Raw genomic sequence first — 55535 nt, forward strand, 5'->3', positions numbered from 1 at the left:
AGAGGGACATAAAGGACCTGAGCCCAGAGGAAATACACTCTAAGCGCCATGAACTGGCAAAACCGGTTCTTGACGACTTTTTGTCGTGGCTCCAGTCTTTTGATGACCTCCCTAAAAGCCACTTCGGCAACGCCGTAAAGTACACCCTAAACCAGTGGGAATCTCTGCAAAACTACCTTCTTGACGGGAGGCTTGAGGCCTCCAACAACGAGGCAGAAAGGCTTGCAAAGAGCTTTGCCGTCTGCAGAAAAAACTTCCTGTTCTCGAACACTCCGAGAGGGGCAAAGTCCAGTGCCTTGATACTGACCATAGTAACAACGGCCATGGCAAACGACCTCAACCCCTATAGGTATCTGGTCTACCTCTTCCAAAAAGCCCCCAACCTAAACCTGGTAGACCCAGAGCAACTGGAACAGCTCATGCCCTGGAACACCCCTGAATATATTAGGCTCGCAGCGGAGTAAGCTCGCTGCGAGCTTTTTTTATGACAAGATTATCCCATCTGTTGCCGAGATAGTCGATGTACTGCTAGGTTTGACGCTTACATTACTCTCCCTTAGAGACCCTTATTATGGCCTACGTCTCCGAAAAGGGACTCGGGGATCTAAAAGAAAAAGGACGTAAGATGTTTCTCCCAGGGGTTAAAGGTCGCAATATCTATTTTCAACGAAACGCCTTTCTGCTAGGACGATATGCATTGAAGAAGAAGGAGGAGGATCAGGGCCAATCGGTCGTGGCGATCCTTTTCAGGGATTGCGATGGAACCAGATCCTCTCCTAGATCGGAGTGGGATGACAAACGAAACTCTATAGTTTATGGCTTCGAAAAGGCTGGTCTGAGGACAGGGGTTGCAATGGTCCCCAAGACAAAATCCGAGTGCTGGTTACTCTGCGCTGTCCAGGAGGATAGCTATCGTGACTGCGGTAGATTTGAGGAGCTCTCGGGTAACGATTCGAGCGAGAAAGGAGCGCCCAAAAAGGTATTGCAGAAAACCTTAGGCGAAGAGGGAACGTCGGAGCTTTTGAGGGACCTGATCCATAATGGGACGATAGACCCCATTCGAATAGACATGCCGAGTTTCAACGTCTTCAAAAAAGATCTTGAGGAAGCGATCAGGGTTGCTATGAAAGAATAACACAATACAGATAGCCCCCATCGATGTGAAATAGGGGCTATCTGGCAAAAAAAATCATGGCTTGCATTGTTAAAATTTTATTTTTATCCCTACCGTCTCTTCAACAAAACAAGCGGCGTGGTTAGAAGGATCAAAGAGAGCGACGGTATCCCCAAGTTGCAGCCGCTGCTGCTTTTCTCGCTGGCCTTTTCCCCGAAATCTGCGGTGACGTCGCCTGTCCCAGCTGACTGGATGTCCATGGAAACCGTCTTTTGGGATGACGAGAAATCGAGACGGGTCAGGTCGATCCTTCTTTGATTGTCGTTTTTTATGGCCGTCCAGTAGAGGTCTAGGTTTTTCAGGTCGTACACTTAAGACACCTGTAAAAACTCTAATCCTCGGAGAGATCGTTCCGACGGAGCCCATTTGAGCCCGTATATTCGACCGAAAGGGGGCACAGGACGTGCCCTCCGAGGTGGTTCGTACGAAACAGGCAGGTCGAGTATACGATTGGGCGAAACAGGGCGCAGGCGGGGCGGTCTCTCCGAGGGGACTCAAAAGTGGGTTTTTAGAGATCCCCTTTAGTTCTTTACCGCCAGTCCTGATCCTTTTGTGTGGAACTTTTTGAGCTCCGTCTCTATGGACTGGGCCAGCTTCGCCAGCTTCTCCGCCTCTTTTGCCACGTTCTCGGAGGCCTGGGCTGTCTCCTGGGAGGATCCCTTTATGGAGCCTACCTTCTCCGCCATCTCCACGGTGGACTTGGACGCTAGATCCACCGCACTGGCCATCTCGTTGGACGACGCAGCCTGTTCCTGGGAGGTCGCGGCGATGTTCTGCATGGCCCCGTTGACGGTCTTGATGCTCTCCAATGTCCGTTCGAGGCCTACTCTGGCCTCCGACGCCTTGCCTACGGTCTCCTTCATGACGGCCTCGTTTTCTTTGGTTATGGATATAGATTCTTTGGCCTGTTTCTGGAGGTCTCCTATCAGCACGTCGATATTCCCCGCCGCGTGGCCCGATTCCTCCGCCAGCTTTCGGACCTCCTCGGCGACCACGGCGAAGCCCCTCCCCGCCTCTCCTGCCCTGGCTGCCTCTATAGCTGCGTTGAGGGCCAGCAGGTTGGTCTGATCGGCGATGGAGTTTATGGTGTCGATGAAGCCGGTTATCTTCTGGACCGACTCGGCCAGGCTGTTCATCTTTTTGACGGTCTCCTCGGACTTCTTGCCCACTGACTCGACTCCGTCTATGACGATCGACACAAGCTTAACCGCTCCTTCGGCGGTTTCAGTGGCGGTGGCTGTGGCCTCGGTTCCCTGGGTGGCCGAATCGGCGGCCATGTGGGCGCTGGAGGAAACCTCCTCCACTCCTGCGTTGGTCTCCTCCAACGAGGCGGCGTTGGTCTCCGCCAGGGCCACCATCTCCTGGACCGCCTGTTTCACCTCGTCCATTGAGGCACTGGTCTGTTCGCTAAGCGCCGCAAGGCCTGATGAGCTGGTGCTTATGTGGGTGGACTCTCCCGCCACGTGTTCTATGGTCGACCTAAAGCCGTCAACCATATCGGCGAGGGCCAGTATCATGTGCCCCAGTTCGTCCTTTGCCCTGTAGCCTATGGACCGTGGGTCCACCGTCAGGTCTCGGTCCTTTATGGACGCCGCCATGGTGGAGACCTTTCTCAGGGGAGAGGCTATTCCCTTATAGGTCAGGACCACGGTGATCAAGGTGGTTATCAGGGCGACGAGGGATATTATAAGAAGTGGTACGGTCAAGGACCTCACCAGAGAGACTATGGCGCTGTGAGGGTACAGTATGGCCAGCGATATCCCCCAGGGAGTCGAGGTGTAGAAGGCGGTGTGCCGTCCGTTCAGGTCCACCTCTAAGGCTCCTGTCTGGCCTGAGGTCATCCGCCGTCCTAGCTCCGCCACGTCTGGCTCTGACTTATCGGTGAGCTTTACCTTCATGACGTCCTCTTCCACCGGCCCAGCTATGACCATTCCCTCGCCGCTGAGGAGCACTCCCTTGCCCTGTCCTAGGATGGTGAGCTTTTTGGTGAACTCCACAAGATGGTCTATCCCTACGTCCGCACCGACGGCGCCGATCAGGTTGCCCTGGTCGTCGTGGATCAAGGTGCTGAGGGATATGACCGGCTGTTTGGTGGTTACGTCGATATAGGGCTCGGTGACCCCTATTTTGCCCTTGCCCAGCTTCTGGGCCAGGACGTACCAGCTTCTCTTCCTTGCGTCGAAGCCCTCAGGTGCGACCAGTCTGTGGCTCGTGGCGAAGTCTCCGTTGCTCTCGAAGCCGAAGTAAAGGTCCTGGAAACCCCGTTTTGAGTTTCGGCCCAGAGATTCGACCATGACGTCCTGCATGTCGGTGAAGCTCCTTTTGCCCTCCCGCCACGCCTGGGCTATTGCCATGGCGTTGTTGTCGATGATCCCCGCCAGCATGTCGAAGTGCTCCTTGACGGTCTCCGACGCTCCTCTGACGGTCTCCATTCCCGTCTCGTCCACCTGGTTTCTGAGGATACTGTCCCCTCTGATGAAGGTCGTACCTCCCATGCCGACAAGGGTCAGCACCAGTATGACCAGCAGTAGGCCAAACCTGTGACGTATAGTCATGTCCTCGCACCTCCTGAATATATGAGACCTGTAACATTCTCTGTCTCTCGATTATATCCCAAAGGAATGGCCTATCTCAAGAAATATCCGTCAAACCCCCTTAGCGTAAGGGCGTCGTTCACCCTCATGGATCGGTCGTAGCTCTTTACCAAAAGGGAGCCCACCAGGGAAGCGGCGGTCTTTAGTCCCATTTTTGATAGTCCCGGCCTGTATCCTCTTAGTATCGCCGCCTCGTGGATACGCCTTTTCTCGTCGGCTATGACGTGGACGTACCGGGAACAGAAGTGGAGGAGCATCACCAGCTTAGAGGGCAGCCCCAGGTCTCTGAGTCCCTGGAGGGTCAGGTGGAGAGGGCTTGTTCCCAGAAGTCCCATGAGGACCATCACCATGGCGGTGCCCTTTTAGGTTATGACCGCCGCCAGCCTTTTAGCCACGTCGATGGCCTTAAACTTTCCAAGTGCCACCAGTATCAGGCCGTAGGCCACCATAAAGGCGGCGGTCCTGATCTGGCCCGATACCGAGGCCGCCGCAGAGATCGAGAAAGCCAGGATTATCTTCCACCTAGGGTCTATCCTGCCGAGGAGCGAATCAGCCACGGCTCCTTCCCCACATAAAGGCCCCCACCAGCCCCACTATATACCCTATGCCTCCCAGTATCCTCGGGATATCCGGCTTGGTCTGGGCCTTGTGGAGGTCGGAGATCATCTGTCTGAGAGGGGCTATTTCCGCCGCCACCGCCTTCTTTATGTCCTGCTCAGATATTCCAGAGATTGTCGAGGGAGCCTCTTTGGCCTCCGCCGCAGGCTCCGGGGCGGCCTCTCTGGCTATGTCCTCGTGGGCGACGTGCCCCATTCCGGCGTTGACGGTGACCTTGGCGGAGGTCGTGCCAGATAGTATGGCTACCGAGAAGGCACCATCTCCGTCGGTCTTGCCCTCCCCGACGGTTGCTCCGTCCGACTCAACGGTGACGATAGCATCCGCTATGGCTTCTCCGGTGCTGTAGAACGCCTCTCCTGTCACTGCGTGCCCCTCGAAGTTGGCCATCATGAGGACGTTGTGTCCGAAGGCCGGGGAGACGGTGAGGCAAAATACAAGGGCTATAAGGTAATACGCTCGCTTCACAGCAGTTCACCGCTCTTTCTTCCAATCATGTTAGGCCTTGTCCGGGCCAGAAATCCTATGGCCATAGCTCCCACCACTCCCTCTATGAGGGCTACCGGTATGTGGGACCACACTATGAGCTTTGCGGCGACCGTAAAGTTCTCTCCCGTCAGGGCAAGGGCTCCGGCGGTCATTACCGCGGTGAGCAAGACCCCTCCGACACCGCAAAGAAAGGCCCCTGACAGCAGTCCCCACTTGCCTTTTGAAACGAAGATCGCCCTGAAGACCGCCCCGAAAACCAGCCCCGGGAAGGCCATGTCCATCACGTTGACCCCCAAGGTCGTCAGGCCGCCGAACTGAAACAGCATCGCCTGTAAAAACAGGGCGACCAGACAGGCGGGAAACACCGCCCAGCCTAATATGGCCCCCGATACGCCGTTCAGCAGCAGATGGACGCTGGACGGACCCACCGATATGTGAATCAGCGAGGCCACGAAGATGCCTGCCGAAACGATGCCTGTGGCTGGAACGTCCTCCGCCTTGATGGACCTCAGTCCCTTGACGGTGAAGCCCAGGGTAAGGGCCGCCCCTGCCGCCAGAACCGGAACGGACAGAACCCCCTCGGAAATATGCAAAAAGCTCACCTCCTGAAGTTTAGCCCCTATAACAGGCCACGGAGAGCATACAACGGCGTGCCATTTTTGCAACGGTTTTGTCAAAACGTAACACGTGTTTCGCCGTTTTCGCTGTTTTGCAAAAACAGGACCCCTCGTATCCCTGTGGGATGAGGGGTCCTGTCAGGCTTTTAGTCTCCCGGCTGCCAGGTCTCCAAGAACGAGGCGAACCGCTCCGCCCAGATCGGGTCGAACTGGGATCCGGCGCAGGATCTTATCTCCTCTATAGCCTCGTTATGGCTCAGTACCGGTAAGTACTCTCTGTGAATCATGGCCTCGTAGCTGTCAACTAAGGACATTATGCGGCTCTCAAGGGGGATGTCCTCTCCCGAAACAGGGCTTTTTCTCAGGGGATAGCCTTGACCGTCCCACCTCTGATGGTGGTGGAGAATGGGGTCCGCCAGGTCCGACAGATTGGGGACGGCGAAGGCGATGCGGTAGCCTATCTCCGGGTGGCTTCTGACCTCCCTCATCTCCTCGTCGTTCAGAGGGCCTTTCTTGGCGAGGATCTCGCTGTCTACCCCTATAAGGCCTATGTCGTGGATAGCCGCAAGGCGGACCATCCTCTTCCTGAAGAGGCCGTCTATTTCGGGAACGGTTTTGAGGAAGCGGTCCATTATGTCCCGACACCGGTCCATGTGGCTTGTCCTCCTGTTTTCCCTTTGCTTTATGGTCTTCAGGAAGAACTTTAGTATTCCTCCTCTGGCGTCCTCCCTCTGGACCTCCTTTAGGGCGTACATCCTATCGTCCGCGTCTTTCACTATCTCGTCTATCGACCTAGCGGCGGCGTTGCCGCTGGCGGTTCCCCATGCCATGTACAGGGGGATATCGATGTCATCGGAGTTGGCCGAGGAGACTATATCCCTGAACCGTAGGTCTACCCCGGAGCCGTCGTTTTGGGGCATTATGACGGCGAACTCGTCCCCTCCGATACGGGCGACGGTGTCTTGCTCCCCTGCGATCTCCAGAAGGACCTCTTTAGCCCTCTCTATAAGCCTGTCTCCCCATTTGTGACCCATGCCGTCGTTTATGAGCTTAAGGCCGTTGACGTCGCACATGACCACCGTGACCGGGTCCATGTGCCCCTTGCCCAGCTCCCTTATGGTCTCCTCGAAGAACCGCCGGTTGTGCAGGCCGGTCAGGGAATCTCGGATGCCCTGTTCCCTTATCTCATCTATGGAGGTACGAACCTCTTCCTTGAGGTACTCTATGGCCTCCGCTATATCTCTAAGCTCTTTGGGAAGAGGGGAAAGCCTGGAGCTCTCAATAGGAGAATAATCCCCCTCCGCCACAGAGGAGAGGCTGTCGGTGAGGGTGTCCAGAGATCGACTTATCCTTCTCGTCAGGGACAGGAAAAGCGCCAGCCCTATTAGCGACAGCAACGCCAAGGCGGCAGTGGTGGCCTTTACGAGCCTCGCTGTCCCTGCGCGGATTTCACCCAGAGAGAGCGATCCTCCAACGAAGAGGTCGCTTCCCGGAATCGGCATGACGTAGGTCAAGGTCTCGGATTCTTCCTCCTCTACCATAAGCCCCCCTTCCTCCTTGGCTTTGGCGACGTCGAATTGAGTGTGATTGTGAGGGTCGTATGGTTTAAAGTCGTCTCCTAAGGGACATCCCATGCCGTCGAAAAGCTGAAAGGTCCCTCCGCTGCCGAACCTCTGTTTTGAGAGCAGGTTTGACAGGTGGGCGATTCTGACCGATCCGAACACCAGGCCGTCGAAAACGCCCTTTTGATCCAACAGAGGAACGGAGAAAATTATTATAGGCTTGTTTCTTACCCTGCTGATCAACACCGACGATACCCACTCCTTGCCCTCCATGGCGGCGAGAAAGTAGTCGCGATCGGTTAGAGATATGTCGGTGGACTCGACCACTCCGCTAGCGCTACTGACTATCGGTCTTCCTGCGGTGTTCACGTAGACCATGTCCATAATATCGGTCCTGTCGGTAGCTATGGTTTGAAAGTCCATCTCCATCGTCTGGAAGTCTCTCGACCTTACCGAGGAGAGCCCCGAGATCACCCGGATCTCCTCCATGGTTGTGCCTATCCATCTAGCCATGTGGCCAGCCTGGAGGGTGACTGCGTTTTTCATGACCTCCGACGCCGATTCTTTTGCGTTGGTCAGCTCACGATGGGCGAAGAGAAATATAGGAAGGGCGGTCACCAGCATAAGGACCACCATGACCATGGCGAAGGATTTTTTTACGCTGTTAGGAAATGGGCTCAATAGAATCCCTCCTGAACTTGAATATCAGTGCCCATCTATTTTACAGTCTAACCTCCGAAAGGGACAGTCAGGTCCGAGGGATATGAGCCTAAAACCCTGATCCTCAGGCACTTTTTCCCCATATCCTCCATGGCCTGGGACAGGGATTCGATGTCCCCCTCCATGTCCAGGAAGAAAAGGTACTCGAAGGGATTTCCGGGCATGGGACGAGACTGGATGGCCGTCAGGTTTACGCCACAGCTTCTGAGAGGGTCCAGGGCGTCCAATAGGGACCCGGGCCTGTGGGGAACGGAAAATAGGATGGATGACTTGTCCCCTCCGGTCCTCTTGGACATTTTTTCCCCCACGACCCAGAACCTGGTGGTGTTGTGGGGCTGGTCCTGGATATCCTGTGCCAGAACCCGAAGGCCGTTTATTTCCGCCGCCTTCGCACTGCACACCGCCGCTGTCCCCCGCTCTTTCGCCATGTAGGCCCCGTGGCTGGTGGTGACCACCGGGTTTTTAGCGGCACCGGGAAGATGCTCCTCCAGCCACAGTCTGGACTGGGCCAGGGCCTGAGGGTGGGATACCACCTTCTCTATCTCACCTATGTCGCAGCTCGCCGCCAGGACGTGCCTTATGGGAAGGGCTACCTCCTGGAGTATGGCCATCTTCGGAGAGGTCTGGGCGAAGCCGTCCAGGGTCCCGTAGACCACCCCTTCGACGGTGTTCTCCACCGGAACTATCCCCATAGTTGCCTTGCCCGTCTCCACCGCCCGAAAGACCTCTCTGGGGCCAGAAACGAAGAGCCCATCCACAGATGACCCAAGGGCTTTCTCCATGGCTTGCTGGGAGTAGGACCCCTCCGGTCCCATGCAGGCCACGACGGGTCGGCACTGCATCGACCTGCACAGGGAGATGATCTCTCTGTGTATCCCAGCCAGGGCCTCCTGATCCAGGTCGCCGTTGGCCTCTTTGAACCTGCGTATGACCTCTCTCTCCCTGGTCGGGTCGTACACCGGAGCTGTCCCCTTGGCCCTGCCTATCTCCACAGCTACTTTTGCTCTGCGGCCTATAAGCTCCGCCAGAGAGCGGTCTATCTCGTCGATTTTACCCCTCAAATCTTCCAGTTCTTTGTTCAAAAAAATTCCCTCCTAGTGACTTCCCCATCTGGTCTCCTCGAAATCGGGCCAGATGGACGATACGCAGGTGTCTTTATATTTTCGACCTCTGTACACGTCCAGAATTGTGAACTTTATCCACGTAGGTTTCACCACGTAGGGAAAGGATATTCGCTGAGTTCCCCTCTGGTCCTTCAACTGGACCTCCATAACCACCCCGCAGGAGGTCTCTATTCTCGCCCTTTTCACCCTGTTGTTATCAAGAAAGGCCTTCTCGCTTTTGACGTAGCCGTTCTCTACAACCATGGATTTGAGGGCGTAGGGATTGCCCCACTCCATGAGGATATACTCTCCTATGCCGTCTCCCGGGACTCCCTCGCACCACGTGGTCTGTCCTGTGGGGTTGAGCAGATTTTCCGGGCCGTAGGTGAATTTCCCCTGGGGAGACAGAACGGAGGAGACGCAGAACCTGTATCCATCCACGAGCTCGGTGTATATGGCCTCACTGCACTTTCCCCACGATGGACCTGCCGCTAGGATCAGGGATATCGCCAGAGCTGTGATTCTCGTTTTCATCTCTTCACCTCCAGGCTTTGATTGTCGATTCTTTCTACCTTGAACGCCCCTATCTGTAGCCTCAGTGTCCCCGAAAGGATCGACAGGTCCTCCGCCCCTAGAGCGACCCTCTCTGCGGAGGTGCTGACCTCGGTCATCTGAGTCCGAATTACGTCCACCGATCCAGCCGCAGCCGCCACTTGGGAGGCTATGTTCTGGACCGCCGAGGCTATCTCCTCGCTGGACGCCGACTGTTCCTCCGATACCGCAGCCAGATCGTGGATGGCCATGGTTATGTCCGATATCTCCTCCATCATGGCCCTGATGGTCTCGATGGTCTCGTCGGCCAGGTCGCTGGACTGTCTGGATCTGGTGGCGTTACTCTCCGAGGACAGGGCAATCCTGTCCAGGTCGTCGGTTATCTCCCCAGCCAGGTCGGCTATCTTACGGGCCGATACGTTGCTGCTCTCCGCCAGCTTTCTCACCTCGTCGGCGACGACGGCGAACCCTCGGCCAGCCTCTCCCGCCCTTGCCGCCTCAATGGCTGCGTTTAGAGCCAGCAGGTTGGTCTGGTCGGCGATGGTCCCTATCTCCTGGACGAAGCTCTGAATCTCTCTGGCCCTGTCGCTGAGTCCTTTGACCTCACCTGCGGCGATCTCCGATCCTTCTGCCACAGCCTTTATGCTTCTAGCCACCTTTTCCGCCGCCTCGGCGCCGCTCTCCCCTGCTGCCTTTGCCCTGTCCGCATCGGAGGCCATCTCGACGTTTTTCCTGGAGGAAGATTGGGCCCCGCTTGCGACCTCCTCAACGCTGGCGTTGATCTCCTCGCTGGCGGTCGCCAGGCTCTCTACCTGGAAGGATATGTCGTTGACACCAGCCCGAGACTCCTCGACTCCGGCGTTGGACTCCTCCGCCAGGGCGGCGAACTCTTCGGCGGTCGTGCCGAGTTTTTCCGCCGCTGAGGCTATGGCCCTGACCGCTTCCCTCTGGTTGGCGATCATGGCGGAAAAGGCGTCGGCCATGATCCCTATTTCGTCTTGGGAGCGGACGTTAAAGTCCTCTCTCGTTATGGTCAGGTCTCCGTCTCTGGCCATAGAGGCCAGATGGACCACCCTTTTTATAGGCCTGACTACCTGTCTCACTATGAGCCACACAAGGACCGCTATTAAGAGAGCCCCCGCTAGAGACACGATGAGGGACAGGGTCATTACCCGTACCGACGAGGCCATTACCTCGTCCTCCCTGAGGACCACCCCAAGGCTCCAGGGCGTATCGGTTCCTATGACCTGGATCGGTGCGAAGGCCTTCAGGGTGTTTTGGCCCAGCGACTGGGACCAGGCGACCTCCAGAAAGGACTCTCCCGACTGGATTCTTCTAAGCGTGGCAGCCCCGACCTCTCCCTTAAGCTCTCCGGCTATCTCGCCGATCCTTGCCTTATCCGGGTGGCTGGCTAAGGTTCCGGTGTAGGACATCAGCCTTCCAAATCCCGTCTCGTAGAGTTTCATCTCGCCGATAATCCCGTCGATAGGGGCCATGTCCAGATCCACCCCCACCACACCAATCCTCCTCCCCTCCGCCTCAAGGGGAATAACAAGGCTGAGAACGACCTCGTTTATCTGACCGTAGAAATAGGGCTCTGTGAGGCTGGCTTTGCCGCCGTTCAGCGGAACGAAATACCAATCGTTATCATCTCCACGGCCGTAGCCAGCGAGAACTACCAGGAGTACACTACCCCCATCCCTGCACCAGTAGGGAACGAAACGTCCCGTCCCGTCGTGTCCTTCGGCTCCTGCGAATTAGCTGTCTCTGCCGTCGAATGAGTTGGGCTCCCAGCAGCCCCAAATCCCGTTGAAGTTGGGGTTTCCCCGGAGGGTCTGAGCCATGATGCGGTTTACCTCGTCTCTGTCCAGTCTCCCCGATTCCCTCATTCCGTTGATTATGTTGGCCATTCCTCTGGTGGCCTCCATGGCCATCTCCAGTTCAACCCTGATCTGGTTGGCGTATTCCCTGGACATGGAGAGAGCCAGTTTGTGAGCCTGCTCCAGACTCTCTTTGCGGTTCATGTACGTCGAGATCCCCACCACCACCGCCAGAACCAGCAACACCGACGCTAAAATCAGCGCCGTTATCTTGCACTGTAGACCTGCTTTGCATCTCACATTTGACAGCTCCCTTCATGGTCCAAGGTGTTTCACATATTTGAAGTGTTTAGTCTCGTAGGTCAATGATACACTATTTTCTTTTGAGAAAAAAAGTCTGGGGCCTCCCAAAAGGCTGGTTATTGGTTGTCATGTTTCTTCTTGGTCTATAACGACGCTCCTTTAGGGTGTTAGAATGTCCCTATGAGAGGAGTGATCGTTCATGTCCAAGGAAATTCTCAGGATAAAGGCGGAAACGCCGACCCAGCTTTACAACTACGTAAACGCCAAACTTATCGGTTTGATCTGCGAAGAGCCGGACCCTCTGGCAAACCTAGCCAACGCCGCGGCTCTGCTCTATTTGCTTCTGGACGACCTGAACTGGGCGGGTTTCTACCTGATGAGGGAGAGTGAAAATGCCCTGGTGTTGGGGCCATTTCAGGGGAAACCGGCCTGTACCCGCATCCCCCTGGACAAAGGCGTCTGCGGCGCCGCAGCCCGAACGGGGGAAATTCAGATCGTGCCGGACGTGCACCTTTTCCCGGGGCACATCGCCTGCGACGGGGCCTCTGCCTCGGAGATCGTTATCCCTCTGATACGAGAGGGCCGAGTCCTTGGGGTTCTGGATCTGGATAGCCCTACCAAAGGGCGTTTTTCTGCGGAGGATGGGCAAGGACTTTCAAGTTTCGTCGAGACTCTCCATAGGTATGTTGCCTGGGATGAGCTCTTCGCTGGACGGTAGGAGGGATAACATGATCGAGGTTGCGGTTTTTCTTATAGACGGTTTCGAGGAAACAGAGGCCCTCACGACGGTGGACATACTTCGTAGGGGGGATGTTGGCGTGACCATGACGTCACTCAACGGAGGGACGACGGTGAAGGGCAAGCACGGTGTGTCTGTACTGGCGGACGCCCTTTTCGACGACGTGGTTGACCGTCCTTTCGACATGCTGGTGGTTCCCGGCGGGACTGTGGCCTACACCGAGCACCAGGGCCTTTTAGACCTCGTGGTCCGTTACGACTCGGAGGGCAAAAAGTTGGCCGCTATCTGCGCCGCCCCTGCGGTCTTCGGCAAGGCCGGAATCCTGGAGGGACGGAAAGCGGTCTGCTATCCCGGCATGGAATCGTGGCTGACCGGGGCGACCATAGGGTCGGAGACGGTGGAGACCGACTGCCACATCACCACCGCCAAGGGCCCCGCCATTACCCCTTTCTTCGCCCTGAGGCTCCTGGAGATTCTGAGGGGAAAGGAAGTTGCGGAGCAGGTCTCAAGGGCATTTTTGATCCCCATGGTCCGGTGAGGTTTCATAGCGCCAAGGGCGTTTTCATAGCTGGTAACCTAGCAACCTAAATAAGGTCTTTTATTCATGGTAAGCATTCAAAACACAACTCTCTCTCCTTGTTGTTTAATGCTTCAGCTCTGACCTCCACTCTTTTGTCAAATAAAAAGCCTCAATCAAATATTTTTTAAACCCTTAAGGCACCAAAAAAAGCAAAGAATAATTGATTTTGATAGGAGTTTGGGTTAAAACTACTAAGTTACCAGCTATGAGGGCGTTTTTAGAGGAGATACCAAAGATGATGAATTTTATTAAACTCGACGCCCTCAAGCAAAAACTTGATTCCTATCGTCCACTGTTGCCGGAAATAGTCTCTAATTTACACGACGATCTAGTCCTTCGGTGGACTTACCATTCCAACGCCATCGAGGGTAACACCCTCACGCTGAAGGAGACCAAAGTGGCTTTGGAGGGGATAACGGTCGGGGGAAAAACCATTCGGGAACACTTTGAAGTGATCAACCACAGAGAGGCGATCTTTTTTGTGGAGGATCTGGTAAGAAAACGGGAACCGTTGTCGGAACGGCAAATAAAGTCGATTCATCAACTGATCCTGAAAAATATCGACGATAAAAATGCCGGCGTCTACAGAAAGACGAACGTCATAATATCCGGTGCCGACCATGTACCCCCTGATGCCCTTTGTGTGGAAAGCGAGATGGAGGGCTTTATCCAGTGGTATCGGACCGAGGGTCTCGCTCTTCACCCAGTGGAGCGGGCCGCCCGTGTACACGGTGAGTTCGTCAAAATCCATCCTTTCGTGGATGGCAACGGTAGAACGTCAAGGCTGATTATGAATCTAGAGCTAATGAAAAGCGGATTCCCTCCAATCGTTTTACCTGTGGAGAGGCGACTGGAATATTACGAGGCTTTGGACTTGGCTCACACCAAGGGCAATTACGAGCCTTTTTGGGGGTTAATCTCAGAGCTTGCGGAAGCAGGGTTTGAGCCCTACTGGTTTGTGTTGAGAGTAGCCCCATGAGCATAGCACAAAGGCCTTGGAGCCACGTCCAGGGCCTTTGTGCTATGGTTCAGCGGTTAGGGTGTCTTTTCGTCTATGCCTAGATGTCTTTTTAACCCAGCCTGGAGTATGTGGGAATAGTTAACGCCCTTTTCTTTTGCGATCTTGTCGAGCCAAAAGGGTATGGTGAGGGTCTTCTTAACCGAGCTCTGCATGACCTTTTCCCTGATAATAGGCATCCAGGTGGTTATTAAAACCGACGTTTGATCTTTCTCCAGATTAATGTCCCTTATTTTGGATGCCGCCGGTATGGGGTCGCCGTCCTCGATCATACAGAAGAGGTGCCCTCCGAGGGCCTCTTTCGCCATTTCTATGGCATCTTCCTCGTCGTCGCCACAGGAGACGCATCCAGGGAGATCGGGGAAAAACACCCCGATTCCTCCGTCGTCGTAGAACTCGAAGATAGCGGGATAGGTATAGCTTTCTTTCATTTTAGATGCCTCCTTTTTGCGTTAAAATTTTAAGCCAGATTGTTTTTCTATGCTTTTAAGAGTGCCCTTTTTTAGGTCTTTATTGGGATGCGGCACGGTCATTTTGCCTTTTTTAGGGTCCACCCATCTCTTTCGAGCAGTTTGATAATTTCCCTCGATGAGTAGCTTCTCAAGACCGCACCTCCTATGAGGATATTTTAGTATGTGTTCATAGCACGTGTCAAGGTTTTGGCTGGCTAAATTAGGAAATCTCTAAAAGGGACCTCTGAAACTCTAATCCTCGGAGAGGTCGTTCCGACGTAGCCCAGAGCCCGTATGCTCGACCGAAACAGGGCACAGGACGTGCCCTCCGAGGCGGTTCGTACGGAACAGGCAGGTTGAGTATACGATTGGGCGAAACAGGGCGCAGGCGGAACGATCTCTCCGAGGGGACTCCAATGTGAGTTTGTAGAGGTTCTCTAAGGATGTTTCTCGCCCCACCCCCCTTGACAAATCCTCGAAACCCTGTAAAATTCTTCGCCAACATACACCTGCACGGAGAGACCGTGGACGAAAGGAGTGAACCCCGATGACCAAGGCAGCTATCGGAACCCAGATCAGCTCTATGAACAGCTTTTATAGCTTTAGCGGCAGCCAGTGGCGTTATTACGTCAGTGGCTATGGTGTTTTGGAAATCCGTCATCGGGACCTGCCGCCGGGCGACCTCTTTGTGTTAGGGGTATAGTACTCTAGGCGTACAGTAGGGCCGGAAACCGGATTTTCATCCGGGTCCGGTCCTTTTTTTGTATTTATTTTTTTGTGAGATAGGAGGATTTTGCCGTGATAGTAGTCCAGTTGAAAGACCATTGTTCGAGCCTCGATATAGCCAGGGTGTGCGATCATCAGGAGAGAAGGGGCGGTCAGGTCAGGGTGGTTTCCGGTCCTCAGGGGCCCTGCGTGGTGTCCGATGGCACTGGTGTCGATAAGTCACTGGGCCAGCTTCCTTCGGTCAAGTCGGTCTCCTCCACCAAGAGCTCCTACCCTATGGCGAGCCTGGAGGTCTTCGGGCCCCAGAAGCCCCTGGATCTGGGTCGGGGAATGAGCATCGGCGGCGGCAAGATGGCTGTCATGGCAGGGCCCTGCTCGGTGGAGAGCCGGGAGCAGCTTCTTGAGACCGCCAAGGGCGTGGCGTCCTCCGGCGCATCGGTCCTGAGAGGAGGGGCCTTCAAACCTCGATCCAACCCCTACTCCTTCCAGGGCATGGGGGTCCAGGGAATAGACCTGCTCAAAGAGGCCAGGGAGGAGACCGGATTGCCTATCGTCACCGAGGTGATGTCCCCCGAGGACGTAGAGTGGCTGGCCCCTCAGGTTGACATACTCCAGGTTGGGACCAGGAGCATGCAGAACTTCCCCCTTCTCAAGGCCCTTGGAAAGGTTCGCACACCGGTGTTGCTCAAGCGGGGGATGTCCGCCACGGTGGACGAGTGGCTCCAGGCGGCGGAGTACATTCTGGCGGGAGGTAACTCCCGGGTCATTCTGTGCGAGAGGGGGATCAGGAGTTTCGACAAGAGCACCAGAAACACCTTGGACCTCAGCGTTATACCTCTGGTGAAGTCTATGAGCCACCTTCCGGTGATAGTCGACCCCAGCCACGCAACAGGCAGGAGGGATCTCGTGGCCCCTATGTGTATGGCAGCGCTGGCGGCTGGGGCGGACGGCCTTATCGTCGAGGTCCACTCAAGGCCCGAGGAGGCCCTCTGCGACGGTCCTCAGTCACTGGACCTTCCGGCCTTCGATCATCTCATGGGACGGATCTCCCGACTTATGGAGGCCCTTGAGCCGGAGGCCACGCCGTGGAGCTTGAAGGTAGCCATGTAGGGATACTGGGGCTGGGGCTCATGGGAGGCTCCGTCGCGTCGGGGCTCTCCCGCTGGGGAAAGCTTAGGTCCCTCTCCGCCTGGGACGAGGACGGCCAGTCCCTGAAGTCAGCCCTCTCCATGGGTATCATCTCAAGGGCCGCTGAATCCCTTGAGGACCTGATTCGCCTCTCGGAGGTGCTCATCCTGGCGGTTCCCATGGACCTCATGGTCCCCCTGTCTCGGCTGGGAGCTCCTCACGGTTCAGGTCTTAAGGCGGTTTTCGACATCTCCAGCGTAAGAGGGGATATCCATCAGGGCCTAGGGGAGATCTGGGGAGAGCCCCACATGGGATTTCACCCCATGGCTGGCTCGGAGAGGTCGGGCCTGGATAACTCCTCCTGGGAGATGTTAAGAGGGGCCACGGTGGCCCTGATCCCGGGAGAGGGCACAGGGCAGGAGGTTATCGCCACAGCCCACCGGTTGGCCCAGGCGCTGGACCTACGCCCTATGGAGATGACCTGGGAGGACCACGACAGGGCGGTCGCCTGGGTGAGCCACCTGCCGATGGTCCTCGCCACCGCCCTGTCCCTCGGCGCAGGTGAGGCGACGGAGGCTGTGGATCAAATACCCTATCTGGCCGCAGGGGGATTTCGGGACACCTCAAGGGTCGCTTGCTGTTCTCCCTGGCTTCTTCCACCGCTGTTGGAGCATAACGGCGAGCTTGGTCCAGCCATAGACAGGGCGATAGAGATACTTAAGGAGATAAAGGATTGGGACCGCTCGACGGCGGTTCAAAGGACCTCTCAGGGCGCTTCCTGGAGGAATTACATAGTTGACGGACCAGGGAGGTCACGGTGATGGGTGCTGTAAATTCGGTAAAGGTGGTTCCAGGCTCGGTTAGAGGGACGGTGGAGGTCCCAGGGGATAAGTCCATCTCTCACAGAGTGGGCATGATAGGGGCCCTGTCCAAGGACGGTATAGAGGTCACGAACTTCTCACCTGGGGCGGACTGCTCCAGCACCTTGGAGTGCGTTAAAGCCCTAGGGTGCGACGTGGTCAGGTCCGGCGACAGCGTGAAGGTCTCCAGAGGTAAGGGCCTGTCGGACCCATCGGCACCTTTAGACGCCGGAAATTCCGGCACCACCGCCAGGCTAATGTGTGGCCTTCTGGCTGGAGTCCCAGGGACCTTCTCGGTTATGTCGGGAGACGAGAGCCTTCAGGGTCGTCCTATGAGTCGGGTCGTGGACCCTCTGAGGATACTGGGGGCGAAGATAGACGGCAGGGACGGAGGAAAGAGGCTGCCTCTGGCCATAAGGGGGACCAGGCTGACCGGTGGGCAGTACGTTCTACCGGTTGCCAGCGCCCAGGTCAAGAGCGCCCTGCTTCTGGCTGGATTGTCGGCCCAGGGGAGCGTAACTGTGGTGGAGCCCCTTCCCACCAGGGACCACACGGAGATAATGCTGGAGCACCTGGGCGTCCCGGTCCGAAAGGACGGGGGCTCGATCACCGTCTACCCCTTCGACGACCTGCCAGGGGGATCCTGGAGGGTTCCGGGAGACTTCTCCTCCGCCGCCTTCTGGGCCGTGGCTGCGGCCATCTCCCCGGGATCGGAGGTCTCCCTTATAGGTGTGGGGCTGAACCCTACAAGGTCGGGGCTTCTCGAGGTGCTTAAATCCATGGGCTTGGACTGCTCGGTCATGTCGCCCAGGACCCAGGGCGGGGAGATGGTGGCGGACCTTGTGGTCAGGACCTCCGTCCTCAGCTCTGTGACGGTGGGAGAATCCCAGGTTCCCTCTATGGTGGACGAGCTTCCGGTTTTGGCCGTCACCGCCACCCAGGCGTCCGGTACCACCGAGATAAGGGGGGCCTCGGAGCTTCGAGTCAAAGAGTGCGATCGAATCGCCGCTGTGGCCGAGGGTCTCAGGGCCATGGGAGCCCAGATCGTCGAGCACGACGATGGCTGGACCATCCCTGGAGGCCAGGCCCTTCACTCGGCGGTGGTGGACAGCCACGGGGATCACCGTATAGCCATGGCTATGGCGGTCGCGGCGCTGGTGGCCGACGGTCCGGTGGAGATAAAGGGATCGGACTGCGTCGCCATATCCTACCCCGACTTCTTCAGCCATCTTAACTCCCTCTCGGAAGGGAGGTAGTCCTATGGCCCTTCGTTTTTTGAGCGCAGGGGAGTCCCACGGAAGGGGCTACACCGTCATAGTCGAGGGACTTCCCGCTGGCCTTCCGGTTTCCCTGGAGCTTCTGTCCTCCGAGCTCGCCAGGAGGCGGAGGGGCTGGGGCAGAGGCCCCAGAATGGCCCTGGAGAGGGACGTCATAGAGGTGTGGAGCGGCCTTAGAGACGGCCTCACCACCGGAGCCCCTCTATCCATCTGTCTGGATAACACCGAGTGGCGGTCCTGGAGGGGCGCCATGGACCCCCATCAGGTGGATCAGCAGGCTCAGGATAAGGTGGTGTCCTGCCCCAGGCCCGGCCACGCCGACCTGCCCGGGCGGCTCAAGTACGGGCACCTCGACATGAGGAACGTCCTGGAGAGGTCCAGCGCCAGAGCCACCGCAGGATGGACCCTGGCGGGAACTGTGGCGAGGGCCCTCCTGATCGGCCTCGGTATTCAGGTTCGAGGGGCTGTCACCTCCATCGGGGGAGTTCATCTGGCGGACCCCAGCTCTGATGAGGAATGGGCCAGGGCGGTCCGGTCCAATATGGGCTGTCCAAGGGAGGCCGACGAATCCCCCCTTATAAATAGGATAGATTCGGCTAAGGAGGAGGGCTACAGCTTGGGCGGGACCTTCGTGGTGTCCATAAAGGACATGCCAACAGGGGTCGGATCCTACGTTGAGTGGGACAGGAGGCTGGACGGCCGACTCGCCGGGGCTCTTATGTCCATTCCGGCAATAAAGGGGGTCTCCCTTGGGGACGGCTTCGACCTGGCGGACAGGCCGGGCATAGAGGCCCACGACGAAATCCACCTGGAGGGAGAAGCCCTGATCCGTCGGACCAACAGGGCCGGAGGTATCGAGGGAGGCATGACCAACGGCCAGGAGGTCATGCTCAGGGCCGCCATGAAGCCCATACCCACCATGAAAGATTCCCTCCCCTCGGTGGACCTGTCCACCATGGAGGCCCATAGGGCCCACGTCGAGAGGTGCGACGTCTGCGCCGTCCCGGCGGCCTGCGTGGTGGGAGAGGCCATGGCGGCCTGGGTCGCCGCCTCGGCCATAGTTGAACAGTTCGGAGGTGACAGGTTTGAAGACCTTAGCAGAAGGGTCCAGGATCACAGGAGCAGGATCTCCAATGGCTAGTGGGCCCATCTTCCTGGGAGGGTTTATGGCCGCCGGTAAGACCTCCGTCGGGCAGGCCCTGTCGTCTATGACCGGGATACCCTTTGTGGACCTTGACCAGATGGTCGAGTCCCGGGCGGGAACCTCGGTTAAGGATATCTTCGCCACCTTAGGAGAGCCCTGCTTCAGGGAGCTCGAGTCCTCCTGCCTCAAAGAGGCCGCCCATTTGGGGACCGTGTTGGTCGGGCTGGGGGGAGGGGTCCTCAAGTCCAGGGATAACGGGGAGCTTATCAGGCAGAGGGGCAAGCTGGTTATCCTGGACGTGTCGCCGGAAAAGGTCAGGGAGAGGGCCGCGAATCAGCCGGGGAAGAGGCCTCTGCTGGAACAGGGAGACCTAGAATCCCTGTGGCACAGCAGAAGGGAGCTCTATAAAGAGGCGGATCTCAGGGTGAACACCGACGACCTGACGGTGGACCAGGTGGCCATGGAGGTTAGGTCAAGCCTGGACCTCCCCAGCAAGGAGGATCATCGCAGGGTTTTAGGGAACGACTGCACAGGCAGGGTTATCGTCGGCAGAGGGATGTTGCCCCGGCTCAGGGAACTGGTCTCCGGCGGCTTATACGTGGTCGCCGACGAGATGACCGGTTCGCTCTTTCCCGCCCCTGAGGGTATAAAGGGTATGTCGATCCTGCCCAGAGGGGAAGATGCCAAGACCTTAGGCCAAATAGAGAGGCTCTACGGCGACTTCGCCGCCGCCGGTGTGGATCGGCACGACACGGTGGTGGCCATCGGTGGTGGCTGTGTGGGCGACTCGGCGGGCTTCGCCGCCGCCACCTGGATGAGAGGGCTAAACTTGGTTCAGTGTCCCACCACACTTCTGGCCCAGGTGGACAGCTCCATCGGCGGCAAAGTCGGTGTAAACCTGCCTCAGGGGAAAAACCTCGTGGGGGCCTTCCATATGCCCAAGCTGGTTCTGGCCGACGTGGACTGCCTGTCCTCCATGAGCTGGAAGGACTACCGGCAGGGACTGGCGGAGGTGGTCAAGTACGGCCTCGGAGAGGACAGGTCGCTGTTTGAGTTTCTCGAGGCAAATTCCGCCTCTCTCAGGGACCGCTGTCCAACTGTCCTCGCTGAGGTAGTGGCCCGGTGTGCCGCCATAAAGCTGGACATAGTTCAGGAGGATCAGAGGGAGACGGGGGCTAGGGCGAGATTGAACCTGGGGCACACGGTGGGACACGGCCTCGAGGCCGCGTCGGACTACCGAGGCTGGAGCCATGGAGACGGCGTCTCGGTGGGGATGATGGTCGTCACCGATCTGGCCTGTAGGCTGGAGCTGTGCTCCGGTGAGACGTTCCACAGGCTCGGTGGTCTTCTTGTGTCCCTTGGGCTCCCTACAAGGCCCGACCTCCCATGGTCCGCCATAGCCCCTCACGTGGCCAGGGACAAAAAGTTTAAAGGCGGCTGTCCCAGGCTGGTCCTCCCCGACGACCGGGGAACCTCGGTGATATGGGAGGGGCCTATCTCAGAGCTGGAGCGGTCCTACGAGGAAATGTTCAGCCTAGAGGTCAATCTAAAGGACGGCTCTTAGAGCCGTCCTTTAGATTTTTAGGTCCTTCTCGATGGAGGACAGAACTATGGAGGTGCACAGCTTGCCTATTCTGGTCAGCTCTCCGAGGATCCTCTCAAGGTCCTTTATCGACCTGGCGACTATGTCGACGTAGTAGTCGTCCTGTCCTGTGATGCTCAGGCACCTTATGACCTCCGGTATGGCGGTTATCTTGTCCGCCAGGTAGGGGTCGGGGTTTTTGAAGTCCGTGGACATGGCGGACATGGCCCTGATCGGAAAGCCCGCCTTTTCCGGGTCTATCCTGGCCCCATATCCCATGATTATCCCGACGCTCTCCATTCGCCGGACCCTCTCTATGGCCGCCGGGGCGGAGAGGCCCACTTTCTTTCCTAGCTCCCTGAAGGAGATCCTGCCGTTTGCCTGAAGCTCCCTGAGGATCGCCAGGCCGGTGTCGTCCAGTAGGTTGCCGTCTTTTATGGTCATATTGTCCTCCCTCTTGCTCTCAAACGTAAAGTTATAGCCGGAAACGATAGGTGTATGTAACCCGTAATACCCTAATCTATTACAAAACCCCTGTGGAAAAGAGCATATATCGTCTATCCTATTTATGCAAGAGCAAATAATCTAAAAGAACTCAAAGGAGGCACTCTGAATGAAACCCTGGGGAGCTCAGTCGGAAGTCGGAAAGATAGAGAAGATAATGGTGAAGAGGGCGGAAGACGCCTACGGAAGCCAGAAGGTCTTAGACTCCTGCTGGAGGGATCTGGGCTACACCGAGCCGGTGAACTACTCCAAGGCCATGGACGAATACGATGCGTTTCTATCCATTATAAAGAGCCACGTGCCGGAGGTGTTTTGCCTCCCCTCCCAGGAGGATACCGGCCCCGACTCGATGTACGCCAGGGACTCCTGTATGGTCACCGACCAAGGGTATATCCTGTTTAACATGGGCAAGCCCCAACGGAGGGCCGAGGCCGCAGCGGCGGGCCGTCTGTTCGACTCCATCGGCCTGCCCAGGCTGGGAGCCATAGAGGGCGAGGGAAGCATGGAGGCGGGGGATATGGCCTGGCTGGACGAGAACACCCTGGCGGTAGGGATCAGCTACAGGACCAACCCCGAGGGAGTCCGCCAGCTGAGGGATCTGGCTGCCGGTAACTTCGAGGTGCTGGACTACCCCATTCCTCACTGGAACGGACCGGAGGAGTGCCTTCACCTCATGTCCTTCATAAGCCCTGTGGACCACAAGGCGGCGGTTGTCTACTCCAGACAGATGCCGGTCACTTTCCGGCAGGAGCTTCTTCACAGGGGATATAACCTGATAGAGGTCCCAGATCAGGAGTACGACACAATGGCCTGTAACGTCCTGGCCCTGGAGCCCGGTCTGGTCCTCATGATAGAGGGCAACCCTATCACCAAGGGCAGGTTACAGGAGGCTGGCATGGAGGTGCTGGAGTTCCCGGGCACCGAGATATGCTGGAAGGGCGGCGGAGGACCTACCTGTCTTACCAGGCCCCTTCTTCGTAAGTAGCTTTTATTAATAACGATGTAGACCGGAAGGGAGGGAGATAGATGGATTTTCTGGGTTTTGTGGAGCAGTTAGTCGATTGGGTATGGGGAACTCCTCTCATAGTGATGGTGCTCGGCTCGGGGGTGTTCTTTACCCTGGTCTCGGGATGCTTTCAGTTCAGGTACGGCGGCTATATCTTTAAAAATACCGTAGGGCGGATCTTCTCAGGCAAGGTCGACGATGGCCCTGGACTACTGTCCCCCTACGAGGCGGTAAGCGTCGCCATAGGATCAACCGTCGGAGTGGGCAACATCGGGGGAGTCGCCACCGCTATCGCAGTCGGAGGCCCTGGGGCGGTGTTCTGGATGTGGATGGCGGGCATATTCGGCCAGCTCATAAAGATGGTCGAGGTCACACTGGCGGTCCACTACAGGACGGTGCTGGACGACGGACAGAGCACCTACGGAGGGCCTACCTACTATATCCAAAGAGGGCTCGGCCAGGAGCGAGGCTGGCATGGCCTGGCGAAGGTCCTCAGCGGACTGTTCCTGATAGGTTTTCTAATCTGCTATTTTTTCACCATCCAGAACTACACCGTGGCGGAAGCTGTGGCGGGGGTCTTCGACGTGAACCTTCTGTTGGTCAGTTTCGTCTTTCTGGTCCTCCTCTACGCCTCCATCTGGGGCGGTATCAGGGGGCTCGGCAAGATAGCCGTCGCGGTGGTTCCCTTCATGTGCCTTTTCTACATTGGGGGAGCTCTCATGGTTATCCTTAAAGACACCGCCGCCATACCACACACCTTTAGGCTCATATTCGGAAGTGCCTTCACCGGAACCGCAGCGGTAGGAGGTTTTGCCGGAGCCGCCTTCGCCAGAATGATCTCCGTTGGAATGGCCCGTGCGGTCTACAGCAACGAGGCTGGTTGGGGTTCCTCTCCCATGATCCACGCCTCCGCCAGGGTTGATCATCCGGTGAAGCAGGGTATCATGGGCATATTCGAGGTCTTCATGGACACGTTGGTGATATGTTCCGTTACCGCACTGATGATCATAAACTCAGGGGAGTGGAGTTCCGGTCTTGACGGGGCAACCCTTACCCTAAGCGCCTTCTCAAAAGGGGTGGGCTCCCTCGGGACAATCGTGCTGATAGTCGGGATCTTCCTGTTTGGGCTAACCACCTCGACAGGGCTTTTCGCCCAGTTTGAGACGCTGCTGACCTACGTCATAGGGCCTCATTCGAAGAACCTGGATAAGGTGCTTAAATTCAACAAGTACGTCTACCCCCTACCGGGATTTTTGCTGGTGCTCTACGCCCAGGCCTACGGCCTTCCCACCTATCAGGTGTGGATGTTTATAGATATCTCAATAGGTATCCCTATATTCGTCAACCTGCTGGCCATACTTCTGCTAACACCTAAGTTCCTCGACCTACTTAGGGACTACCGGGCAAGGTACATGGGCCAGGGCAAAGTTGACTCGGATTTCAAGGTTTTCTACGAGGAATAGCTCTGAAACTAAAAAAGGCCCCTTAGGGGCCTTTTTTAGTTAGCATCTCCTAACTAAAATCGATCCGTCAGGGCTTTTTAGTGGTACAATCTACCCTGTATAGATACCACTAAAGGGCACCTCTAAAAACTCTAATCCTCGGAGAGATCGTTCCGACGGAGCCCATTTGAGCCCGTATACTCGACCTGCCGTTGTGTAGTACGAATGGGGCGACAGGACGTCGCCCCAAGCCGAGGGGGCACAGGACGTGCCCTCCGAGGCGGTTCGTACGGAACAGGCAGGTCGAGTATACGATTGGGCGAAACAGGGCGTAGGCGGAACGATCTCTCCGAGGGGACTCAAAGGTGAGTTTTTAGAGGTTCCCTAAAAAGAAAGACGGTGATAGCTTGAGCGAAATAGCGATAGCCTTTGGGCTTACCCTTTTTGCCGGTTTAGCTACAGGTATAGGAAGCGCCATAGCCTTCTTTGCCAAGAGGACCAACTTCCGTTTCCTGTCAATATCAACCGGCTTCTCCGCCGGAGTCATGCTTTACGTGTCCTTTGTCGAGATATTCTTCAAGGGTTCCGAGGCTCTCACCGAGGTTTACGGAGACTACTGGGGAGAGTGGATAAACGTAGGGGCCTTCTTCGGGGGTATAGTCCTGATAGGCCTTATAGACGCCTTTATTCCCCAGGCGGAGAACCCCCACGAGGTACGCTCCGAGAGGGCCGTGGCACCTCTGCACAACGACGATGTTCCTGACGACATAAAGGACAATCCTAAGCTGATGAGGATGGGGCTCTTCACCGCCCTGGCTATCGGGATCCACAACTTCCCCGAGGGACTGGCAACGTTTCTAGCTGCCCTTCACGATCCGTCGGTGGGGGTGGTCATAGCCGTGGCTATAGCACTTCACAACATCCCGGAGGGCATAAGCGTATCGGTCCCGATCTATTACGCCACAGGGGACAGAAAAAAGGCCTTCCTGTACTCCTTTTTGAGTGGTTTGGCCGAGCCTATAGGGGCCCTGATCGCCTATGGGGGTATAGTCCTCTTTACCGGGGGCAGCGGAGGGGCTGTCCCCCAGGAGGTCATGGGAGTCCTGTTCGCCGGGGTCGCTGGGATAATGGTCTACATAAGCCTGGACGAGCTTATCCCAACCAGCAACGCCTACGGCAAGGGACACGACAGCATGATAGGCTTGGTCGGCGGCATGGCGGTTATGGCCCTGAGCCTGCTTATGATGAGCTAAGAGGTAAGGGCGGCGTTGTTCCCCCCTTACGTTAGGTGATATGATGTGAGAGGAAGGGAGTGATCCATATGGCGTTTTTAGCGACCTGGCAGTTCTGGGGTATATTGTGCATAGTGCTTCTGCTGGGAGAGATAGTCTCTCCGGGGTTCGTCCTCGGGTGTGTAGCTATCGCCTGTATTCCCCCTCTTTTGATGGGGGCCTTCTGGCCTTTGGAGATGCCCTTTCCCCTTAACGGAAGGATAAGCCTGGCGGCCTTCGGAGTCTCCGCCCTTTTGGGGCTGATTTTCATCCGGCCCTCGGTGGTAAAACACCTCTACGGCAAGGGACAGAGGCGATCCGACGTGGAGGGAATGATAGGCTCTAAAGCCCTGGTTGTGAAAGAGATATCGGAAGGGCAGACCGGTGGGGGCTACGTCAAGGTGAGAGGGTCCCAGTGGTGGGCCTTTCACGTGGACGGCAAGCCCGTTCCTGTCGGTGCGGAGGTGGAGATAGTGGAAGTCAAAGGGGCCAAGGTGATGGTCACCACGGTCCGTAACGACGACTAGAGAGGTGGAGGTGTTTTGATGTTTTACGATGTGATGTGGTTTGTTCAGAATTCCATGGATTCGGCTCTCCTGTGGCTGTTCGTCGTTTTAGCTTTGATGATCCTTTTTTCCGGGGTCAAAATAGTACCCCAATCCCATAGGGTGGTGGTGGAGAGATTGGGGAAGTTTCATAGGATACTGACCCCGGGTATAAACTTCATCTTCCCCGTACTGGATAAACCTAAGAATATAGAGTGGGTCTTCGGAAGGGGATTCAAGCGGAGTTCCACCATGGACATGAGGGAGCAGATATTGGACTTCCCTAAGCAAAACATCATCTCTAGGGACAACGTAGTCATGGAGATAAACGCCATGCTCTACTTCCAGATCAGCGACCCATTCAAGGCCATATACGAGATAAGCAACCTGCCGCTAGCTCTGGAAAAGCTGACCCAGACCTCCCTAAGAAGCGTCATGGGCGAGATGGAGCTCGACGAGATCTTCAGCAAGAGGACCGAGATAAACGAGAGCCTGAGGACCACCCTCGACGAGGCCAGCGACGTATGGGGCGTCAAGGTCACCAGGGTCGAGATCCAGGACGTCAACCCTCCCGCGTCGGTCCAGGAGGCCATGCAGAGGCAGATGGAGGCCGAGAGGACCAGACGAGCGGTCGTCACCGAGGCCGACGGCCAGCGTGACGCCGAGATCAACAGAGCAGAGGGAAAGAAGAGGGCCATAGAGCTTGAGGCCGAGGGAATGGCCAACGCCAGGATAAGGCTGGCCCAGGCCGAATCGGAGGCTATAGCCAAGATAGCCGAGGCCCTGTCGGTTCACACCGACGGAAGGGATCCCTCCTCCTACCTCATAGCCCTCAAGTATCTGGAATCGTTGAAGGAGATGTCATCCGGTGACAAGTCCAAGACGGTCTACCTTCCCTACGAGGCGTCGTCCATACTGAGCTCGGTGGGGGTCATGAAAGAATTATTCACGAAATAGATACTTACAGGAGGGCCTCTCGGGGCCCTCTTTTGGTGGCATCCGTAGTCTCATTTGATATTCAATTGAATCTATGGTACAATAAACAGCAAACCTAAAACAGAAGGGATTGGTTTTTTGTATTTAGAGGAGACTTCTAAACTACCGCGCAAAGTGGTTGAGAACCTGGACGGAGACATAGGGAACCTCAAGGTCTACCTGGTGCAGGACTACAACGTCAACCTGCTCAAAAGGATGGTCAACTTTGGCCTTGGGATATTCGGAGACCTTGGGATGGACGAGTGGGGGCTGGTTCCCCAGATACGCCACGGAAACGTGTTCGTCCTGAAGGAAGAGGACAAGAAGAGGATAATCGGTCTGGCTATATTGATGAGGGACTGGGAGGACATGGAGAAGTGCTACCTCTTCGATTACGCCATAGCGGAGGACCTTCAGGGCCAGGGTCTTGGCTACCATTTCCTGGACGCCATAATAAGGAACCTGAAGGATCAGGACTTCAGTAAGATGGGACTCACCGTGGACACGGAAAACGCACCTGCCATAAGGCTATACAGGGACAAGATCGGATTCGACGTAATAGGGGAGAACAAAGACGAGTATGGAGAGGGACACCACCGATACATAATGGAACTGGACTTCGACAGATATAACCCTCCAAAGCTGTAAATAACCGCCTGTTCCTCCGGAGGAATTCGAGGCGATAGTTTTAGATAAAAGGGGCTCTCCCGTGGAGCCCCCTTTTTTTATGTTGCGAAAACTGTATTTATCGAATATATTGTGCCTGTTTTTGTACCTGATAAAGATTATCGGAGGAGGTCTCACAGTGACCCTAGTTATCAGATCGGTGGACGAGGTGCGTCGGTTCATATCGGAGCGTAGATCGCAGGGGAAGACGGTGGGCTTGGTTCCCACAATGGGATATCTCCACAGGGGCCATATGTCCCTGGTGGAGAGGTGCCTTGAGGAAAACGACGTGACGGTGGTATCCCTTTTCGTCAACCCGATCCAGTTTGGCCCAGGGGAGGACCTGGACCGGTATCCCAGGGACGAGGAGAGAGATCTATCCCTCCTTCAGGATGCAGGGGTAGACGTGCTTTTCGCTCCTGAGGCGGACGAGATGTACCGTCCCTCTCACTCTACCTACGTCGACGAGGCGGCAATCAGCTTCCCTCTCTGCGGAGGCTCCAGGCCCGGCCACTTCAGGGGAGTGTGTACGGTGGTGTTGAAGCTCTTCAACGTCCTGTTGCCCGACAGGGCCTACTTCGGCATGAAGGACTACCAGCAGCTTCAGGTCATAAATCGGATGGTCAGAGACCTCAACGTCCCGGTGGAGGTGCGCCCCTGTCCTATCGTTCGGGAGGCCGACGGACTGGCGTTGAGCAGCAGAAACGTCTATCTGTCAGAGGACGAGAGGCGTTCGGCGTTGTTCCTGTCCAAATCTCTATCCGCCGCTAAGGATGCCTTTGACGGAGGGGAGAGGTCCGCCTTCGCCCTGGCGGACCTGGTATGGTCTGTCCTGGCGGAGGGAGAGGGACTGACCCCTGAGTACGTCGAGGTCCGTGACGCTGCGGACCTGTCGGAGGTCGCCGACATAACCGGCCCAGTTGTGGTGGCCCTGGCGGTCCGAGCGGGCTCCACCAGGCTAATAGACAACGTCGTATTGGGGGAATAGGCCATGTTCTTAAACATGCTCAAGTGTAAACTCCACGGTGCGGTGGTGACCGAGGCCAACTTAGAGTATCAGGGCAGCATCTCAATAGACCGTGATTTCATCGATCAGGCGGGATTTCTCATAGGGGAAAAGGTCCTGGTCGCCGACATGGAGTCGGGCAGTCGGTTCGAGACCTACGTTATAGAGGCTCCTAGAGGAAGCGGGGAGATATGTCTGAACGGCGCCGCAGCTCGACTTGGGACGGTGGGAGACAGGGTGATAGTCATGGCCTGGGCCTTAATGACCGAGGAAGAGGCCAGGTCCCACAGGGCCAAGGTTGTCAAGATTGGGCCGGACAGAGGGATAGAGAGGGTATTCCTCATGGACGGCAACGACCGATGAGAAAGGTAACCATCCCTCATCTGATGGAGATGAAGGCCTCGGGGCGGCCTATCTCCATGATCACCGCCTACAGCTCCTGGCAGGCCGCCATGGTCCAGGAGGCCGGTGCGGAGGTCATATTGGTTGGGGATTCCCTGGGGATGGTGGAGAAGGGCTTTGCCAGCACCGTCCCTGTCACCATGGACACCATGATAGACGCCTGCGCCGCCGTGTCCAGAGGGGCGTCCTCGCCCTTTTTGGTCGGAGACATGCCCTTTATGTCCTACGAGGTGGACCGAGCTCAGGCGGTAGCTAACGCCGGGCGGTTTATCAAGGAGGCTGGTATGGACGGGGTTAAGCTGGAGGGCGGAGTGGAGAGGGCCGACACCGTCAAGGCCATAGTGGACGCTGGTATAGCGGTAGTAGGCCACATAGGGCTCACCCCTCAGTCCGCCACGTTGCTGGGCGGCTTCAGGGTGCAGGGGAAGGACCTTGCGGGGGCGGAAAAACTTCTAGCCGACGGGAGGGCCCTACAGGATGCGGGAGCCTGCTCCATAGTTCTGGAGTGCGTTCCGGCCCCTCTCGCCGAGATACTGACCGAAGAGCTGTCCATACCGACAGTCGGCATAGGGGCGGGCAAGGGATGTGACGGCCAGGTGCTGGTTTTTCACGATATTCTCGGCCTCTACGGCGACTTTCGCCCTAAGTTCGTAAAGCGGTATCTGGACGGAGGAAAGGTCCTGACCGAGGCACTGGCCTCCTATGTCTCCGACGTCAGGGAGAGGTCCTTCCCGGAGGAGGGCCATTCTTTCGACATGGACCCATCGGTGATTAAGGAGCTGGATAGGCGGTGAGGATAACCGTGGTGGGCTGTGGGGCAATAGGTACCCTCTTGGCCTCCAAGCTCGCCTCGGTGGGGCTCTCGGTGCAGGTGTTCCAGAGGCCTGGGGCGACACTGGACCGGATCAGGTCCGTAGGGGTCGCCCTGTGGGACGGCGAAACGGCCCCCTGTCCTGTCAGGGCGGAGGACGACCCGTCAAGGCTGGACAGGTCCGACATCGCCATAGTCACGGTGAAGGCCTTCTCCACCGACGAAGTAGCGCCGGTCCTGCCGGAGCTGCTCCTTCCCGACGGAGCCGTCCTGACGGTGCAAAACGGCCTTGGAAACGGCGAGAAGCTGTCACAGGTTCTGGGAGGGGTCAACGTGGCGGTTGGGGCCTGTACCTACGGGGCCTACCGTGACGATAGAGGGGAGGTCCATTTAGGAGGTCTGGGAGAGATCGTCTTTGGCCCGGTGGAGCGGGGGAGGGACTGGCGTCCTCTTGAGGATGCCCTGAACCGGTCAGGGCTCTCCGCCAGGGCGGTGGACGACCCTGCTCCCGTCCTGTGGGGCAAGTTAGCCGTAAACGCCGCCATTAATCCGGTAGCAGCCCTTATACGGAGGGAAAACGGCTGCGTCCTCTCCTCCGATGGGCTCGCCGACCTGTGCAGGTCCCTCGCCATGGAGGCCTGTTCCGTCGCCCGCTCAGTCGGCGTCTCCCTGGACTCCCAGGTCATGTGGGACAGGGTCAGGGCGGTGGTCCGATCCACGTCGAAAAACACCTGCTCCATGCTCCAGGACGTCCTCGCCGGTAGGCCCACGGAGATAGAGGCCATAAGCGGCGAGATCCTGAGGTTAGGTGAGATAGATGGAATATCTCTTCCCGCCACAGAGACGGTCTATCGCCTCGTGAAGGGTCTCGAATCAAAGGTGGTCTGACCGATCGGTCAGACCACCTTTATTCCCATCATGCTGGCTATCCCCACCGCCTGTAGGGCGTTTAGCTTTGCCCCTTTCAGCTCCCTGAAGTCGTCGGAGACGGAGAAACCGTCTATGACGCAGTCGGAGAGGTCCACGTTTTTAAGGGGAGTCTTGAAAAAAACTGGTCCTGGTGAAGTCCTCCTTGCTCAGGCGGATCTTTTTGAGCTTGACCTCAGAGAGAAAAGCCTCCCTCATGTCGCATTCGGAGATGGCGCAGTTTTCCCAGACAGACCCTCCGTAGTTGGAGTAGTTGAACACCCCGCCGGTAAAATTCGTCTCCCTGAAGAAGCCGTGGTCGAAGTTGCTGCCCACCGCCTTGCTGTCCTGGATAACCGTCCCCTTCCAGTAGCTGTTGCTGAGGTCGCAGTTCGACAGGTCGCAGTTTCTGAGGATAGAATCGTAAAAGCTGGTCCTCACAAACCTGGACGAGACAAAGTGACAGTTTATAAACTGGACCGAGTCGAACCTCACGTTCGACATATCCAGGTCGGTCACCGTCTCGTCCTTGAAAACAGCCCCTTCCAGAGGCTCTCCCTCGGACCACCTCAAAATCCCATCTTCAAGCATATTACCCCTCCTTTGTCAATCGCTATATATCTTATAGGCATCTCTAAAAACTCACCTTTGAGTCCCCTCGGAGAGACCGTCCCGCCTGCGCCCTGTTTCGCCCAATCGTATACTCGACCTGCCTGTTCCGTACGAACCGCCTCGGAGGGCACGTCCTGTGCCCCCTCGGCTTGGGGCGACGTCCTGTCGCCCCATTCGTACTACACAACGGCATGTCGAGTATACGGGCTCAAATGGGCTACGTCGGAACGATCTCTCCGAGGATTAGAGTTTTTAGAGGTGCCCTTATAAAAATTGTATTTTGCGATATGTAGGAAAATAACTGTAGCTAAGGTAAAATAGGGCCGTATTTTAGCATGTTTTTATCGATGGAGGAGAGTGTGTCTATGTTTCGTGGCTCTATGATGATGATACTGGCGGGGGTGTTCTGGGGAGCCTCCGGAACCTTGCAGGCCTTCGGGCCGGAGGGAATCTCCCCTCTGGTCTTAGGTGCGATCAGGATAACCGTAGGGGGGCTGTGCCTCACTGCCTTCGTGCTGTACAGAGAGGGTCCTAAGGCGTTCTCCGGGCGTTGGCCCTGGAGTAGCGTCCTTATGGCCTCGGCGGGAATGGCCCTTTATCAGCAGTTTTTCTTCGCCTCCATCCTCAGGACCGGCGTCGCCGTCGGGACCATGGTCGCCATAGGGAGCTCCCCCGTCATGGGAGGACTGCTGGGAAGGCTGTTTCTAGGCGAGAGGCTGACCGCTCGATGGATGGGAGCTACCGTTGCTGCCGTCACCGGATGCGTCCTGCTGTCCCTCGGGGGAAGCCTGACGGTGGATCTCGTAGGTATCGCCCTTGCTCTCTGTGCCGGGGTAGCCTTCGGCTTTCTCGGCATGGGGATGAAGAAGGCCCAGGAGGGACGATCCTCCCTGGCGGCTATAGCCCTCTGTATGACCTTAGGGGCGGTAATGGCCTCCCCTGCGTTTTTGTTAGGGGACACAGGATGGATATTCACCTCCAGAGGGATCTCCATCGCTCTGGTCTTAGGTGCGGTCAGCACTGCAATCCCCTACGGACTGTATTCCACCGCTTTGAAGGTCGTGCCCGTATCCACCGCCTGCACCCTCACATTGGCGGAGCCTCTGACTGCCGCTATTTTCGGGGTGTCCCTTTTAGGGGAAAGGCTCTCGATTCCCGCTCTGGCAGGGATAGGTTTTATACTTTTTGGCCTGCTGCTACTGTCTATGCCTGTTAGGAGATCCTTCATTTCCAACGACAGGATGAGCTGAGCTATTCCCCTTTCAAAGGATCCCTCCCAAGGGATCGTAACGCGAGCAGGCTTAGGGCAATGGCGGATGATACGAGTAAAAACGCCGTAAAATAACCTTCGGTGGTGTAGACACCGGGCTGTGTCGTCGGGAAATGGTCGATGACGATTCCCGTTCCCCACTGAAAGATCACCGCCGACAGGACGGCTATCATGTTCATGGCTCCGAATACGACCCCTCTTTCCTCCGTCGGGGCGAGGGCGGTGACCCCCGCGAGGGCGAAGACCCCTCGCACCCCTGTCACCGCTCCGAGCAGCAAGGCTGCCGCTCCTCCTGCCCATACCGGCAACCCCGATACGGTGGAGCCGAGCAGTATAAACCAGATCCTGAAAAACACCGTCAGGAAGAAAGATCCAGCCAGGACGATAAAAAGAGTAAAAGCGGGATCGGCAAAAAGGGATCTATATATCGAACGAGACTGGCTCACGTCAAAACTCCTTTGCTCAGCGGATATTCTAATCCATCGTAATGGATACATGATTACGTCGATATAGTAGCACTGAGCAGCGACCCGTACAAGCAGTGTCAGCCTATCTCCCCTAAAGTCCCAGAGCCTCTTTTACGAGAACTACCTCCATCTCCATTTGGTTCATCTTTTTGTAATGTATCACCTGTCCGCAGCATATTCTGTCCTCGCTGTGGCAATCGTAGCACCTGTCCTGCTTTACCGCACAAGGTGTCCGGTATCGGTGACGGGCGGCGTTCTGTGGAGCTGCGATGTTCCGAGCACGGTATATGGCTTCCTCCAAGGTCGGGACCACCTTATTCACCCCTACAACGAAATAAACCTTTTCGTGGCCGAACAAGGAGCCAGCCACTCGATTTCCAGTCCCATCGATGTTTACCATCTCCCCTGTCTCCGCAAGTCCGTTCACGGAGGTAAAAAAGATATCCGTGGTCAGACATAGCTTAGCGGTCGACCAGAAATCCAGACCTTTAGAGGGGTGGGCGGGATCGTATACCTCGTTGTGTTTTGAGAGCAGGTCGTATAAATTCATGGTTTCCAGGGTCTCCGAATCTCCAAAACCGACGGTTTTGCCGTCCACCTTCCCGTCCAAATAGCTGGCCCCATCCTGGGCGGTATCGAAACAGGAAACCTCGTATCCCTTTTCCTTCAGCGAAGCGACGGTTTTCTCCAGTCTCATATTAGCCCCTCCTCTGTTTTAGGTTATGGCTAACCTAGCACCATATACCGACATCCGCAAGCCATTCCTCCCCTACTTCCGTTAGCTATAGCACAAAATCTTACCCGAGTTTTGCTAGGTCGCACTAAAGGGCGTTATACTCTGTGCCAGAGAGGAGCTGTTATCCATGTCAGAAAAAGGTTCTTCAACGGAGTTCAAACTCCAGGATGGAAATATTCCTCCTTTTCACCTGGAAGGGCTGAGCTTAAAGAATTATAGATGCTTTCCCGAGGTTGATCTTTCTTTTCATCCTCGGCTCACGGTTTTTGTCGCTCCCAACGGAGGAGGTAAAACCGCTATTTTGGACGGAGTCGCCGCCTCTTTAAGGCTATTTGTGGATACTATGGAACGAAGGACAGCCTCCAAAGGTTTTGATCCCCAGGACATCCGTAGGGTAACCTCTCCCACTGGAACCATGGAGCTCTGCCTCCCCGTATGGATGGAGGGTAAGGCCTCCTTTTGGGGGCAGGATATATCCTGGGAACGTGACCTTAAAGGAGCTAAAGAGGGATCGACTCAGGCCAGGACTACTACCGCTGGTGCAAAACAGCTTAAGGACTTTGCTTTAAGCCTGATCGCTGAAAACGACCGCTGGATCTCTGGTGATGGATTGGCCCCCACCTTTCCGGTGATAGCCTATTACGGCACAGGAAGACTATGGGGAGCTAGCCGTATGACGGACGGGAAAAAAACCTCAGGTATAACCCCTAACGCCAGGTTCAGAGGATACGGCGATTGTCTCTCGCCGTCCTCCCATTACAAGGGGTTTGTGGACTGGCTTTCCAGGTTTTCACTGGAATCATTGAGTGAATCGATGAGTTCCAAAAAATCCCCCCATTTCCCTAAGGAAGCTTTAGCCGCCGTCGCTCAGGTGGTTGATAGGGTTTTGGCTCCTACAGGGTGGGGAGGCCTGGAGTGGGATTTTGTAGAGAAGACCCCTAGAGTTTCAAACGATAAATTGGGCACTCTGCCAGTGGACTCCCTTTCCGACGGCATAAGGACCATGATAGGCTTAGTCGCGGATATAGCCTACCGCTGTACCGTTTTGAACCCCCACCTGGGAAGATCGTCGGTGGAGGGGACCCCTGGAATAGTCCTGATCGACGAGGTCGATATGCACCTGCATCCTGGATGGCAACAGATGGTTATACCCTCCTTACAGGAGGCCTTTCCCATGGTTCAGTTCATAGTGACGACTCATAGCCCCCAGGTACTCTCCACCGTGGACAAAGAATCCATAAGGGTCATAGAGATAGGCCATGGTGGCGTTGCTTTGAAGACTCCCTCCTATCAGACGAAGGGCGTGGAGAGTACTGACGTCCTCTGTCGAATCATGGATATCGATCCCGCACCGTCGATACCGGAAGCTGAGCTCCTGAGCGAGTACAGAGCGATCATAGAGGAAGGAGATTGGGAAGACGATCGGGCTAAACGGTTACGCCAGAGCCTTGTAGCTCATTTTGGGGAAAAACATCCTGTGATGGTGGACTGCGATAGGCTTATAAGGTTCCAGCTGGTGAAGAGACGGTCAGGTATTTAGCTATGCATTACCTTAAAAGAATTTCTGTATTCGCTCCTGCCTGTCTGAAGGCGAAACAGGCTCCTAATGATAATTGGAGTTGCGTTACTCCTGAAGAAAAATCATCTTTACGAGAAGCACTGATGGAACTTCAAGGTAAACTGTGCGCCTACTGTGAGGGGATAATCAGCGACGAAAAAGCTTGTCATATAGAACATTTTTTCCCCAAGGGCAAGCATCCTCGTCTCACCTTTGATTGGGATAACCTCTTTTTGTCCTGCGATAATAAAGGGCAGTGTGGACGTTATAAGGACACCGAATGCTCTAACTATGATCCCCGCAAGCTGATCAAGCCAGATCGGCACGATCCCGATGACTTTCTCTTTTTTCACTCCAACGGCAAGGTCATGATCAGGTCAGCCATCGATGAAGAAATGGCTTTAAGAGCTAGCGAGACCATAAGGGTCCTTAACCTAAACGAGCCTGGATTAGTCGGTCGAAGAAAAAGTGCGGTTGGAGTATATATCAAAATAACCGACGAGCTTGATGGATGGAGCGATGAGGATATCCGGGAATATATCGGTGAAGAGCTGAAAGCCATCGGAAATGCCGAATATATCACGACGATACGACATTTTCTGACGAGATGTTTGAGGTAGGTTCGGGAAAAAATCTAATTTGCTGTTGCCTCTTATGTCTTATCTTGTCGCAGGTAAATGCTATCATGAAAAACAATTCTATTCCGTTGAGAGGGTGACGTTTTGAGAGCGAAAAAAACCATCCTAAGCCTGATAGCTCTGGTTTTTGTCTTCCTGTTGTTACCGGTGGTTTCCTCCGAGGGGTTTTCCTTCAAGGCAGGAACGAGAGTGGGAGGGCTCTCACACGTCACCCTATGGTACGCCTGCCTCGGCGTGGAAAAGGATACTAAAGGGGTTTTTACGGATAAAATCCTTAAAGAGATTAGCGACTCTATCGACGATATTCGAGCCTTTAACGAAAAGATAAAGAGAGACTTTGGGTTAAAAAGCGGCCTGTCTCATCGCTATTATTTCCACTGGGGATATAACGAAAACCCTAAGCATACGGCGGATCATAAGAGATATCTCCGAGGAAAGGTGGATATAGACGGTCGATCTCTGGATAGGCGAACTATGGACCGTCTTTTTAGTGCCCTTAACTATGAATGGAGAAAGAGGAAATCCCAAATTGATAGGGTTATATCCCGAAACATGTCATTTCTGAGCCCCCGAGAGAGAGAGGGGTTGGCTGCTATTTTGTACTCTATCCATATTCTGGGAGACTACTCTACCGACAGCAGGGAACAGATGACCCCTTTAGCGTCCCTGGATCCTATCGTGAGGGAGCTTACAGGAGGTCTTAACAAGCTTTTTGGCTCAGGAAACTCAGCCAGCGCCAGCTTAGCTGGAGGGGTTTGGTTCAGAAGTCACTGTGATTTTATTAAGGAGGGGCAGCAGGCACAGGACATTCTCAACATTCTCATGGCACACCTACCATCGCTTTTCGCTCCTGCGATGGATCAGAGAATGGATGGACTTATTCTGGATCCCTATATGGCCTGGAGGATCGAAAACTGGAGTCTTGTAGGATCTCCCTCCGGCGGGAGAACAAAGCACTAGGGGAGGAACGATGATGAAGTCTAAACTTTTTGTTTTTGTGATTTCTGTGCTTTTATTTAGCTCCTCGGTGGTCGCTGCGCAGGAGAAGTACGATCCTCAACACACAATGCTGGCCCTTAATATGGCAATAATGTCTGTGAACAGAATAATCTCCGCAGAGGATAGGGTTGTCTTGGATCATGAATATAGAAATATACTGAACAACCTTAAAATTGGGGAAATAGCGGCGGACGACGAAATTATAGATGTGTACGAGGGGATAATGGACCTTGTTACCTATGAAAAACTACGCTCCGATGAGTCCGAAAGGCTTAAGGAGTTATACGATCGCAAAGCTAAAAATGGCATTTATCAGTCTTTATCGAATCTTAGAGCTTACGGTGGGGATATTTTCAGTATTATAGGGAGTTTTGCTGTCTCGGCGACGAGCTCCTACTTTAACTATAAGGCTCTGAAGGACGACTACCATGCAGAGCTGGACGAATCACTGTGGCAACTCCATAAAAACAGGGTAATCGAGCTGAACAACCTGAACAAAGGACTCCTACGCTCGTCGTGGCGGCTTCTTCGTCAGTATGGCCTTCCCGATGAGCATCGAATTACCGAGGAGCTTATCGACCTCTATCTTAAGGCGGAAAACGAAGGCGATAGACATAGAGCCCTCGCGATGTTCAGACGTCTTGAAGTCTACTTTCAGGCTTATCCTCCCTTCTGGTTCGACTACGGCAAGGCCGCTCAGAATGTAGAGGAGTACGACCTTGCCCTTAAGTGCTACGATAAGTTTTCCGAGATAAACCGTCCGGTTCTTAGAAAAGATCCTTTCGTCGTGGAAGTGGCAAAAAATCGCTTAGCACTTTTAAACGTTATGAAAATGGATAAACTGGAGGGGAGTTTTTTAAAGGGAGCTGAGAGAGAGCGCTACACAAAAGAGATAAGGGCCTGTCTCAAGGATATTAGGGACAACTCTCTCCCTGGTGAGTGGACTAATAACCTAGTCGTAGGGGTTCAGCTCTCAGGTCTGGGGGACATGCAGGAGGCCATCGAGACTGTAAGGGAAAACCTGGACTGGGGGGCGGAGGTAGAGTACAGCTCCGCTGTCCTCAGGGTTCTGGAGATGGGGTTAGGAGCGAGCAAGATCCCCGACGAGCTTCGTAGGTCTATAGTAAGTATTGGGGAAGCGGAGGAACCCTCGCTCGTTGGAGGTGGAGAGCTCTTAAAAGCTCTGTCCCTTTTCCTCGACGAACAAGACTCTCTCGCCCTTGATGCCTTGGGTTTACTTGCAAAACAAGGCAATCCTATAGCGCTAGATGTTATGGCCGATATGTTTGAGTATGGTTTAGGGGTTCAGGAGGACCTCCAGAAGGCGACAGCTCTGAGAGGTGCTATAGATTCAAGTTCACTGGAAGATTCGGAGTGGCAGAGAGCTACGGTCTTCATGGAGGAAAAGGCAGAAGGCGGAAATCTGAGGGCCCAGTTCTATCTGGGAGTCAAGTGGTCCATTAGTTTGGCAGCGCAAGGGAATATGGCTGCCCAAGACAGACTTGGGGTTTTGTATTTAAAAAGGGGTGGAGTCCAAAAAAACGAGGAAATAGCTGTGCAATGGACTCATAGGTCCGCAGAAAATGGTTACCCTTGGGGGCAGTATAGTCTGGGGATGTGTTACAACAAGGGGTATGGGGTTGAGAGGGATAATTTTAAGGCGGTTGGTTGGTTTGAAAAGGCGGCTAATAATAAAAATTCACGATCACAAAATATGTTGGGTACCTGTTATTCTAAAGGAACAGGAATAGGTGAAGACATAAGAGAGGCGGTAATGTGGTTTCGTAAGTCTGCGGAGGGTGGCTATGTCTCTGCTGAAATTAATCTCGCTCTCTGCTACTACAAAGGCGATGGGGTAGAAAAGGACTATGTCCAGGCCGTGAGGTGGTTTCATCGAGCAGCGGAAAAAGGAAGCCTGAGAGCTAAAAATATGCTTGGTATCTGTTATCAGAATGGTGATGGTGTAGAAGAAGACGATTCTCTGGCAGTCAAATGGTATGGAGAGGCCGCAGAGAAAGGCTATGGTTGGGGACAGTACCACCTAGCCAACTGTTATTTAGATGGAGAAGGGGTAAATAAAGACGTGGTGGAGGCCTATATGTGGTTCTACATGGCCAGTAAAAACGGCGACGAGAGCTGTGTAAAAAAGAGTCTAAAGGCTATGGAGAAGATGTTGGGAAAGGGGCTCTTTAACTTTAGGGTTATTTCTGACTCACAGGTCCAGGATGCCATGAGAATGGCAAACGATCGTATGGCTCAAAGATGACTAAAAGCGAAAGGTCGCTACCGAGTGGTGGCGACCTTTCGCTTTTATCTAGTTAAACCCGGTCAGTACCGCGCCGATTACAACCAAAGATCCTAGGGCGAACAGAAGGGCCTGGAACTTTATCTGGAACTTGGCCCAGGTTCCCCAGTCGATCCTGGCGGCCCCCAAGCAGGCTATGAGACAGCCCGAGGTGGGGACTATCAGGTTGGTGAATCCATCTCCAAGCTGGAAGGCCAGAACCGCAACCTGTCTGGTAACCCCCGCAAGGTCCGCCAGAGGGGCCATCAGGGGCATAGTGAGGGCCGCCTGGCCGGAGCCGGAGACCACGAAGAAGTTGAAGACCGACTGGAAGAGGAACATGAGCCAGCCCGATACCGCAGTGTTGAATGAGCTTATGGCGCTTCCCGCTGAGTTCAGTATGGTGTTAAGCACCGTGGGGTCCGTGGGAGAGTCTCCTCCGAGGACGAGTACGATGCCCTTCGCCATACCAACCACCATGGCGGCTCCCAGGAGGTCCTTGGCTCCCTCCCTGAAGCTGATCGCTATGTCGTTTACCCCCATGTCGTTCAGGTTGAACAGGACTCCGATGACCCCCGCAACAAGGCCGACGATGAAGAACTGGGTGGCTATCTCAGGGATATAGTATCCGTTGGTCATGACTCCCCAGATAACCCAGGCGATGCCGGCGAAAAGGGCCAGCACTACCAGCATGTGTCCCAGGCCGAAGTGGCTCTCTATCTCCTTGCCCTTTTCCACGTTGTCTCTGAAGAAAGAGTCGGTCTCGTAGCAGAGCGACGACGTGGGATCGGCCTTTACCTTCTCGGCGTATCTCATGGTGTAGAGGATCCCCACCAAGGTGAAGCCCGCCCACATAGCCATGCGGAACCCTGCGCCGGAGAGGACCGGGATTCCCGATATTCCCTGGGCTATGGCGACGCTGAAGGGGTTCATCCAGGAGGTCCCAAAGCCTATCTGGGTGGCCACGTAGGTTATCATTATGGCCGTGATCGAGTCGTAGCCCAGGGCCACGCACACAGGGGCCAGGATCAGGACGAAGGGAATTGCCTCCTCGCCCATGCCGAAGACGGCCCCTCCCAGAGAGAACAGGACGAACATCACCGGTATAATAGCCCTCTCCATGCCCTTGAACTTGGTGAGGACGTGGAGAATGCCTGCCTCAACCGCTCCGGTCTTTATGATTATCCCGAAGGCTCCACCTATGACCAGGATGAAGGCCATAACCCCCACCGCTGACCCCCATTTGCTTCCGGATACGAAGCCCTCGAAGACGTAGTTTAAGAGGCCCACCTCGCCGTAGGGCTCGAAGACCGCGATGCCCTGCTTGACCGGGTTGCCCTGGTCGTCCACCTTTAGCTCAAAGCTATCCGCTATTAGGACGTTTCTGGTCTTGGTAGCCCCGTCCATCTCGTAGGTTACCTCGTGGGTCTTGTAGGTCCCTACCGGAACGGTGTAGGTTAGAAGTGCCGCCAGGAGGACGACGAAAAAGATGATGACGTATGTATCGGGTATTCTCATTGGCTTGCATGAAGGCTCTTTCTTGTTCGACATATTCGGTTCAACTCCTATCCTTTGATAAATTTCCCCCCCGTATGGGGTATTGCTGCCTTGTTGAAACTAAAACTCGATTCTGATCGGCTGTCCCTCCCTCAAAAACGATGCGATATTGACATTGTGTCTCCATAATGTAGTATATGGGTACAACATAGCATAGTTGCCGTTATGTTGTCCACCCCGAAAAGCGGAAAGGAGTGAGGTAAATGTGGCCATCGGCCAGCGGCGGCGATTTTCCCCCGTCCTCTCAGGCGGTTTTGGACTATATACTGGATCTAATCGAGGACCTGAGACTTATGCCCGGGGAGCCTCTCTACGAGACGGCCCTGGCCTCGGAGCTCGGTATGGGACGGACGGGGGTCAGAAACGCCCTCACCTTCTTGGAGGGGACGGGATTTTTGGAGAGCGAGCCACGGAAGAGAGGATATCGAATGCCAGCCCTTTCCGCCCAGGATATGGAGGACGTTTTCTCCATGAGGGCTCTTTTGGAGGGAGAGGCGGCCTCCGCTGCGGCCAGAAAGGCCACCTTGGACGACGTGGCCTATCTTAGACACCTCAACGAGATGGAGGAGTCTTTCGCCCTCTCCGACCTTCCCAGGGAATACCGTTCCATAAACCTGGAGTTTCACTGTTCCATAGTGAGGATAGGGGGTAACGGCTATCTGGAGAGGGCCTTTCATCCGGTGTTCTGGCGTTCTCGGCTATACATAATGTACGTCGGCCGCTTTCAGCCCCTGGTGGCCCCTGCGGATCAGGGAGTCACCAACACGCCACTGGAACACCGGAGGATAATAGACGCCATAGAGAGCAGGGATCAGGAGGGGGCGAAAGAGGCGGCGTTGGCTCATCTGAGGGATACGAGAGCATTCAGGCTGTCCCTCGACGGCGACAGGGCCGCTAAGGTGCTGTCAGGCAGGATAAAAGCGGAGGGGATCGAGTAAATGTTTAAGCTGATAAAAAAGGTTGAGATGTACTGCCCGGATAAGCTGGGCAAGGGGGATATTCTCCTGGCGGGGGATAAAATAGCCTGGGTCGGGGAGTCCTTCCCGGGGAAGGACCTCCCGGACCTGGAGGTCATAGACGGAACCGGGAAAATAGCGGTGCCAGGCTTCGTCGACGGACACGTCCACATAGCCGGTGGAGGCGGTGAGGGGGGCTTTTCCACCAGGACCCCGGCGGTGGTCCTCTCGGACCTCATAGAGGCCGGTGTCACCTCGGTTATAGGGGTGCTCGGGACCGACTCCACCTGCCGTTACCCCGGCGAGCTCCTGGCGAAGGCCAGATCCCTCAGGGAGGAGGGCCTGTCGGCATGGGCCCTGACCGGATCCTACGCCATCCCGGTCAAGACCCTCACAGGATCGGTTCAGGACGACCTCGTCCTGATAGACCTGTTCGTGGGGGTGGGAGAGGTGGCGATCTCAGACCACCGGTCCTCCCAGCCCACACTGGATGAATTGAACAAGCTGGCGGCCTCCGCTCACGTAGGTGGGATGATAGGGGGCAAGTCGGGGGTCATCAACGTCCATCTAGGGGACGGCCCCTCCATGCTCTCCCCCATAAAGGCGATTGTGGAGACCACCGAGCTGGGCCTGGGCCAGTTCCTCCCCACCCACGTCAACAGAAACCCCGAGCTCTTCCAGGACTGCATAGACTACGCCCTGTCCGGCGGCATGGTGGACCTGACCACCAGCACCACGCCCCAGTTTCTCGAGGAAGGCGAGGTCAAGTGCAGCCAAGGTCTGAGGAGGCTCCTCGACTCGGGAGTTTCGGTGGAGCGGATAACCTTCAGCTCCGACGGTCAGGGCAGCCTTCCGTCTTTCGACTCGACCGGCGCCTTCACCGGCCTGTCCATCGGAACCTCTCGGTCGCTCTTCCCGGAGGTTCGGGATTCGGTCCTCGTGGAGGGTATCCCACTGGAGACCGCTATACAGGTCATAACCACCACCCCCGCCTCGGTTTACAGGCTCCCGAGAAAGGGGCGGATAGCCAAGGGATACGACGGCGACCTGGTCCTGCTGGAGAAAGGCGACCTGTCCATCTCCTCGGTGTTCGCCATGGGGAAAACAGTGGTCCAAGGGGGCAGAGCGGTGGTCAAAGGCAGGTTCGAGCCGTAATTTCCCTCACCGGTCGGGCCTGGCTATGTGGCGGAGGTCGTCGCAGAACCAGTCGTATATAGTCTCTTTAGGCTCTTTAACCTCCCTCAGCTTTTCCAGGCTCGTCCCCAGAATGAAGAGAGGATTTGCTGGCTCGATAAGCGGCCTCTCCCAGGGTGCCAGCCTGGCCTGAAGGCCGTCCAGCTCCCTCTCGTCGTCGGCGATCAGGAGTATCATCGTCCAGTTCTCCTGATCCGCCGAGTCGAAATCGCTCCATCCCGGGATGTAGACCCGCCTCTGGCCCAACATGAACAGGTGGATATGGCCTATCTGGGTCAGGACATCCTCGGTGTTCCCCGGCTTGAAGCAGAAAAGCCTGTCGGCGTTTTGCAGCTTAAAGCGATCGGTTGGGCGGGTTTCCATGGTCCTGTAGTGGTCGAAGTCGTAGCCGCTTCTCAGCAGCACGTCTACCTCCACCGATCCCGTTGGGCACCCAGTTTCTTTGATCCACTCGGTTAGCTTGGCATCTCCTGGGGCGGGGAACTCCCTGGCCGCAACTCCCCACCGGTTAAACCTGTCGCAGAAGGAACGGACCAGGGGACTTTCCTCCCAGCTGAAACGGAAGGAGTCGCCGTCGAGGCGGTAAAGGTCCTCCCCCTGAAGGTATGGGACCACCGGCAGGGACTCGCCGACGGAGAACTCCTTCAGTCCCCATCTCCCCAAAAAGGCCCTGTCGATCAGATGCTGAACCTTGGTCCTCCAGAGAGACCTGGACGGGTCTTTTACCTCGTAAGGAGAGGCCGGTATCCCCATATCCACGGCAAGCCTGGCCCTTTCCTCCATCCCCTTCTCCGTAAGGATAGCCCCTGTCCCCTCTATCCCTTTTGCGAGACCAAGCCGGAGGAGCTCCTCCAGGCCCTCCGCGTCCTCTCCTGCCAGGGCCAGCGATTCGTGGTCCCAGCAGGGATTCTCTTCGTCGAAAAGCAGCGTCAGTGCGGTCATGTCCATACCTCCTTCTTTTTTTCTACTCAGGATATACTTTAGGGGTTCAAAAAGCCATAGATAGTCCGTCAATGTATAATATCCGGGTGATCCGATAATTCAGGAGGGGTTTGAATGTTAAAAAGGATGTCGACCGTTTTAGCGGTCCTTTGTCTCTTAGCTGGGGCGGCCAGCCAGGCTCGGGCTGAAACCGTTGCGGAATATGTGCAGAGGACTTATCCCGAGATGGACGAGGTTGTCTCGTCGGTTCTCGGATCTTTAGGGACCATGTCCACCTGGGAAAAGCTCTTCGTCGATAGGCTTGCGACCTTGACCCCTGAGAGCCAGAGGTCCTACGCCACCAGTCTCGCTATGGACGGCAGAATAACCGCCGAGGACCTGGCGGAGCTTCCGGTAAACCTAACTTTGCCCGAGGATCCTGCGGAGATAATAGCCCTTTTAACCGAGCACGTCCGTGCGGACTACTGGCCGGGATTTTACCGGCGGCACAGCTTTTCCGTCCATCGTCAGCTTAGACACTGGGCCGAGACGGCGGAGAGGCGATACGACGATCCTGAGCTCTGCAAAAAACTCATAGAGATCTTTTTCGCCATGGTGGAGGGAAAATACGACGGTCCTATGGAGATAGAATATCGGCCCACCAGCAGGGATATACATAGGCCCGCCGAGTGATACAATGGTATTAGTGAACCGCCAACATAAAGGAGGTAATTTCGGAATGACCTATCGTTTTGAGACAAAATGCGTCCACAGTGGCAACCACCCCGATCACGAGACCGGAGCCCTTTCCACCCCTATCTATCAGACGTCCACCTTTGCGTTCAAAAACGCCGACGAAGGCGCCAAGAGGTTTAAGGGCGAGGAGGAAGGCTATATCTACACCAGGTTAGGCAACCCCAACCACACCGCTGTGGAGGAAAAGATAGCCGCCCTCGAGGGAGGGGAGGCTGCGGCGGTAGCGGCTTCCGGTATCGGAGCCATAGCGTCGGTGCTTTGGACCGCCCTCTCCAGCGGCGATCACGCCATAGCTGCCAGATCTCTCTACGGCTGCACCTACTCCCTGATGGCCCATCAGTTCCCCCGTTTCGGAATAGAGTCCACCTTTATGGACCTTAGAGACCTGGACAAGGTCAAAGACGCCCTGAAGCCCAACACCAAGGTTATCTACTGCGAATCCCCCGCCAACCCCACCATGGACCTGGTGGACATACAGGCGCTGGCGAAGATAGCCCACGACCACGGAGCCATGCTCATAGTGGACAACACCTACTGCACACCGGTGATCCAGAGGCCCCTTGAGCTCGGCGCCGACGTGGTGGTTCACTCCGCCACAAAATACCTCAACGGACATGGCGACGTAATCGCCGGTATCGTGGTGGGGACCAAGGAGTTTATCGGAAAGGTTAAGATGGAGGGCCTTAAGGACCTAACCGGTGCCACTTTATCCCCCTTCGACGCCTATTTGCTCCTTAGGGGCATGAAGACCCTTCACGTCCGAGTTCCTCGTCACTGTGAAAGCGCCATGAAGATCGCCCAGTTCCTTGAGAGCCGTCCCGAGGTGGCCAAGGTCAGCTATCCCGGCCTGGACTCCTTCCCACAGAAGGAGCTGGCGGACAGACAGATGGCCCTCTACGGGGCGATAATAACCATGGAGCTGAAGGACGGTTTCGACGCTGGTAAGAAGTTCATAAACTCCGTCAAGCTCTGGATTCTGGCGGTTAGCCTGGGGGACACCGAGTCGCTCATCCAGCACCCCGCGTCTATGACCCACTCGGCTCTCTCCGACGAGGAGCAGCTTGAGGCTGGCATCTCCAAAGGGCTTATCCGTCTCTCCGTCGGCCTGGAGGCCCCGGAGGACCTGATAGCCGACCTGAAACAGGCCTTCGAGGCGATCTAAAATAAAGAGCCCTTGCCCGTACATCGGGCGAGGGCTTTGCCTTTACTGGAATTAGCCTGGATGTTGTTGTATCATCGAAGAGAGGAGGAGTGTCTATGACTAAGTTAGCGACCTATATGCCTAGTTTTGTTCTAGGAATTGCTGCTGTCTTGGATCTTGGGGGGACTTTAAAGGACCCTATTTCCGACAAAGATCCTCTTGAGAAAGATATGGAGGCCCTTCGCTCCGACTGGTTAGCAGTAGGAGAGGACCTTAGGTCGGCTATGTCCGCTGTCCAAAATGACTAAGCTCCGTGGTGGCCTCCATGTTTAACTCCATTTCAGTGCAAAAAGGATGCCGAAGACAGCTAAAGCCACCCCGACAGCGGGGTGGCTTTTTTGGGTTCCCATATGGAACGGCTCAGAACCGGAAGTCCCTGATACCCTGCTCTATCTTGCCCAATCGGTCCATGACCACTCCACGGACCTTCTCCTTGGGGATGTTGCCCAGCTCCCTGGTGATGAGCGATTCACCGATGGACTTGGTATCGGTTGAGGCGTAGTCCTCCAGGTATTCCTTCAGGGTCATGAGGGCGTTGGGGTGACAGCAGTTCTGGATTTGGCCGCTCTTGCACAGGCTCATGAACCGGTCCCCCGTCCTGCCCTCCCTGTAGCAGGCGGTGCAGAAGCTGGGGATGTAGTCCATGTCCATAAGCCACCGGATGACCTCCTCAAGGGTCCTCTTGTCGCTGGTGTCGAACTGCTCCGAGTTGTCGTCGTCACTCTCTGGCTCGCAGTATCCTCCGACGCTGGTCTTTGATCCTCCGCTGATCTGGGATACCCCTAGGTGCAATACCCTCTCCCGGCTCTTTTGGCTTTCCCTGGTGGAGACGATCATGCCGGTGTAGGGAACCGAGACCCGAAGGCAGGCCACTATCTTGGCGAAGGTGTCGTCGTCTATGCCGTTGTCGAAGGTGGAGGGGTCGATATCGTCGGCCTTCCTTATCCTCGGTACGCTGATGGTGTGAGGGCCTACGCCGAAACGGGCCTCCAGGTGCTCGGCGTGCATGAGCAGCCCGGCGAACTCGTAGCGGTAAAGCTCCAGGCCGAAGAGGGCCCCTATGCCGACGTCGTCGATTCCCCCCAGCATGGCCCGGTCCATGGCCTCGGTGTGCCATTTATAGTCGTGTTTTGGCCCCGCGGGGTGGAGTTTTTCGTAGCTCTCCCTGTGGTAGGTTTCCTGAAATAGGATATAAGTCCCGATCTCGGCGTCTCTGAGGCTTCGGTAGTCCTCCACTGTGGTGGCGGCTATGTTGACGTTCAGCCTCCTGATGGCCCCGTTTTTGTGGGTGCAGCTGTATATGGTATCTATGCTCTCCAGGATATAGTCGATAGGGCTCATGGTCGGGTGTTCTCCCGACTCGATGGCCAGTCTCTTGTGTCCCATGTCCTGAAGGGCGGTGACTTCTCGTTTGATTTCCTCCTGGGTGAGCTTTTTCCTGGCGATGTTCTTGTTCGTCACGTGGTAGGGACAGTACACGCAGGAGTTTATGCAGTAGTTTGATAGGTATAGGGGAGCGAAGAGGACTATTCTATTGCCGTAGAAGTCCTTCTTTATCTGCTCCGCCAGGGCGAATATCTCCTGGTTTTTATCCTCAAGCTCGCAGGCAAGGAGGACCGAGCCCTCTCGGTGGGATAGCCCCTTCCTTGTTCTGGCCTTGTCCAGGATCTCGTCTATGAGGGCCCGGTTTGTCCTGTTCTCGTGAGCCCATGCCAGGCTCTCGGTTATCTCCTGGTGATCTATAAATTTCCCTGCTTCGTTCGATTTTGGATCGTACATTTGAAATCGTCCTTTCTTCGTCGGGTCAGAGATGTCTTTCCCTTCAGTAAAAGATTAGTTTTTATTCCTCTCCCTTGAGCTTCGCGTAGGTCGTCTTGGCGGTTACCCCGGGCAATTTCCCCAGTTTGCCCGACAGGGCGCTGATCTCGTCGTTAGGGGCGTCCATGGCGATGCTGATGATGCTTATCTCCCTTTGCTGGTATGGGAGCCCCATCCTGCCGATGATCCACTTTCCGTAGTTATGGAGTATGGAGTTCAGCTCCTCCACCGAGTCCTTGTCCTCGACGATGATCCCTATGATTGCCACTCTGGTTTCCATGATTTCCCCCCTTCCCGTTTGTGCTATGTTTCTCATTCTAACACAGTTCTCATAGACCTGAGAGGGCTTTTCGTTGCTAAAATGGGAATATACGTCTTACAGCAGGAGGATGAGTATGAGCGATCTAATAGATAGGATACGTGGCGAGCTCCGAGATAGCTCCAGCGAGGAGTTCAGGGAAAGCGGCAAGAGGTTCTTCAAAGAGGAGGTCCGTCTTTACGGCGTGAGGACCCCTGCGGTCAACGGCATAGCGAAAAAATACATTGGGCCCGTAAAATCCCTCCCTAAAACCGAGATGTTCTCCCTCTGCGAGGAGCTATGGCGTTCCGGCATCTTGGAGGAATGCTTCATAGCCTGTAACTGGGTCTACGCAAATAGGGACCGTTACGACGAGGGAGATTTTTCCGTCATGGAGCGATGGGTTGAGACTTACGTGGACAACTGGGCCACCTGCGACACCTTCTGCAACCACTCGGTGGGTTTCATGGTGGAGTCCTACCCCGGCTTGGTTGAGAGGCTCAAGGTCTGGACCGGCTCTCCAAGCCGCTGGATGAGGAGGGCCTCGGCGGTGTCGTTGATAGTCCCCGCCAAGAAGGGCCTCTTCAAAGGCGAGGTCTTTCAGATCGCCGATATCCTTATGACCGACGGCGACGACATGGTCCGAAAGGGTTACGGATGGCTCTTGAAGGTCACCTGCGAAAAGCACCAGGACGAGGTTTTCGACTACGTCATGGAACACAGGGACGTCATGCCCCGCACCTCCCTCAGGTACGCCATAGAGAAGATGCCGAAGGACATGAGGGCCCAGGCGATGATGAGGCCGGACAAGTAATCCTTTCCGTGAGGAATGAATCAGTCTTTTCGTGATTCCAAAATCGAATATTTGGTCTTATAATTATCCTCGTATTCCCCCCTTCCAGGATCGGGCCGGTAACCTCTCCTGGGTTTGGCCGAAAGGTCTAGGGCCCCGTCGGGACTTGATCCCCGACGGGGCCCTTTTTTGCGTCTATTTTTTGTGAACGACAGGTAGATAACTACACCTGTCGTGATTTTTGGTGTAGAATTGCGGGACTTCGTCAGTTTAGAACTTTACGTGAAAGGAGGGGCTGTATTGAGCGAGATAGATTTTGCGGCGTTGGTCCCTTTTGTGGTGATAACCCTCTACACCCCCGGTCCCAACAACGTCAGCAGTGCGGCCATGGCCGCCAAGTTCGGCATGAGACGGACGTGGAGCTATATGTACGGCATAGCCACAGGATTTTTTCTTCTGTTGACCCTCTGTGGGCTTTTCTCTGGAGGTTTGATGACCGCCGTTCCTCAACTTGAGGGGATCGTTAAGTGGGTCGGTGCGGCCTACATACTCTGGCTGGCATGGGGTCTGGTCAAGGAGAAACCAGGGGGAGACTCGACCAGCAAGGGGGAAGTCGCCAGGGGGTTCGTCAAGGGAATGATCCTCCAGTGCGTCAACGGTAAGGCGGTGGTGTTCAGCCTTACCCTCTACACAGTGTTCTTTAGCTCCATACTTTCCAGGCTTGGCCCGGTCCTTCTCTCCGCTCTGGTCATAGCGGTGGTGTGCCTGTTCTCCCTGATCCTCTGGGCCTCCTTCGGGGCGGGGATCGACCGATTTATGGGCAGCTCCTCAAAGAGAAGGGCGCTGAACTACTGTTTTGCCCTCATGCTGGTGGTCACGGCGGCTCAGGTTGCTGGGTTGCTTTAATCCAAAAATTGGAGGTAGTTATGAAAATAAATATATGCGACGGTGTTTTCGACAGATTCCAGGGATATCACAGGGCGGTGGTCCTGGTCAGAGGTGCGAACAACCGGGGAGAGGAGCCCTCCCTCCTTTCCAAGCTCCGAGAGGCCGAATCGGCGGTCCGCCAGGAGGTGGGATCCTCGGACCACAGGGATATCCCCGCGATAGCCTCCTGGGTCGAGGTGTTCAGGTCACTGGGGATAAACCCCAACAAATATCCCCCCTCGGTGGCCAACCTTATAAAACGCACAGTAAAGGGGACCGACCTGCCCTTCGTCAACAAGCTGGTCTGTATCTTCAACGTGATCAGCCTGAGACACAAAGTTCCCTGCGGTGGGGACGACCTGTCGGTGGTCACAGGAGACCTTAAACTCGATTTTGCCACAGGGGACGAATCCTACGTCCCCCTTGGAAAGGCCGACGTCGTGGAGCACCCAGAGCCTGGAGAGGTGATCTACTTCGACGACGGAAACGGAGACGTGTTCTGCCGTGGCTGGTGTTGGAAGAACGGCGACAGGAGCAAGATAACCGAGGAAACCGAGGACGTCGCCATAAACGTCGAGGGAATGCCTCCGGTCTCCGTCGAGGACCTGTCTCTTATGGCGGAGGAACTGGCACAGATGGTCAGGGATCACTGCGGAGGAGAGGTCTCGATCCATCTCCTTGGCCCGGACAGTCCCTCCATATCTTTAGAGAATCTCTGAAAACGTTGCTCCTCGGAGAGATCGTTCCGACGTAGCCCACTTGAGCCCGTATACTCGACATGCCGCCTTTGAGTACGGATGGGGCGACAGGACGTCGCCCCAAGCCGAGGGGGCACAGGACGTGCCCTCCGAGGCGGTTCGTACGGAACAGGCAGGTCGAGTATACGGTTGGGCCAGGGCGCAGTCGGGACGGTCTCTCCGAGGGGACTCAAAAGTGAGTTTTTAGAGATGCCCTTTAGACTGATAGTGTGGGGGAGGGGCTTACGCTCTTCCCCCGTCTTTTTTCACAGGAAATCCCAAAAGCTGGTACACTAGACACAGGCCCCGAACAGGTGGGGAGACGGAACGGCGGGTTTTTCTCCGTCGCAACATTTGAAAGGGGAGATTTGACGAACTATGGATTACGACTACAGAGAGAGAAAGTCGGTTATAGTGCTGAACGCCAAGCTGAAGATAGGGGTTGCTCTTACGGTTGCCGCCCATCTTGGCACCTCCATGGGAGCCTTTGGAGAGGACCACATGGGAGTGGAATGGCTTACCGATAGATCCGGTGTCCGTCACAGAGGGCTGCCTCGCTACCCAGTGGAGGTCTTCAAGGGCAAGGTCGCCCAGCTCAGGGAGGCTCTGAACAAGGCCAGAGAGACCCCCGAGCTCATGGTGGTGGACTGTCCATCTGTCTTCTTGGACACCGCTGGAGACGGCGAACTGTCCCAGACCTTGGAGGATATGGACGAGCAGGAGCTGGATTACATGGGCATATTGATCCACGGTCCCAGGGATGCGGTCGACAGCCTCACCAGCCGTTTACGTCCTTGGTGGTAAGCTTTTAGACGTAGAGAGATAGCCGAGCTCCCTGATGGGTGGCTCGGCTGTCTCTTTTTTGTAATTGGTCCAGAAAGCCGTGAAAATCCGTTCTTCTGGGTATACCATCTGTGGCTTGTGAGATGTATTCTCATTATGACTACAGAGATATCGTCCTGAAGGGGGTCTTTTCATGCAAGTTTTCGGTCCTGTCCCGTCCCGTAGGCTGGGGAGAAGCCTGGGGATCAACCACATCCCTCCCAAGGTGTGCAGCTACGCCTGTCGCTACTGTCAGCTGGGAAGCACTCTGAATATGTCCATAGATAGGCGAAACTTCTTCGAGCCGTCTTCGATAATCGCCGAGGTCGGCAGAAAACTGGAGGAGCTGAGAGAATCGGGCGATCCGGTGGACTACATGGCGTTCGTCCCGGACGGCGAACCGACGCTGGACCTGAGGATAGGGGAGCTGGCCCGGGGGCTGAAGGGCTACGGAGTTCCCCTTGCGGTGATAACCAACTCGTCCCTGATAGGGGATAGGGAGGTAAGGGAGGACCTTATGGCCTTCGACTGGGTTTCCCTCAAGGTCGACGGGGCGACCGAGCCTGTATGGCGGTTCGTTGACAGGCCTCATAAGGGGCTGTCCTTCGACGGAATAATGGAAGGCCTCAGGGCTTTTTCCTCGGATTATAGGGGGCATCTGGAGACCGAGACCATGTTGCTGGCAGGGGCCAACGACCAAGACGACCATCTGGAGGCCCTGGCCGCCTTTTTATCCGCTTTGTCGCCGGACGTCTGCCGTCTCTCCTCTCCCACCAGGCCCCCGGCGTGTCCCGACGTAGCCTGTGTCGACGAGGAGCGGCTGGCGGTCGCCACCGCTATATTGGAGTCCCAGGGGCTGAACCCGATGATCCTGAACGCCTACGAGGGAGACGATTTCACCAGGACCGGTGACGCCAGGGAAGGGTTACTCTCCATAATGTCGGTCCACCCCATGAAGGAGGCGGCAGTAGCCCGTTTCCTGAGGGAAGAGGGTGACGATATGGCCATCGTCGAGGAGATGGTCGCCAGTGGAGACGTGACCCGGACGTCGTGGCGAGGGGACGTCTTCTACGCCAGGAACCTCCGGAAGGCAAATAGAGAGGGAGGTCGCTGATGTCCAAGTTCTCCAGGTCCGTCATGGACCGAGCGGTCTACGGTCCGCTTGCCTCCCAGCCCAAGGATCGGTCGGTCATGTTGGGGAGCCTTTTCGGCGAGGACATCGCTCTGGTGGACACAGGGTCGTCCCTCCTGGCCTCCCACGTGGACCCCATCGTCGGTGCGGCCGAGGGCTTGGGGCGGCTGGCGATCCACGTGGCCTGCAATGACCTGGCCGCCAGCGGGGTCAGGCCTAGATGGGCCCAGATACTGGTGCTGACCCCTGTCGGCGGCGATGACTTGCTCAAAAAGGTTATGGAGGAGGCTGTGGCTGCGGCCAAGGGTATATCGGTCACAATAATAGGCGGTCACAGTGGCTACACCGCCGCCCTTTCCAGGACTCTCGCCGCGGTGACAGCCATGGGTATCGCCCAGGACCGAGTCATCCCCACCGGCGGAGCCAAGGAGGGCGATGTGGTCTGCATAACCAGAGGCGTCGGCCTCGAGGGGACCGCCATCCTAGCCTGGGACTACCGGGAAAAATGTCGGTCCCTGGGCCTTTCCGATTCGGATATCTCCGAGGCGAGGGCCCTTGCGGACGAGCTGTCGGTGGTCAAAGAGGCTCTGAAACTCGCCTCCCTCGGTGCGACCGCCATGCACGATCCCACCAGGGGAGGGGTGCTGGAGGCCATGGCGGAGATGGCCCATGGAGCTGATCTCTCCTTTAGGATAGATCAGGCCTCCCTTCCCGTTCCCGTCGTGGTGGAGCGTTTTTCACTGGCCTTCGGTTTCGACCCTATGAGGATGATCTCCTCCGGGGCGCTGGTGGTGACGTTGCCTCAGGACATTCTTGAACGAGCCAGGGCCGAGCTCCAGGGCATAGTTTCCCTCTACCCTGTCGGCGTGGTAGAACCCGGCGTCGGAGTGAGGTTAACGTCCGATCTGGGAGAGAGGCTGTTTGAATCCCCGGAGCCCGACTTCGACGAGCTTGCCAGGCTTCAGGTAGATCTGGGATCCCCTGAGGGGACATAGGCTATCTCTAAAACTTACGTTAGAACTCCCTCGGAGAGACCGTTCCGACGAAGCCCCCCTTGCTTTCGGAGAAGGGGGGCTTTAAAATGGAACTGAGCAAACAAACGTTTGACCGAGGAGGTAGTCATGACGATGGACAGTTCAATGGATGTGCTTATAGAGGCAGGCAAGGAGCTTTTCTCCACAAAGGGCTACATGGGGACGTCGGTAAGGGAGATAGCCAGAGCGGCAGGGACCAACGTGTCAATGATCTCCTACTACTTTGGGGGCAAGGAGGGGCTTTACCGGGAGATCCTGGGAGGGCTCGTCTCGGAGGTGAAGGGGCTTTTCGACGATCCGTCGGTGGGACTGTTGTCGCCGATGGAAAGGGTGGCCCACTATGCTAGGTCGGTGTCCAAGGTCCACGACGAGAACCCCTGCCTGGCCAGGATACTGCACCACGAGATGAACTCTCCAAGCCCTATGCTGGAGGAGCTTCAGAGGGAGGTCTTTCCCAGGGTGTTCGGTTTTTTGGTAAAGGCGTTTAAGGACGGTATAGGTCAGGGGGTCTTTCGGGACGACGTGGACCCCAAGGTAATGAGCTACTGTCTGGCCTCGATGGTCAACTTCTACCGTTTTCAGAGGGACCTGGTGCGGAGCTTCAGCCCTAACCTGGTGGAGGAAGGATCTGACTTCTCTGAGAAGGTCCTCAAGGTGTTTTTTAGGGGGGTTATGGCTTGAGGATAAAGAGGATTTTGTGGTTACTTCCGGTAATGGCAGGGGTGGCTGCGGTGATCTTCGCCGCAAAGCTTCGAGAGGATCCTCCCTCGGTGGTCCTGGACGGAGAGATAAGCGTCCCAGTCAGGGTCGCAAAGGTCCGGCGTTACGATGGAACTCCTTGGATATCGGGCTACGGGGTTGTGTCTCCCTCCAGGGTATGGCACGGAGTGGCGGACGTCTCCGGCAGGGTCGCCTACGTCAACCCCCGTCTGAAAGAGGGCGAGCTGGTGTCCGAGGGCGAGGTCATGGTTAAAGTCGACGACCAGGTGTATCAGCTGGCGGTGGATCAGCAGGAATCGGCGCTGAACCAGGCCAAGTGGGAACTCCAAAGCTTGGGTGTCCAGGAGCGTCATGAGAGGGAGTCACTATCCATAGCTAAAAAGTCCCTCGCCCTGTATCAGAAGGACCTGGAACGCTACAGGGGACTCCTGAAAAAAGATTCAACCAGCCAGTCGGAGGTGGACAGGCTCGAGAGGCTCTACCTTGGCGAGAGGCAGAAGGTCCAGACCCTCGAGTCGGCCCTGGCCCTCATGCCCAGCAGGGTGGAGACCCTGAAGGCCAAGATGGCGTCCCTTGAGGCCGCTCTCTCAAAGGCGAAGCTGGACCTGGCCCACTGCGTGATGTCCGCTCCTTTCGACGGAAGGGTGGCGGGGGTGGCGGTGGAGGGATCCCAGTTCGTCCCCCAGGGACGGGAGCTCCTGAGGGTCGAGGACGTGGCGTCTCTGGAGATTCCGGTCAAGATAGGCCTGGATCGGATGGAGGTCCTCGGCCTGTCCGACAAGGGGATCGTCGAGGCAGACGTGATATTTCAGGGGCGGGATGGCAGTTTCAACTGGAAGGGACATCTCGATCGAGGATCTCATGCGGTGGACCCCTTAACCAGAACGATCGGCCTGATAATTCGGGTCGACGACGTCACATCGAAAGAGGGGTTGGAGTTGGTTCCCGGGATAACCTGTAACGTCAGGATATTCTGTCCCTCCTCCTCCGTGGTGATGGAGATACCGAAGGAGTCGGTCAGGGACGGTATGGTCTACGTGGTGGACTCGAACTCCCGTCTCGAGTACAGAGATGTGAGGATGCACCGAGCGGAGGGCGAGGGAGCGTTGGTTCTCTCCGGCCTGACGGAGGGGGAGACGGTGGTGATCTCCGAGCTAGAGGCCCCTGTGCCTGGGATGAAGCTTAAGCCCTTTGATCTGGAGGATGGGCGAAGATGATCCGCTTCTTCCTTCGACATCCCACGTCGGCAAACCTGATGATGGCGATTTTCATGATATTGGGGATGATGGCTTTGCCGGAGCTAAGGAGGGAGACATTCGTTGACTTCCTGCCAAAACGGGTCTCCGTCACTGTGGCCTACCCTGGTGCGACCGCCGACGAGGTGGATGAGTCGGTCGTCCAGCTCGTCGAGGACGCCATATCGTCGGTTAGGTACGTCCGGGAGGTGAGGTCCGAGTCCAGGGACGGTCTGGGGATCGTCACGGCGGAGATGGAGCCCGACTGGGACAGCTCGGTA

62 protein-coding genes and 1 pseudogene (1 of these 63 running past the window's edge) are annotated in these 55535 nt (G+C 56.0%); 40 read left to right on the forward strand and 23 right to left on the reverse strand.

Translation table 11 applies throughout. From position 1 onward, the window contains the following. Window positions 1-464: IS66 family transposase (locus B9Y55_RS04370; protein ID WP_143340808.1), on the forward strand; the 464-nt coding region annotated here is incomplete at its 5' end. Between the two features lie 233 nt (window positions 465-697). Further along, the gene (locus B9Y55_RS04375; RefSeq protein WP_143340809.1) at window positions 698-1135 is read left to right on the forward strand and encodes a hypothetical protein; all 438 of its coding nucleotides are present in this window, start codon (window positions 698-700) and stop codon (window positions 1133-1135) included. Window positions 1136-1224: 89 nt separating this feature from the next. On the opposite strand, the gene B9Y55_RS04380 is transcribed toward B9Y55_RS04375, so the two are convergent. From B9Y55_RS04380 to B9Y55_RS04430, 12 genes and pseudogenes are all read right to left on the reverse strand, one after another. Next, window positions 1225-1485: a Synerg-CTERM sorting domain-containing protein gene (locus tag B9Y55_RS04380; RefSeq protein ID WP_085544151.1), complete on the reverse strand. Its 261-nt coding sequence runs from the start codon at window positions 1483-1485 to the stop codon at window positions 1225-1227. Window positions 1486-1695: 210 nt separating this feature from the next. Then, window positions 1696-3729 (reverse strand): methyl-accepting chemotaxis protein, encoded by a 2034-nt coding sequence (locus B9Y55_RS04385; protein WP_085544152.1) that lies wholly within the window; start codon window positions 3727-3729, stop codon window positions 1696-1698. Between the two features lie 71 nt (window positions 3730-3800). Further along, complete coding sequence (locus B9Y55_RS04390) at window positions 3801-4118, reverse strand: energy-coupling factor transporter transmembrane component T family protein (RefSeq protein ID WP_085544153.1); 318 nt, start codon at window positions 4116-4118, stop codon at window positions 3801-3803. 12 nt (window positions 4119-4130) lie between these two features. Continuing rightward, window positions 4131-4325 (reverse strand): energy-coupling factor transporter transmembrane component T family protein, encoded by a 195-nt coding sequence (locus tag B9Y55_RS04395; RefSeq protein ID WP_085544154.1) that lies wholly within the window; start codon window positions 4323-4325, stop codon window positions 4131-4133. Further along, the gene (locus B9Y55_RS04400) at window positions 4318-4851 is read right to left on the reverse strand and encodes a carboxypeptidase regulatory-like domain-containing protein (RefSeq protein ID WP_085544155.1); all 534 of its coding nucleotides are present in this window, start codon (window positions 4849-4851) and stop codon (window positions 4318-4320) included. Before B9Y55_RS04400 ends, B9Y55_RS04395 begins: the two co-directional genes overlap by 8 nt. Continuing rightward, window positions 4848-5465: a cobalt transporter CbiM gene (gene cbiM, locus B9Y55_RS04405; RefSeq protein WP_085544156.1), complete on the reverse strand. Its 618-nt coding sequence runs from the start codon at window positions 5463-5465 to the stop codon at window positions 4848-4850. The genes B9Y55_RS04400 and cbiM overlap by 4 nt, the downstream gene beginning before the upstream one ends. Window positions 5466-5635: 170 nt before the next feature. Next, on the reverse strand, window positions 5636-7732 hold the full coding sequence (locus B9Y55_RS04410) for a diguanylate cyclase (RefSeq protein WP_085544157.1): 2097 nt from the start codon (window positions 7730-7732) through the stop codon (window positions 5636-5638). 47 nt (window positions 7733-7779) lie between these two features. After that, window positions 7780-8853: a prephenate dehydratase gene (pheA, locus tag B9Y55_RS04415; RefSeq protein WP_085544158.1), complete on the reverse strand. Its 1074-nt coding sequence runs from the start codon at window positions 8851-8853 to the stop codon at window positions 7780-7782. Between the two features lie 12 nt (window positions 8854-8865). Continuing rightward, window positions 8866-9408, reverse strand: a complete 543-nt coding sequence (locus tag B9Y55_RS04420; RefSeq protein ID WP_085544159.1) for an NADase-type glycan-binding domain-containing protein — start codon at window positions 9406-9408, stop codon at window positions 8866-8868. Continuing rightward, window positions 9405-10616, reverse strand: coding sequence for a methyl-accepting chemotaxis protein (locus tag B9Y55_RS04425; protein WP_407641444.1), 1212 nt, complete (start codon window positions 10614-10616; stop codon window positions 9405-9407). The genes B9Y55_RS04420 and B9Y55_RS04425 overlap by 4 nt, the downstream gene beginning before the upstream one ends. Before the next feature lie 33 nt (window positions 10617-10649). Next, window positions 10650-11141 (reverse strand): annotated as a pseudogene (locus tag B9Y55_RS13705) (PDC sensor domain-containing protein); the annotation flags it as partial. 42 nt (window positions 11142-11183) lie between these two features. Beyond that, window positions 11184-11546 carry a PDC sensor domain-containing protein gene (locus B9Y55_RS04430; RefSeq protein ID WP_085544161.1) on the reverse strand — a complete coding sequence of 121 codons (363 nt, stop codon included), beginning with the start codon at window positions 11544-11546 and terminating at the stop codon, window positions 11184-11186. Window positions 11547-11748: 202 nt separating this feature from the next. Here B9Y55_RS04430 and B9Y55_RS04435 point away from each other — a divergent pair, with 202 nt between their 5' ends. The 3 genes from B9Y55_RS04435 to B9Y55_RS04445 all read left to right on the forward strand — a co-directional run bounded on the left by B9Y55_RS04435 (window position 11749) and on the right by B9Y55_RS04445 (window position 13847). Next, window positions 11749-12267: a GAF domain-containing protein gene (locus B9Y55_RS04435; protein ID WP_085544162.1), complete on the forward strand. Its 519-nt coding sequence runs from the start codon at window positions 11749-11751 to the stop codon at window positions 12265-12267. Between the two features lie 10 nt (window positions 12268-12277). Then, window positions 12278-12826, forward strand: a complete 549-nt coding sequence (locus tag B9Y55_RS04440) for a DJ-1 family glyoxalase III (protein WP_085544163.1) — start codon at window positions 12278-12280, stop codon at window positions 12824-12826. Window positions 12827-13028: 202 nt separating this feature from the next. Beyond that, complete coding sequence (locus B9Y55_RS04445; RefSeq protein WP_200806620.1) at window positions 13029-13847, forward strand: Fic family protein; 819 nt, start codon at window positions 13029-13031, stop codon at window positions 13845-13847. A 56-nt stretch (window positions 13848-13903) separates the two neighbouring features. On the opposite strand, the gene B9Y55_RS04450 is transcribed toward B9Y55_RS04445, so the two are convergent. Both B9Y55_RS04450 and B9Y55_RS13710 read right to left on the reverse strand, forming a co-directional pair. Next, entirely contained in the window at window positions 13904-14317 is a 414-nt protein-coding gene (locus B9Y55_RS04450) for a type II toxin-antitoxin system HicB family antitoxin (protein WP_085544165.1), read from the reverse strand. 21 nt (window positions 14318-14338) lie between these two features. Beyond that, window positions 14339-14440: a type II toxin-antitoxin system HicA family toxin gene (locus B9Y55_RS13710; protein WP_200806621.1), complete on the reverse strand. Its 102-nt coding sequence runs from the start codon at window positions 14438-14440 to the stop codon at window positions 14339-14341. A 445-nt stretch (window positions 14441-14885) separates the two neighbouring features. On the opposite strand from B9Y55_RS13710, the gene B9Y55_RS13200 reads away from it, so the two are divergent. From B9Y55_RS13200 to aroB, 6 genes are all read left to right on the forward strand, one after another. Then, window positions 14886-15041, forward strand: a complete 156-nt coding sequence (locus B9Y55_RS13200; protein ID WP_159448227.1) for a hypothetical protein — start codon at window positions 14886-14888, stop codon at window positions 15039-15041. Between the two features lie 95 nt (window positions 15042-15136). Then, on the forward strand, window positions 15137-16174 hold the full coding sequence (gene aroF, locus B9Y55_RS04460; protein ID WP_085544166.1) for a 3-deoxy-7-phosphoheptulonate synthase: 1038 nt from the start codon (window positions 15137-15139) through the stop codon (window positions 16172-16174). Continuing rightward, window positions 16150-17013 carry a prephenate dehydrogenase gene (locus B9Y55_RS04465; RefSeq protein ID WP_085544167.1) on the forward strand — a complete coding sequence of 288 codons (864 nt, stop codon included), beginning with the start codon at window positions 16150-16152 and terminating at the stop codon, window positions 17011-17013. Before aroF ends, B9Y55_RS04465 begins: the two co-directional genes overlap by 25 nt. Further along, on the forward strand, window positions 17013-18308 hold the full coding sequence (gene aroA / locus B9Y55_RS04470; protein ID WP_085544168.1) for a 3-phosphoshikimate 1-carboxyvinyltransferase: 1296 nt from the start codon (window positions 17013-17015) through the stop codon (window positions 18306-18308). Before B9Y55_RS04465 ends, aroA begins: the two co-directional genes overlap by 1 nt. A gap of 4 nt (window positions 18309-18312) precedes the next feature. Further along, window positions 18313-19470 (forward strand): chorismate synthase, encoded by a 1158-nt coding sequence (aroC, locus tag B9Y55_RS04475; RefSeq protein WP_085544169.1) that lies wholly within the window; start codon window positions 18313-18315, stop codon window positions 19468-19470. Further along, on the forward strand, window positions 19463-21037 hold the full coding sequence (gene aroB / locus B9Y55_RS04480; RefSeq protein ID WP_085544170.1) for a 3-dehydroquinate synthase: 1575 nt from the start codon (window positions 19463-19465) through the stop codon (window positions 21035-21037). Before aroC ends, aroB begins: the two co-directional genes overlap by 8 nt. Before the next feature lie 9 nt (window positions 21038-21046). Here aroB and B9Y55_RS04485 read toward each other — a convergent pair whose 3' ends face one another. Next, window positions 21047-21499, reverse strand: coding sequence for an Lrp/AsnC family transcriptional regulator (locus B9Y55_RS04485; protein ID WP_085544171.1), 453 nt, complete (start codon window positions 21497-21499; stop codon window positions 21047-21049). Between the two features lie 169 nt (window positions 21500-21668). Between B9Y55_RS04485 and B9Y55_RS04490 the strand changes: the two genes are divergently transcribed. The 10 genes from B9Y55_RS04490 to B9Y55_RS04535 all read left to right on the forward strand — a co-directional run bounded on the left by B9Y55_RS04490 (window position 21669) and on the right by B9Y55_RS04535 (window position 30571). Then, the gene (locus B9Y55_RS04490) at window positions 21669-22544 is read left to right on the forward strand and encodes a dimethylarginine dimethylaminohydrolase family protein (protein ID WP_085544172.1); all 876 of its coding nucleotides are present in this window, start codon (window positions 21669-21671) and stop codon (window positions 22542-22544) included. A 41-nt stretch (window positions 22545-22585) separates the two neighbouring features. Further along, entirely contained in the window at window positions 22586-24028 is a 1443-nt protein-coding gene (locus B9Y55_RS04495) for an alanine/glycine:cation symporter family protein (protein WP_085544173.1), read from the forward strand. A 386-nt stretch (window positions 24029-24414) separates the two neighbouring features. Next, on the forward strand, window positions 24415-25260 hold the full coding sequence (gene zupT, locus B9Y55_RS04500; RefSeq protein WP_085544174.1) for a zinc transporter ZupT: 846 nt from the start codon (window positions 24415-24417) through the stop codon (window positions 25258-25260). Window positions 25261-25328: 68 nt separating this feature from the next. Further along, the gene (locus B9Y55_RS04505) at window positions 25329-25805 is read left to right on the forward strand and encodes an NfeD family protein (RefSeq protein ID WP_143340810.1); all 477 of its coding nucleotides are present in this window, start codon (window positions 25329-25331) and stop codon (window positions 25803-25805) included. A gap of 18 nt (window positions 25806-25823) precedes the next feature. Next, window positions 25824-26780 (forward strand): SPFH domain-containing protein, encoded by a 957-nt coding sequence (locus B9Y55_RS04510; protein ID WP_200806622.1) that lies wholly within the window; start codon window positions 25824-25826, stop codon window positions 26778-26780. 153 nt (window positions 26781-26933) lie between these two features. Next, window positions 26934-27446, forward strand: coding sequence for a GNAT family N-acetyltransferase (locus tag B9Y55_RS04515; protein ID WP_234986129.1), 513 nt, complete (start codon window positions 26934-26936; stop codon window positions 27444-27446). A gap of 157 nt (window positions 27447-27603) precedes the next feature. Further along, the gene (gene panC, locus B9Y55_RS04520) at window positions 27604-28452 is read left to right on the forward strand and encodes a pantoate--beta-alanine ligase (protein WP_234986130.1); all 849 of its coding nucleotides are present in this window, start codon (window positions 27604-27606) and stop codon (window positions 28450-28452) included. Window positions 28453-28455: 3 nt separating this feature from the next. Continuing rightward, window positions 28456-28833, forward strand: coding sequence for an aspartate 1-decarboxylase (gene panD / locus B9Y55_RS04525; protein WP_085544177.1), 378 nt, complete (start codon window positions 28456-28458; stop codon window positions 28831-28833). Next, window positions 28830-29666 (forward strand): 3-methyl-2-oxobutanoate hydroxymethyltransferase, encoded by an 837-nt coding sequence (panB, locus tag B9Y55_RS04530; RefSeq protein ID WP_085544178.1) that lies wholly within the window; start codon window positions 28830-28832, stop codon window positions 29664-29666. Before panD ends, panB begins: the two co-directional genes overlap by 4 nt. Continuing rightward, window positions 29663-30571, forward strand: coding sequence for a ketopantoate reductase family protein (locus B9Y55_RS04535; protein ID WP_085544179.1), 909 nt, complete (start codon window positions 29663-29665; stop codon window positions 30569-30571). The genes panB and B9Y55_RS04535 overlap by 4 nt, the downstream gene beginning before the upstream one ends. Before the next feature lie 8 nt (window positions 30572-30579). Here B9Y55_RS04535 and B9Y55_RS13590 read toward each other — a convergent pair whose 3' ends face one another. Continuing rightward, complete coding sequence (locus B9Y55_RS13590; RefSeq protein WP_268753276.1) at window positions 30580-30708, reverse strand: hypothetical protein; 129 nt, start codon at window positions 30706-30708, stop codon at window positions 30580-30582. Between the two features lie 4 nt (window positions 30709-30712). Then, window positions 30713-31180 (reverse strand): pentapeptide repeat-containing protein, encoded by a 468-nt coding sequence (locus tag B9Y55_RS04540; RefSeq protein WP_085544180.1) that lies wholly within the window; start codon window positions 31178-31180, stop codon window positions 30713-30715. Between the two features lie 386 nt (window positions 31181-31566). Between B9Y55_RS04540 and B9Y55_RS04545 the strand changes: the two genes are divergently transcribed. Continuing rightward, window positions 31567-32451, forward strand: a complete 885-nt coding sequence (locus tag B9Y55_RS04545) for a DMT family transporter (protein WP_159448228.1) — start codon at window positions 31567-31569, stop codon at window positions 32449-32451. Window position 32452: 1 nt separating this feature from the next. Here the strand turns inward: B9Y55_RS04545 and B9Y55_RS04550 are convergent, their stop codons facing one another. Both B9Y55_RS04550 and B9Y55_RS04555 read right to left on the reverse strand, forming a co-directional pair. Further along, window positions 32453-32917: a hypothetical protein gene (locus tag B9Y55_RS04550; protein ID WP_085544182.1), complete on the reverse strand. Its 465-nt coding sequence runs from the start codon at window positions 32915-32917 to the stop codon at window positions 32453-32455. Between the two features lie 112 nt (window positions 32918-33029). Continuing rightward, complete coding sequence (locus B9Y55_RS04555) at window positions 33030-33635, reverse strand: lactate utilization protein (RefSeq protein WP_085544183.1); 606 nt, start codon at window positions 33633-33635, stop codon at window positions 33030-33032. Window positions 33636-33801: 166 nt separating this feature from the next. Here B9Y55_RS04555 and B9Y55_RS04560 point away from each other — a divergent pair, with 166 nt between their 5' ends. The 4 genes from B9Y55_RS04560 (at window position 33802) to B9Y55_RS04575 (ending at window position 39135) form a co-directional block, all read left to right on the forward strand. Beyond that, entirely contained in the window at window positions 33802-35214 is a 1413-nt protein-coding gene (locus tag B9Y55_RS04560; protein WP_085544184.1) for an AAA family ATPase, read from the forward strand. 2 nt (window positions 35215-35216) lie between these two features. Next, window positions 35217-35852 carry a retron Ec78 anti-phage system effector HNH endonuclease PtuB gene (ptuB, locus tag B9Y55_RS04565; RefSeq protein WP_085544185.1) on the forward strand — a complete coding sequence of 212 codons (636 nt, stop codon included), beginning with the start codon at window positions 35217-35219 and terminating at the stop codon, window positions 35850-35852. Between the two features lie 102 nt (window positions 35853-35954). Then, window positions 35955-36830, forward strand: a complete 876-nt coding sequence (locus tag B9Y55_RS04570; protein ID WP_085544186.1) for a hypothetical protein — start codon at window positions 35955-35957, stop codon at window positions 36828-36830. Between the two features lie 13 nt (window positions 36831-36843). After that, window positions 36844-39135, forward strand: a complete 2292-nt coding sequence (locus B9Y55_RS04575) for a tetratricopeptide repeat protein (protein ID WP_159448229.1) — start codon at window positions 36844-36846, stop codon at window positions 39133-39135. 48 nt (window positions 39136-39183) lie between these two features. On the opposite strand, the gene yfcC is transcribed toward B9Y55_RS04575, so the two are convergent. Continuing rightward, window positions 39184-40704: a putative basic amino acid antiporter YfcC gene (yfcC, locus tag B9Y55_RS04580; protein WP_085544188.1), complete on the reverse strand. Its 1521-nt coding sequence runs from the start codon at window positions 40702-40704 to the stop codon at window positions 39184-39186. 209 nt (window positions 40705-40913) lie between these two features. On the opposite strand from yfcC, the gene B9Y55_RS04585 reads away from it, so the two are divergent. Together B9Y55_RS04585 and iadA are read left to right on the forward strand one after the other, a co-directional pair. Next, window positions 40914-41648 (forward strand): GntR family transcriptional regulator, encoded by a 735-nt coding sequence (locus B9Y55_RS04585; protein ID WP_085544189.1) that lies wholly within the window; start codon window positions 40914-40916, stop codon window positions 41646-41648. Beyond that, entirely contained in the window at window positions 41649-42821 is a 1173-nt protein-coding gene (gene iadA, locus B9Y55_RS04590; protein ID WP_085544190.1) for a beta-aspartyl-peptidase, read from the forward strand. A gap of 6 nt (window positions 42822-42827) precedes the next feature. Here iadA and B9Y55_RS04595 read toward each other — a convergent pair whose 3' ends face one another. After that, entirely contained in the window at window positions 42828-43802 is a 975-nt protein-coding gene (locus tag B9Y55_RS04595) for a hypothetical protein (protein ID WP_085544191.1), read from the reverse strand. A 114-nt stretch (window positions 43803-43916) separates the two neighbouring features. On the opposite strand from B9Y55_RS04595, the gene B9Y55_RS04600 reads away from it, so the two are divergent. The 3 genes from B9Y55_RS04600 (at window position 43917) to B9Y55_RS04610 (ending at window position 45986) form a co-directional block, all read left to right on the forward strand. Beyond that, window positions 43917-44474: a hypothetical protein gene (locus tag B9Y55_RS04600; RefSeq protein ID WP_085544192.1), complete on the forward strand. Its 558-nt coding sequence runs from the start codon at window positions 43917-43919 to the stop codon at window positions 44472-44474. 46 nt (window positions 44475-44520) lie between these two features. Then, a complete protein-coding gene (locus B9Y55_RS04605) occupies window positions 44521-45699 on the forward strand; it encodes a trans-sulfuration enzyme family protein (protein ID WP_085544193.1) in 1179 nt (392 codons plus the stop codon). Window positions 45700-45794: 95 nt separating this feature from the next. Further along, complete coding sequence (locus B9Y55_RS04610) at window positions 45795-45986, forward strand: hypothetical protein (protein WP_085544194.1); 192 nt, start codon at window positions 45795-45797, stop codon at window positions 45984-45986. Between the two features lie 112 nt (window positions 45987-46098). Here the strand turns inward: B9Y55_RS04610 and hydG are convergent, their stop codons facing one another. Continuing rightward, on the reverse strand, window positions 46099-47517 hold the full coding sequence (gene hydG / locus B9Y55_RS04615) for a [FeFe] hydrogenase H-cluster radical SAM maturase HydG (RefSeq protein WP_085544195.1): 1419 nt from the start codon (window positions 47515-47517) through the stop codon (window positions 46099-46101). Window positions 47518-47578: 61 nt separating this feature from the next. Beyond that, entirely contained in the window at window positions 47579-47836 is a 258-nt protein-coding gene (locus B9Y55_RS04620) for a TM1266 family iron-only hydrogenase system putative regulator (protein ID WP_085544196.1), read from the reverse strand. A gap of 115 nt (window positions 47837-47951) precedes the next feature. On the opposite strand from B9Y55_RS04620, the gene B9Y55_RS04625 reads away from it, so the two are divergent. The 9 genes from B9Y55_RS04625 to B9Y55_RS04665 all read left to right on the forward strand — a co-directional run. Beyond that, window positions 47952-48668, forward strand: coding sequence for a DNA alkylation repair protein (locus B9Y55_RS04625; protein ID WP_085544197.1), 717 nt, complete (start codon window positions 47952-47954; stop codon window positions 48666-48668). A gap of 279 nt (window positions 48669-48947) precedes the next feature. Next, window positions 48948-49553 (forward strand): LysE family translocator, encoded by a 606-nt coding sequence (locus B9Y55_RS04630; protein ID WP_085544198.1) that lies wholly within the window; start codon window positions 48948-48950, stop codon window positions 49551-49553. A gap of 20 nt (window positions 49554-49573) precedes the next feature. After that, window positions 49574-50293: a B3/B4 domain-containing protein gene (locus B9Y55_RS04635; protein ID WP_085544199.1), complete on the forward strand. Its 720-nt coding sequence runs from the start codon at window positions 49574-49576 to the stop codon at window positions 50291-50293. Between the two features lie 396 nt (window positions 50294-50689). Beyond that, window positions 50690-51115, forward strand: a complete 426-nt coding sequence (locus tag B9Y55_RS04640; protein ID WP_085544200.1) for a DUF2000 domain-containing protein — start codon at window positions 50690-50692, stop codon at window positions 51113-51115. Window positions 51116-51287: 172 nt separating this feature from the next. Next, window positions 51288-52247 carry a radical SAM protein gene (locus B9Y55_RS04645; protein WP_085544201.1) on the forward strand — a complete coding sequence of 320 codons (960 nt, stop codon included), beginning with the start codon at window positions 51288-51290 and terminating at the stop codon, window positions 52245-52247. Then, entirely contained in the window at window positions 52247-53260 is a 1014-nt protein-coding gene (locus B9Y55_RS04650; protein ID WP_085544202.1) for an AIR synthase-related protein, read from the forward strand. The genes B9Y55_RS04645 and B9Y55_RS04650 overlap by 1 nt, the downstream gene beginning before the upstream one ends. 132 nt (window positions 53261-53392) lie before the next feature. Further along, complete coding sequence (locus B9Y55_RS04655) at window positions 53393-53980, forward strand: TetR/AcrR family transcriptional regulator (RefSeq protein WP_159448230.1); 588 nt, start codon at window positions 53393-53395, stop codon at window positions 53978-53980. After that, complete coding sequence (locus B9Y55_RS04660) at window positions 53977-55236, forward strand: efflux RND transporter periplasmic adaptor subunit (protein WP_085544204.1); 1260 nt, start codon at window positions 53977-53979, stop codon at window positions 55234-55236. The genes B9Y55_RS04655 and B9Y55_RS04660 overlap by 4 nt, the downstream gene beginning before the upstream one ends. After that, window positions 55233-55535 carry the beginning of an efflux RND transporter permease subunit gene (locus B9Y55_RS04665; RefSeq protein WP_085544205.1) on the forward strand. 2760 nt of this gene lie beyond the right edge of the window, so the window shows 303 of its 3063 coding nt (coding positions 1-303); the start codon lies at window positions 55233-55235; its stop codon lies beyond the right edge, outside the window. The genes B9Y55_RS04660 and B9Y55_RS04665 overlap by 4 nt, the downstream gene beginning before the upstream one ends.

Source organism: Dethiosulfovibrio salsuginis (genome assembly GCF_900177735.1).
Classification (GTDB): domain Bacteria; phylum Synergistota; class Synergistia; order Synergistales; family Dethiosulfovibrionaceae; genus Dethiosulfovibrio; species Dethiosulfovibrio salsuginis.

What these genes read in the sequence shown, in the direction of transcription:
- B9Y55_RS04385 (WP_085544152.1), bottom strand. Translation starts at nt 3,729, where the DNA reads ATGACTATACGTCACAGGTTTGGCCTACTGCTGGTCATACTGGTGCTG.
- B9Y55_RS04390 (WP_085544153.1), bottom strand. Translation starts at nt 4,118, where the DNA reads ATGGTGATGGTCCTCATGGGACTTCTGGGAACAAGCCCTCTCCACCTG.
- B9Y55_RS04420 (WP_085544159.1), bottom strand. Translation starts at nt 9,408, where the DNA reads ATGAAAACGAGAATCACAGCTCTGGCGATATCCCTGATCCTAGCGGCA.
- B9Y55_RS04425 (WP_407641444.1), bottom strand. Translation starts at nt 10,616, where the DNA reads ATGGCCTCGTCGGTACGGGTAATGACCCTGTCCCTCATCGTGTCTCTA.
- B9Y55_RS04435 (WP_085544162.1), top strand. Translation starts at nt 11,749, where the DNA reads ATGTCCAAGGAAATTCTCAGGATAAAGGCGGAAACGCCGACCCAGCTT.
- B9Y55_RS04440 (WP_085544163.1), top strand. Translation starts at nt 12,278, where the DNA reads ATGATCGAGGTTGCGGTTTTTCTTATAGACGGTTTCGAGGAAACAGAG.
- B9Y55_RS04450 (WP_085544165.1), bottom strand. Translation starts at nt 14,317, where the DNA reads ATGAAAGAAAGCTATACCTATCCCGCTATCTTCGAGTTCTACGACGAC.
- B9Y55_RS13200 (WP_159448227.1), top strand. Translation starts at nt 14,886, where the DNA reads ATGACCAAGGCAGCTATCGGAACCCAGATCAGCTCTATGAACAGCTTT.
- aroA (WP_085544168.1), top strand. Translation starts at nt 17,013, where the DNA reads ATGGGTGCTGTAAATTCGGTAAAGGTGGTTCCAGGCTCGGTTAGAGGG.
- aroC (WP_085544169.1), top strand. Translation starts at nt 18,313, where the DNA reads ATGGCCCTTCGTTTTTTGAGCGCAGGGGAGTCCCACGGAAGGGGCTAC.
- aroB (WP_085544170.1), top strand. Translation starts at nt 19,463, where the DNA reads ATGGCTAGTGGGCCCATCTTCCTGGGAGGGTTTATGGCCGCCGGTAAG.
- B9Y55_RS04485 (WP_085544171.1), bottom strand. Translation starts at nt 21,499, where the DNA reads ATGACCATAAAAGACGGCAACCTACTGGACGACACCGGCCTGGCGATC.
- B9Y55_RS04490 (WP_085544172.1), top strand. Translation starts at nt 21,669, where the DNA reads ATGAAACCCTGGGGAGCTCAGTCGGAAGTCGGAAAGATAGAGAAGATA.
- B9Y55_RS04495 (WP_085544173.1), top strand. Translation starts at nt 22,586, where the DNA reads ATGGATTTTCTGGGTTTTGTGGAGCAGTTAGTCGATTGGGTATGGGGA.
- B9Y55_RS04505 (WP_143340810.1), top strand. Translation starts at nt 25,329, where the DNA reads ATGGCGTTTTTAGCGACCTGGCAGTTCTGGGGTATATTGTGCATAGTG.
- B9Y55_RS04510 (WP_200806622.1), top strand. Translation starts at nt 25,824, where the DNA reads ATGTTTTACGATGTGATGTGGTTTGTTCAGAATTCCATGGATTCGGCT.
- panD (WP_085544177.1), top strand. Translation starts at nt 28,456, where the DNA reads ATGTTCTTAAACATGCTCAAGTGTAAACTCCACGGTGCGGTGGTGACC.
- panB (WP_085544178.1), top strand. Translation starts at nt 28,830, where the DNA reads ATGAGAAAGGTAACCATCCCTCATCTGATGGAGATGAAGGCCTCGGGG.
- B9Y55_RS04540 (WP_085544180.1), bottom strand. Translation starts at nt 31,180, where the DNA reads ATGCTTGAAGATGGGATTTTGAGGTGGTCCGAGGGAGAGCCTCTGGAA.
- B9Y55_RS04545 (WP_159448228.1), top strand. Translation starts at nt 31,567, where the DNA reads ATGTTTCGTGGCTCTATGATGATGATACTGGCGGGGGTGTTCTGGGGA.
- B9Y55_RS04555 (WP_085544183.1), bottom strand. Translation starts at nt 33,635, where the DNA reads ATGAGACTGGAGAAAACCGTCGCTTCGCTGAAGGAAAAGGGATACGAG.
- B9Y55_RS04560 (WP_085544184.1), top strand. Translation starts at nt 33,802, where the DNA reads ATGTCAGAAAAAGGTTCTTCAACGGAGTTCAAACTCCAGGATGGAAAT.
- ptuB (WP_085544185.1), top strand. Translation starts at nt 35,217, where the DNA reads ATGCATTACCTTAAAAGAATTTCTGTATTCGCTCCTGCCTGTCTGAAG.
- B9Y55_RS04575 (WP_159448229.1), top strand. Translation starts at nt 36,844, where the DNA reads ATGAAGTCTAAACTTTTTGTTTTTGTGATTTCTGTGCTTTTATTTAGC.
- yfcC (WP_085544188.1), bottom strand. Translation starts at nt 40,704, where the DNA reads ATGTCGAACAAGAAAGAGCCTTCATGCAAGCCAATGAGAATACCCGAT.
- B9Y55_RS04585 (WP_085544189.1), top strand. Translation starts at nt 40,914, where the DNA reads ATGTGGCCATCGGCCAGCGGCGGCGATTTTCCCCCGTCCTCTCAGGCG.
- iadA (WP_085544190.1), top strand. Translation starts at nt 41,649, where the DNA reads ATGTTTAAGCTGATAAAAAAGGTTGAGATGTACTGCCCGGATAAGCTG.
- B9Y55_RS04595 (WP_085544191.1), bottom strand. Translation starts at nt 43,802, where the DNA reads ATGACCGCACTGACGCTGCTTTTCGACGAAGAGAATCCCTGCTGGGAC.
- B9Y55_RS04600 (WP_085544192.1), top strand. Translation starts at nt 43,917, where the DNA reads ATGTTAAAAAGGATGTCGACCGTTTTAGCGGTCCTTTGTCTCTTAGCT.
- B9Y55_RS04605 (WP_085544193.1), top strand. Translation starts at nt 44,521, where the DNA reads ATGACCTATCGTTTTGAGACAAAATGCGTCCACAGTGGCAACCACCCC.
- B9Y55_RS04610 (WP_085544194.1), top strand. Translation starts at nt 45,795, where the DNA reads ATGACTAAGTTAGCGACCTATATGCCTAGTTTTGTTCTAGGAATTGCT.
- hydG (WP_085544195.1), bottom strand. Translation starts at nt 47,517, where the DNA reads ATGTACGATCCAAAATCGAACGAAGCAGGGAAATTTATAGATCACCAG.
- B9Y55_RS04620 (WP_085544196.1), bottom strand. Translation starts at nt 47,836, where the DNA reads ATGGAAACCAGAGTGGCAATCATAGGGATCATCGTCGAGGACAAGGAC.
- B9Y55_RS04625 (WP_085544197.1), top strand. Translation starts at nt 47,952, where the DNA reads ATGAGCGATCTAATAGATAGGATACGTGGCGAGCTCCGAGATAGCTCC.
- B9Y55_RS04635 (WP_085544199.1), top strand. Translation starts at nt 49,574, where the DNA reads ATGAAAATAAATATATGCGACGGTGTTTTCGACAGATTCCAGGGATAT.
- B9Y55_RS04640 (WP_085544200.1), top strand. Translation starts at nt 50,690, where the DNA reads ATGGATTACGACTACAGAGAGAGAAAGTCGGTTATAGTGCTGAACGCC.
- B9Y55_RS04645 (WP_085544201.1), top strand. Translation starts at nt 51,288, where the DNA reads ATGCAAGTTTTCGGTCCTGTCCCGTCCCGTAGGCTGGGGAGAAGCCTG.
- B9Y55_RS04650 (WP_085544202.1), top strand. Translation starts at nt 52,247, where the DNA reads ATGTCCAAGTTCTCCAGGTCCGTCATGGACCGAGCGGTCTACGGTCCG.
- B9Y55_RS04655 (WP_159448230.1), top strand. Translation starts at nt 53,393, where the DNA reads ATGGACAGTTCAATGGATGTGCTTATAGAGGCAGGCAAGGAGCTTTTC.